This window comes from Tamlana sp. 2_MG-2023 (assembly GCF_030548465.1).
GTDB lineage: Bacteria > Bacteroidota > Bacteroidia > Flavobacteriales > Flavobacteriaceae > Pseudotamlana.
This window is the reverse complement of the sequence record NZ_JAUOSF010000014.1, coordinates 1-55153: the sequence shown is the minus strand read 5'-3', so window position 1 is coordinate 55153 and position 55153 is coordinate 1. Positions and strand designations below refer to the sequence as shown.

Annotated in this window: 41 protein-coding genes, 1 tRNA gene and 1 pseudogene; 28 read left to right on the top strand and 15 right to left on the bottom strand. The window is 33.5% G+C overall.

Features of this window, described 5'->3' with window-relative positions; all coding sequences use genetic code 11:
• Nucleotides 1-274 precede the first annotated feature (274 nt).
• The 3 genes from Q4566_RS15540 to Q4566_RS15530 all read left to right on the top strand — a co-directional run bounded on the left by Q4566_RS15540 (nt 275) and on the right by Q4566_RS15530 (nt 4879).
• Nucleotides 275-3079 carry a pitrilysin family protein gene (locus Q4566_RS15540; RefSeq protein WP_303423206.1) on the top strand — a complete coding sequence of 935 codons (2805 nt, stop codon included), beginning with the start codon at nt 275-277 and terminating at the stop codon, nt 3077-3079.
• A gap of 9 nt (nt 3080-3088) precedes the next feature.
• Nucleotides 3089-3535, top strand: coding sequence for a protein-disulfide reductase DsbD domain-containing protein (locus tag Q4566_RS15535; protein WP_303423204.1), 447 nt, complete (start codon nt 3089-3091; stop codon nt 3533-3535).
• A gap of 228 nt (nt 3536-3763) precedes the next feature.
• Nucleotides 3764-4879, top strand: coding sequence for a bile acid:sodium symporter family protein (locus Q4566_RS15530; protein ID WP_303423202.1), 1116 nt, complete (start codon nt 3764-3766; stop codon nt 4877-4879).
• Here Q4566_RS15530 and Q4566_RS15525 read toward each other — a convergent pair.
• Complete coding sequence (locus tag Q4566_RS15525; RefSeq protein ID WP_303423200.1) at nt 4876-5781, bottom strand: GYDIA family GHMP kinase; 906 nt, start codon at nt 5779-5781, stop codon at nt 4876-4878. The two genes, Q4566_RS15530 and Q4566_RS15525, sit on opposite strands and share 4 nt — an antisense overlap.
• A 3-nt stretch (nt 5782-5784) precedes the next feature.
• Nucleotides 5785-7116, bottom strand: a pseudogene (locus Q4566_RS15520) (hydroxymethylglutaryl-CoA reductase, degradative); the annotation flags it as partial.
• A 323-nt stretch (nt 7117-7439) separates the two neighbouring features.
• Here Q4566_RS15520 and Q4566_RS15515 point away from each other — a divergent pair.
• The 4 genes from Q4566_RS15515 (at nt 7440) to Q4566_RS15500 (ending at nt 13445) form a co-directional block, all read left to right on the top strand.
• Nucleotides 7440-9623 carry a S9 family peptidase gene (locus Q4566_RS15515; RefSeq protein ID WP_303423198.1) on the top strand — a complete coding sequence of 728 codons (2184 nt, stop codon included), beginning with the start codon at nt 7440-7442 and terminating at the stop codon, nt 9621-9623.
• Nucleotides 9624-9670: 47 nt separating this feature from the next.
• Nucleotides 9671-11218 carry a peptide MFS transporter gene (locus Q4566_RS15510; RefSeq protein ID WP_303423196.1) on the top strand — a complete coding sequence of 516 codons (1548 nt, stop codon included), beginning with the start codon at nt 9671-9673 and terminating at the stop codon, nt 11216-11218.
• A gap of 12 nt (nt 11219-11230) precedes the next feature.
• The gene (locus tag Q4566_RS15505; protein ID WP_303423194.1) at nt 11231-12808 is read left to right on the top strand and encodes a peptide MFS transporter; all 1578 of its coding nucleotides are present in this window, start codon (nt 11231-11233) and stop codon (nt 12806-12808) included.
• Nucleotides 12809-12896: 88 nt separating this feature from the next.
• The gene (locus Q4566_RS15500) at nt 12897-13445 is read left to right on the top strand and encodes a thioredoxin fold domain-containing protein (RefSeq protein ID WP_303423192.1); all 549 of its coding nucleotides are present in this window, start codon (nt 12897-12899) and stop codon (nt 13443-13445) included.
• A 10-nt stretch (nt 13446-13455) separates the two neighbouring features.
• Here the strand turns inward: Q4566_RS15500 and Q4566_RS15495 are convergent, their stop codons facing one another.
• Genes Q4566_RS15495 through surE form a run of 5 tightly spaced genes read right to left on the bottom strand, consistent with a single transcriptional unit; the run spans nt 13456 to nt 18310 of the window.
• Nucleotides 13456-15495 (bottom strand): ComEC/Rec2 family competence protein, encoded by a 2040-nt coding sequence (locus Q4566_RS15495; protein WP_303423190.1) that lies wholly within the window; start codon nt 15493-15495, stop codon nt 13456-13458.
• Between the two features lie 23 nt (nt 15496-15518).
• Nucleotides 15519-16091 carry a C40 family peptidase gene (locus Q4566_RS15490; protein ID WP_303423188.1) on the bottom strand — a complete coding sequence of 191 codons (573 nt, stop codon included), beginning with the start codon at nt 16089-16091 and terminating at the stop codon, nt 15519-15521.
• A 7-nt stretch (nt 16092-16098) separates the two neighbouring features.
• Nucleotides 16099-17211, bottom strand: coding sequence for a lipid-A-disaccharide synthase (gene lpxB / locus Q4566_RS15485; RefSeq protein ID WP_303423186.1), 1113 nt, complete (start codon nt 17209-17211; stop codon nt 16099-16101).
• Nucleotides 17212-17256: 45 nt separating this feature from the next.
• Nucleotides 17257-17541, bottom strand: a complete 285-nt coding sequence (locus tag Q4566_RS15480; RefSeq protein WP_303423184.1) for a hypothetical protein — start codon at nt 17539-17541, stop codon at nt 17257-17259.
• On the bottom strand, nt 17534-18310 hold the full coding sequence (gene surE, locus Q4566_RS15475; RefSeq protein ID WP_303423182.1) for a 5'/3'-nucleotidase SurE: 777 nt from the start codon (nt 18308-18310) through the stop codon (nt 17534-17536). The genes Q4566_RS15480 and surE overlap by 8 nt, the downstream gene beginning before the upstream one ends.
• Before the next feature lie 151 nt (nt 18311-18461).
• Between surE and Q4566_RS15470 the strand changes: the two genes are divergently transcribed.
• Both Q4566_RS15470 and Q4566_RS15465 read left to right on the top strand, forming a co-directional pair.
• Nucleotides 18462-20627: a carboxy terminal-processing peptidase gene (locus Q4566_RS15470; RefSeq protein ID WP_368506606.1), complete on the top strand. Its 2166-nt coding sequence runs from the start codon at nt 18462-18464 to the stop codon at nt 20625-20627.
• Nucleotides 20628-20636: 9 nt separating this feature from the next.
• The gene (locus Q4566_RS15465) at nt 20637-21731 is read left to right on the top strand and encodes an ABC transporter permease (RefSeq protein ID WP_303423180.1); all 1095 of its coding nucleotides are present in this window, start codon (nt 20637-20639) and stop codon (nt 21729-21731) included.
• Between the two features lie 39 nt (nt 21732-21770).
• Here Q4566_RS15465 and yihA read toward each other — a convergent pair whose 3' ends face one another.
• The gene (gene yihA / locus Q4566_RS15460; protein ID WP_303423178.1) at nt 21771-22382 is read right to left on the bottom strand and encodes a ribosome biogenesis GTP-binding protein YihA/YsxC; all 612 of its coding nucleotides are present in this window, start codon (nt 22380-22382) and stop codon (nt 21771-21773) included.
• A 70-nt stretch (nt 22383-22452) separates the two neighbouring features.
• Nucleotides 22453-23217, bottom strand: coding sequence for an alpha/beta fold hydrolase (locus Q4566_RS15455; protein ID WP_303423176.1), 765 nt, complete (start codon nt 23215-23217; stop codon nt 22453-22455).
• Between the two features lie 324 nt (nt 23218-23541).
• Between Q4566_RS15455 and mraZ the strand changes: the two genes are divergently transcribed.
• The 16 genes from mraZ to Q4566_RS15375 all read left to right on the top strand — a co-directional run bounded on the left by mraZ (nt 23542) and on the right by Q4566_RS15375 (nt 41371).
• Entirely contained in the window at nt 23542-24012 is a 471-nt protein-coding gene (gene mraZ, locus Q4566_RS15450) for a division/cell wall cluster transcriptional repressor MraZ (protein ID WP_303423209.1), read from the top strand.
• The gene (gene rsmH / locus Q4566_RS15445; RefSeq protein WP_303423174.1) at nt 23999-24898 is read left to right on the top strand and encodes a 16S rRNA (cytosine(1402)-N(4))-methyltransferase RsmH; all 900 of its coding nucleotides are present in this window, start codon (nt 23999-24001) and stop codon (nt 24896-24898) included. The genes mraZ and rsmH overlap by 14 nt, the downstream gene beginning before the upstream one ends.
• The gene (locus Q4566_RS15440) at nt 24898-25221 is read left to right on the top strand and encodes an FtsL-like putative cell division protein (RefSeq protein ID WP_303423172.1); all 324 of its coding nucleotides are present in this window, start codon (nt 24898-24900) and stop codon (nt 25219-25221) included. The genes rsmH and Q4566_RS15440 overlap by 1 nt, the downstream gene beginning before the upstream one ends.
• A 63-nt stretch (nt 25222-25284) precedes the next feature.
• Entirely contained in the window at nt 25285-27249 is a 1965-nt protein-coding gene (locus tag Q4566_RS15435) for a penicillin-binding protein (RefSeq protein WP_303423208.1), read from the top strand.
• Nucleotides 27246-28709: a UDP-N-acetylmuramoyl-L-alanyl-D-glutamate--2,6-diaminopimelate ligase gene (locus Q4566_RS15430; protein WP_303423170.1), complete on the top strand. Its 1464-nt coding sequence runs from the start codon at nt 27246-27248 to the stop codon at nt 28707-28709. The genes Q4566_RS15435 and Q4566_RS15430 overlap by 4 nt, the downstream gene beginning before the upstream one ends.
• Before the next feature lie 44 nt (nt 28710-28753).
• Nucleotides 28754-29995, top strand: coding sequence for a phospho-N-acetylmuramoyl-pentapeptide-transferase (gene mraY, locus Q4566_RS15425; protein ID WP_303423168.1), 1242 nt, complete (start codon nt 28754-28756; stop codon nt 29993-29995).
• A gap of 59 nt (nt 29996-30054) precedes the next feature.
• Nucleotides 30055-31392 carry a UDP-N-acetylmuramoyl-L-alanine--D-glutamate ligase gene (murD, locus tag Q4566_RS15420; protein ID WP_303423165.1) on the top strand — a complete coding sequence of 446 codons (1338 nt, stop codon included), beginning with the start codon at nt 30055-30057 and terminating at the stop codon, nt 31390-31392.
• Nucleotides 31393-31403: 11 nt separating this feature from the next.
• Nucleotides 31404-32597 carry an FtsW/RodA/SpoVE family cell cycle protein gene (locus Q4566_RS15415; RefSeq protein ID WP_303423163.1) on the top strand — a complete coding sequence of 398 codons (1194 nt, stop codon included), beginning with the start codon at nt 31404-31406 and terminating at the stop codon, nt 32595-32597.
• Entirely contained in the window at nt 32598-33692 is a 1095-nt protein-coding gene (gene murG / locus Q4566_RS15410; protein ID WP_303423161.1) for an undecaprenyldiphospho-muramoylpentapeptide beta-N-acetylglucosaminyltransferase, read from the top strand.
• Complete coding sequence (murC, locus tag Q4566_RS15405) at nt 33693-35045, top strand: UDP-N-acetylmuramate--L-alanine ligase (protein WP_303423159.1); 1353 nt, start codon at nt 33693-33695, stop codon at nt 35043-35045.
• 16 nt (nt 35046-35061) lie between these two features.
• A complete protein-coding gene (locus Q4566_RS15400; protein WP_368506607.1) occupies nt 35062-35754 on the top strand; it encodes a cell division protein FtsQ/DivIB in 693 nt (230 codons plus the stop codon).
• Nucleotides 35755-35757: 3 nt separating this feature from the next.
• Complete coding sequence (gene ftsA / locus Q4566_RS15395) at nt 35758-37089, top strand: cell division protein FtsA (protein ID WP_303423155.1); 1332 nt, start codon at nt 35758-35760, stop codon at nt 37087-37089.
• Between the two features lie 115 nt (nt 37090-37204).
• Nucleotides 37205-39202, top strand: coding sequence for a cell division protein FtsZ (gene ftsZ / locus Q4566_RS15390; RefSeq protein WP_303423153.1), 1998 nt, complete (start codon nt 37205-37207; stop codon nt 39200-39202).
• Nucleotides 39203-39340: 138 nt separating this feature from the next.
• A complete protein-coding gene (locus Q4566_RS15385; protein ID WP_303423151.1) occupies nt 39341-39790 on the top strand; it encodes a GatB/YqeY domain-containing protein in 450 nt (149 codons plus the stop codon).
• Between the two features lie 43 nt (nt 39791-39833).
• A tRNA-Arg gene (locus Q4566_RS15380) sits at nt 39834-39907 on the top strand.
• Between the two features lie 228 nt (nt 39908-40135).
• Nucleotides 40136-41371, top strand: a complete 1236-nt coding sequence (locus Q4566_RS15375; RefSeq protein ID WP_303423149.1) for a site-specific integrase — start codon at nt 40136-40138, stop codon at nt 41369-41371.
• Between the two features lie 49 nt (nt 41372-41420).
• Here the strand turns inward: Q4566_RS15375 and Q4566_RS15370 are convergent, their stop codons facing one another.
• The 6 genes from Q4566_RS15370 to Q4566_RS15345 all read right to left on the bottom strand — a co-directional run bounded on the left by Q4566_RS15370 (nt 41421) and on the right by Q4566_RS15345 (nt 47642).
• Nucleotides 41421-42992, bottom strand: coding sequence for an Eco57I restriction-modification methylase domain-containing protein (locus Q4566_RS15370; protein WP_303423147.1), 1572 nt, complete (start codon nt 42990-42992; stop codon nt 41421-41423).
• Nucleotides 42993-42996: 4 nt separating this feature from the next.
• A complete protein-coding gene (locus tag Q4566_RS15365; RefSeq protein ID WP_303423145.1) occupies nt 42997-43626 on the bottom strand; it encodes an HNH endonuclease in 630 nt (209 codons plus the stop codon).
• A complete protein-coding gene (locus tag Q4566_RS15360) occupies nt 43623-44294 on the bottom strand; it encodes a hypothetical protein (protein ID WP_303423143.1) in 672 nt (223 codons plus the stop codon). The genes Q4566_RS15365 and Q4566_RS15360 overlap by 4 nt, the downstream gene beginning before the upstream one ends.
• A gap of 3 nt (nt 44295-44297) precedes the next feature.
• Nucleotides 44298-46730 (bottom strand): sensor histidine kinase, encoded by a 2433-nt coding sequence (locus tag Q4566_RS15355; protein WP_303423141.1) that lies wholly within the window; start codon nt 46728-46730, stop codon nt 44298-44300.
• 3 nt (nt 46731-46733) lie between these two features.
• On the bottom strand, nt 46734-46952 hold the full coding sequence (locus Q4566_RS15350; RefSeq protein ID WP_303423139.1) for a helix-turn-helix transcriptional regulator: 219 nt from the start codon (nt 46950-46952) through the stop codon (nt 46734-46736).
• Between the two features lie 348 nt (nt 46953-47300).
• Entirely contained in the window at nt 47301-47642 is a 342-nt protein-coding gene (locus Q4566_RS15345) for a transposase (protein ID WP_303423137.1), read from the bottom strand.
• 589 nt (nt 47643-48231) lie between these two features.
• Between Q4566_RS15345 and Q4566_RS15340 the strand changes: the two genes are divergently transcribed.
• The 3 genes from Q4566_RS15340 (at nt 48232) to Q4566_RS15330 (ending at nt 54635) form a co-directional block, all read left to right on the top strand.
• On the top strand, nt 48232-52689 hold the full coding sequence (locus tag Q4566_RS15340; protein WP_303423135.1) for an ATP-binding protein: 4458 nt from the start codon (nt 48232-48234) through the stop codon (nt 52687-52689).
• A 1094-nt stretch (nt 52690-53783) separates the two neighbouring features.
• On the top strand, nt 53784-54116 hold the full coding sequence (locus Q4566_RS15335) for a single-stranded DNA-binding protein (RefSeq protein WP_303423133.1): 333 nt from the start codon (nt 53784-53786) through the stop codon (nt 54114-54116).
• 75 nt (nt 54117-54191) lie between these two features.
• Entirely contained in the window at nt 54192-54635 is a 444-nt protein-coding gene (locus tag Q4566_RS15330; protein ID WP_303423132.1) for a RadC family protein, read from the top strand.
• The last annotated feature ends 518 nt before the right edge of the window (nt 54636-55153 follow it).

Below are 55153 nucleotides of genomic sequence, written 5' to 3'. Positions count from 1 at the left end.
GAGAGGGTCCTGGGTTCGAGCCCCAGCCCGGTCACATTATACTAAAAAGCCTGTAACACAAGTTGCAGGCTTTTTTTATGGAATCAATTTGGAATTACATATATGACCAAATATTGCTTTCATTTCCTTAAATTTATCCCTTGAACCTATTCAGTCCTTGTTATATATTCTATAATTTAATTTATAGCTCATAACTTCACAAAATTATTATAGGTTAAGGTTCTAATATCTTGTTTTATTCACAAATAAATATAATTAATCAAAATCATAATTAATGAAGCGTATTTTATTACTCTTAGTTGCTTTTGTAGTCTGTTTAAATACAACTGCACAATCGTTAGATCTCAGTCAACCCTTATCTACAAACTCAAAAATTAAAAAAGGGGTATTGCCGAATGGTTTAACGTATTATATCTATAGTACAGATGTTACCAAAGAGGCTGCTAGCTACTATATTATTCAAAATGTAGGTTCTGTTTTAGAGAATGATGACCAACAAGGGTTGGCACATTTTTTAGAACACATGGCGTTTAATGGCACTAAAAATTTTGAAGGCAAAGGCATTTTAAACACGCTTCAAAAGCATGGTGCTGTATTTGGAAAGGATATCAATGCCTATACAAGTTTCGATGAAACGGTATATAATATGAATGATATTCCAGCTACCCCAGAATTAATTGATACCTGTCTGCTTATTTTACACGATTGGTCGAATGATTTATTATTAACAGATGAAGAGATTGACGCTGAACGTGGTGTTATAAAGGAAGAATGGAGAACAAGACAGAGTGGTAGGATGCGTGTTTTGAAACAATCACTTCCAGCTATGTTTAATAATACTATTTATTCTAAACGTATGCCTATTGGTACCATGTCTGTTGTAGAAAATTTTGAATATAAAGCGCTTCGTGATTTTTATCACGATTGGTACAGAACCGATTTGCAAGCCATTGCCGTTATTGGAGATGTCGATGTGAATATTGTAGAAAATAAAATCAAAAAGTTGTTTTCACCAATTCCAGCAGTAGAAAATCCTAAAGAGCGATTCTTAGTAAATATTCCAGATAATAATCAGATGTTGTATAGTCTGGCTATGGACGAGGAAGTGACCACGTCCCAGATTAGTTTTAGTATTCGTCATCCAAAATCATTAGCAAATGAAACTGTTGCAGATTTAAGACAATCATTAATTAATAGTATGATAACATCTATGTTATCATCTAGAATTAGTGAAATTTCAGAGAAACCTGACGCACCTTTCTTAGGAGCTGGAATTAGCTATGGCGATTTTACCAGAACAACTAACAGTTTAAGTTTAAGGATTTACCCAAAACCAAATGAGCAACATAAAGCTTTTAAAGCCGGATTAGAGGAATTAAACAGAGCGGTTAAATTTGGTTTTACTAAAGGTGAAATTGAGCGTACAGAAATTAAAATTAAAAACTTGTATGAAACACAAATAACTAAGGTAGATGATAAATCTCACAAAAGGATCGCTTCGGAGATTCAAAAGAATTATTTGGAGCATTCAGCACTTTCAGATGTTACTAAGGATTATGAATTAGTAAAAATCATTTTTGATAAATTAACCGCAGATGATATACACAATCGCTTAAAGGAGTTATATACTCAAAAGAATAGATCGCTTATTGTCACTGGTGTAAATGGAAATAATAATCTGACAGAATCTGAGGCACTAGATATTATCAGTACAGTTGAAAATGATGAGGATTTATTGGCGTATTCTGATGATTTCGGAGGTAAAGATTTAATGTCTGGTATCGAAATTATTCCTGGTGAGATTAGAACTGAAAGAGATAATAAAGCCATTGAAGCAACGACCTATAAGCTGAGCAATGGCGTTACCGTTCATTATAAATATGCTGATAAAAATAAAAATGATGTGCAATTAAGAGCTATAAGTTACGGTGGCACTTCATTATTAAATGATGAAGATTTACCATCCGCAGATCTGTTAGGAAATTTCATTGCTAGTTCTGGTCTAGGTAGTTATTCAGCAAGCGATTTAGCAAAAGTTTTAGCAGGTAAAACAGCAAAAACTCAAATAGCTGTCAATGGATTAACAGAAAGCATTACCGGATCGGCTGTAACGAAGGATGTTGAAACTTTATTGCAAATGATTTACTTACGTTTTGTTAAACCAAGGTTTGATGACGATGCTTATAAAGTTCTTATGGGTAACGTAGATAATTACATTATTAGAAGAAGTAATGATGTAAATCAAAAAATTAGTGATAGTGTCACGGTTGCTGTTTATGGAAAAAATAATCCAAAACGTGCCTTGTTTACAAAAGCGTATGCCAATAAAGTGACATTCGATAAAATGAAATCAATTTATTTAGATCGCTTTAAAAATATTGCTGATTTTGAATTTTTCATTGTTGGAGATATCGATCAAGAAACTTTAAAACCGTTATTAGAGAAATATATTGCAAGTATACCTACTACTGATGAAGAGGAAACTTGGAAAGATAATTCCGTAAACTGGGTTAGTAATATAATCGATAAGGACGTATACCTTAAAATGGAGGATCCAAAAAGTTCTGTACGTATAGCTTATAAGAATGATATGGATTATAGTTTAAAAAATGAATTGATAGGAACCACTGTTGGTGATATTTTACAATTAAGATTTACCGAAACTTTAAGAGAAGAAGAAGGGGGTACCTATGGAGCGAGTGCCTTAGCTAGTGTTGTAAAGCGTCCTTTAGAGCAAGCATTTATTAGTGTTAATTTCGACTGTAATCCGGATAAAGTTGAACAGCTAATAAGTATCGTACATGCTGAATTAAATAAAATGGCCAAAGGTGATATTAATCAGGTAGACTTAGATAAAACAACTACGAATTACTTAAAGGAGAGAAAACAACAACAAGATTATAACAGTTACGATATGACCTTGCTAACAAATTTTTATAGAGAAGGTTATAATATGAATAGTCCTGAAAACTTCGAGGAGATTATAAATGAAATTACGGTAAAGGATATAAAATCATTTGTAAAACGTGTGCTTAAAAAAGCGAAAACTTATGAAGTTGTCATTAAACCTAAAAACTAGATTTAGTGTATGAAAAGATTTGTTTTAATTTTAGCCTTACTACTTAGTACAATGGCTTTTTCTCAGATTCATAATCCTGTGAAATGGAATACAGCTGTTAAGAAGATTTCAGATACTGAGGCTTTATTAATAGCCACTGCAAAAATAGAAGCGGGCTGGCATTTATATTCGCAATCGGTTCCTGAAAATGGTCCAATTCCTACTAGCTTTACTTTTGAAGGCAACTCAAATTATTTAAAAAAAGGGAATACAAAAGAGGGTGATGGACATAAAGTAAACGATCCAGTTTTCGAAATGGTTATTAAGTTTTTTGATAAGGAAGCACAATTTAAACAACGTGTGAAGCTTAAAAACAAAGAAACGTTTAATATAAAAGCTGTTGTAGAATTCATGGTTTGTAACGACACACAGTGTTTAGCTCCAACAGAAATAGATCTTGTTTTTAAGATAAAATAAAAACATCAAAATAAAATTTATGTTATAAAATCTCAGGTTAGTAATTAATCTGAGATTTTTTTTATCCGATAGGATAAAGAATAAAAAAATATGCCTTTTTAAAATAACTTGTACTTCATTAAAAGTGCTTTTTTTCTTATATTCATCGATGCTAAACCAAATTTGATATTTCATTTTATTGATTAAGCTTATAGGCTTATCCTAAGATTTTTATACTGTAAAAAAGATATGAGTAAACTTAATATTTATGCTGCTGCCCTTGTACTGGCCTTGTTACTTTTAATTATTAGTTTAGGTCTTGTTTTTACTGGAAATATCGCAGATTCAGGGCCGCTATTGATCGCTTTTTTCTGTTTGTTAGCCTTTGGCTTTAAAGGTTATGAATCGTTAAATGGATTTGTTTTTACAGCAATCATTTTCGCAGGTGTAGTTTTAGCACTTTATTATCCGCAATATTTTGTGAGTATCGGAGATGTTAAATTGACTATCCTCATCACGCCTTTAATCCAACTTATTATGTTTGGTATGGGAACTTCGATGAGTGTCAAAGATTTTGGAGCGGTTATAAAATCGCCAAAAGGGGTTTTTGTTGGTGTTTCCGCACAGCTTGGTATCATGCCTATAATGGGATTTATCCTTGCTAAATTCAGTGGTTTTCCTCCTGAAATAGCTGCAGGAATTGTACTAATAGGATGTTCTCCTAGTGGGGTCGCTTCCAATGTGATGGCGTATTTAGCTAAAGCTAATTTAGCACTCTCAATAACGATTACTTCTATAGCCACTTTGATAGCACCATTTGTAACACCGCTTTTAATGAAAGTTTTTGCTGGCGAATTTATTGAAATTGATGTTTTAACTATGATGTGGAGTATCGTTAAGATGATTCTTTTACCAATCGGGGCTGGTTTGCTTGTGAATCACTTATTAAAGGAAAAAATGGATAGCTTTAGAAAGATACTACCTTTTATTTCTATGTTTGGAATTTGGGCTATCATTCTAGTTATTACAGCTGCTGGTCGTGATAATTTATTAGAAATGGGCGCCCTATTAATGGTTTTGGTCTTAATCCATAATCTTTTTGGTTATTTCTTAGGTTACTGGTATGCTAAGTTACTAAAGCTTAACGATCAGGATGCTAGAACGATTGCTTTAGAGGTTGGTATGCAAAATGGCGGTTTGGCTTCAGGAATTGCAAATTCTCTTGGTAAAATTGCAACCATGGGATTGGCGCCTGCGGTTTTCGGCCCATTAATGAATATTTCGGGGTCTATTTTAGCCTCATATTGGCACAAAAGACCTACTGATGATGCTGGAAATACTATTTCAGAAACTGAAAAGCGCTAAAGTACCATGTTTTCATAAGGAATAACCGTATGAAATCCTCTGGCCTTAAAATAATTTGTTGGATTGTTTTTAGAAGCCACTAACACAAAATCGCCACCCCAAGCACCTAAGCTTTTTATAGCACCTTCAAAGTCCTCAAAATATATAGCTTTGACAGTAGCCTGTTTCGTTATTTCTGAAATGTAATTTTCATGAAGTCTCATCAATTCTTGAAATTCTTCAAGTTGTGTTGCGCTGAGCATTTTTGAAGTGATGTCATTAATCGTTTCTACTGAAAACTGATAAGTTGATTTAGCTTCTTTGTAATGTTTTATGCCTTCTCGACTGTTTTGCTTTTTATTCAAATGAACAAAATAGAGTTCATCTTTAAAAGAAGGGTTAAAGCCAGCGGGTTTGATTGTTGGTATTTTGTTGTTTCGTTGATAGGTTATGGGTGTGTCATTTTCCGCGCAAGCGATATCATAACCACTGCCACCAAATGTTTTTTCTAAAAGTTGATAAGGATCGACATGGGCCCAATTCGCAATATTATTGATAAGTGAGGAAGATGTTCCCAGTCCCCAATTTCTTGGGAAATCTAATCTTGTTTCTATTTTAAAGCCTTCCGAAGTACTTAAAAACTGAGGATTTAACGTTTTTGTAGCTTCTAGTATTTGAACAATACGTTGCGAGATATCGTTTTGTTCTTCCGAAGAAAAATTTTCTAAATTGAAAGTACCTTCAAACCAAATCTGGTCTTCATGATCATAACTGATCCAAATAATTTCAGATTGAGCAATAGGTGTTACTGTTAATGATTGTCCGTACTTGGTAGGTACAGCAAGTGAAATGGCGCCATCGAGAACGACATATTCACCAGATATAAGTAGTTTTCCGTTGCTGTAAAAGGTTTTGCTTTTCACGGTTTAGTCTCTTAGTGCTTTTAATGCTTCAATGACGGCGTTATGAGTCACGGCATTGGTTTCAAAATGTTTTGTTATCGCTGTTTTTTCAGAAGCATTGGCTTCAAATTGATTTAAAATATTCATTAAATGCATTTTCATATGGCCTTGTTGAATTCCGGTTGTTGTCAATGAACGTAATGCGGCAAAATTTTGAGCCAATCCTGCTACGGCAACAATTTGCATCAATTCTTTTGCGGAAGGTTTATGCAGCATTTCTAAGGATAATTTTACTAAAGGATGCAATCCGGTTAAACCGCCAACGGTGCCTAATGCCAAAGGAATTTCCATCCAAAATTTAAAAATACCATTTTCTATTTCAGCATGCGATAGACTACTATAACGACCATTTCTAGAGGCATAGGCGTGTACGCCAGCTTCAACTGCTCTAAAATCGTTTCCTGTGGCCAAAACAACAGCATCGATTCCATTCATAACGCCTTTGTTATGGGTTACAGCACGGTAGGGTTCTATTTCAGCAATATGAACAGCCTGCATAAATTTACGCGCAAAGGCTTCACCTGAAATATTAGGATCTTCGCTTAAATTTTCAACAGGACAATTAACCTCCGCACGTACTAAACAATCTGGTACGTAGTTAGATAAAATACTCATAACGATTTCAATTTGCTTTTCTTCTTCAGAAAATAAATTAAAATTTAATGCTTCAGATTTAAAGGTTTTTGCAAATTGCTCTAAACACGAATTTATAAAGTTAGCACCCATGGCGTCTAGCGTTTCAAAAGAGACGTGAAGCTGAAAATAATTTTCCATTTCAGCCGTTTTATCGCGCAATTCAATATCTAAAATGCCACCACCACGTTTGGTCATGTTTTTCGTAATTGCTTCAGAATCTTGAATAAGTTTGGGCTTTATTAAAGTGAAAAATGATTTTAGTTTTTCAAATTCACCTTTGTACATAAAGTGTACTTGACCTATTTTTGTTGTAGAAATCACTGTGGTTTTAAATCCTCCACGATCCAACCAAAATTTAGCAGCTTTACTGGCTGCAGCGACTACCGAGCTTTCCTCAATAGCCATCGGGATGGTGTATAAGGTGTCGTTTATTAAGAAATTTGGAGCGACGCCAAGTGGTAAATAATAATTGGTTATGGTATTTTCTATAAACTCATCATGAAGTTGTTGTAGTTTATCGTTCGTGTTCCAATATTGTTTTAATATGGTTTTGGCATCTTCAGCATTTGAAAAATAAGTGTCAACAATCCAATCAATTTTTTTTGATTTAGAAAGTTTAGAAAAGCCAGAAATCGTTTTACTCATAACCGTTTTATTTGCTGTGCAAAGATAGTATTCTTGATAAGATTATGTGTAAAAGCCTTTTGATTAAAACCAGTTTGGCGCACCGTGAATATACTTTTAACAATATAGATTAAAGGAGGAAGGTGACAAATTATAACCAAATATGGGTAATCTTGTTTCAATCGTGTTATTTAAGTGTTAATAATGATTGTTTTTTCTATAATTTTTAGTAATCTTGAGTTCATTTTGAAGAAAAAATATTTTTTTATTGAAATGCCTACAATCGACTAATTTTTATCTTACAAATTATGGCTTTTTAGACGTTTCATGTGCTTCTTAAAATCAATTGAAAATACTACATGAATTACCTGAAATTATCACTTTGTGTTTGTTTATTTATAACTTCTTTTCTTTCAGCACAAAACAAAGACATTACTCTTGAAGACATTTGGAAAAACGGCAGTTTTAGAACTGAATACATGGATGTTTTGCATTCTATGTCAAACGGACAGCAATATTCTGTATTAAATTTCGATCGCGCTACACGAAGTACTTCTGTAGATATTTACGATTATAAAACTTTAGAAAAGGTAAAAACCTTAGTGAGTTCTTCAGATTTAGAGGAATTGGCTTATTTCACAAATTATACCTTTAGCGCTGATGAGCAAAAAGTGCTTTTGGCTAGTAATGAACAGCCTATTTATAGACGCTCGTCTGTTGGGCATTATTATGTGTATGATATTCAATCTGAAACCTTATCTCTTATTTCAGAAGATGGTATTCAAGAACCAACCTTTTCGCCAGATGGTCAAAAAGTAGCCTTTGCAAAGAACAACAATTTATATGTGAAGGATTTGGTTTCAGATGAAACGAGGCAAATAACCTTTGATGGTGAAAAAAATAAAATTATAAACGGTATTACCGATTGGGTTTACGAAGAAGAATTTGCTTTTGTTCGAGCTTTCGACTGGAATGCTGCTAGTAATAAAATCGCTTTTATTAGGTTTAATGAATCTGAAGTTCCTGAATTTTCAATGGACGTTTACGGAACAGATCTTTACCAAACACAGCAGGTTTTTAAATATCCAAAAGCAGGGGAGGCAAATTCAAAAGTGTCACTGCATTTATATGATTTGCAAGCCGGAAAACTTTCAGACTTACCAGTAACTAAAAAATATGAAGATTTTTATATTCCAAGAATAAAATGGACAAATGATGCGGATGTATTAAGTGCTCAGTTCTTAAATAGACATCAAAATGAGTTGGATTTATGGGCGATTAATACGAAAAAGAATTCAGCAGATTTAATTTTAGCTGAAACTGATAAAGCCTATGTAGATGTTACCGATAACTTAACATTCTTAGAAGACAATAGTTTTATTTGGACTAGTGAAAAGGACGGTTTCAATCACATTTATCATTACGATAGAAAAGGTGAACTCATTAATCAAGTCACTAAGGGCAACTGGGAAGTGACCGATTACTATGGATACAACGAAGACAAAGATGTGATTTATTACCAATCTGTTGAAAATGGTTCGATTAATCGAGATGTTTATGCTATCAAACTTAACGGACGAAGTAAAAAGCGTTTATCATCAAAAGAAGGTACTAATGAAGCCGCTTTTAGTGCTGATTTTTCATACTTCATTAATACGTTCTCAAACGCTTCAACACCTCCAGAATTTACATTAAACAATTCAAAATCTGGTGAGGTTATTAAAAACATTAAGGATAATGCGGCTTTATCTCAAAGTATTTCGGCTTATAACCTTTCAGAAAAAGAGTTTAGTACGCTGGCAGTAAATGGTAACGATTTGAACATGTGGATGATCAAACCAGCCAATTTCGACGCAAGCAAGAAATATCCATTATTTATGACGCAATATTCGGGGCCAGGATCTCAGGAAGTTGCTAATTCATGGCATTCTGCAAATGATTATTGGTATCAATACTTAGCACAAAAAGGTATTGTTGTGGTCTGTGTAGATGGCCGTGGAACGGGTTTTAAAGGTGCTGAATTCAAGAAGGTAACCCAAAAGGAATTAGGGAAATACGAAGTAGAAGATCAAATACAAGCAGCAAAAACATTAGCTGAATTGTCGTATATTGATGAGACTAGAATTGGTATTTGGGGATGGAGCTTTGGTGGCTTTATGAGTAGCAACTGTTTGTTTAAAGGTAATGATGTGTTTACAATGGCTGTGGCAGTTGCTCCTGTTACAAGTTGGCGTTTTTATGATTCGATTTATACCGAACGTTACATGACAACACCTCAGGAAAATGCTAGTGGCTACGATGAAAATTCACCAATTAATCATGTAGATAAATTAAAAGGAGATTTTCTTTTAATCCATGGTTCGGCCGATGATAATGTACATGTTCAAAACACTATGCGCTTGGTAGAAGCATTAATTCAAGCCGATAAGCAGTTTGATTGGGCTATTTATCCAGATAAAAACCATGGAATTTATGGCGGAAATACAAGATTACACTTATTTAAAAAAATGTCGGATTTTGTATTTGAAAAATTAATAGAGTAACTTTAATAAATAACCACTAAAAATAATAACCAACTCAAAAATTCATTATGGCAGATACGGTAGTAAAACCACATCAAAAAGAATTGTTTGGCCAACCTATTGGCTTGTATATTTTATTTTTAACCGAAATGTGGGAACGTTTTTCGTATTATGGAATGCGGGCCATTTTGGTTTTATACATGACAGCTTCGACTTTAGGGGATGATACTAGAGGAGTTGGTTTAGGTTGGACCAGTAAAGAAGCGCTAGCTTTATATGGCTGGTACACGATGTTAGTTTATATTATTGCAATCCCTGGAGGTATGATTGCCGATAAGTTAATCGGTCAGAAAAAAGCCGTACTCTACGGCGCTATTATCCTCTGTTTAGGGCACGGTGTTCTAGTGCTTACCGATATTTGGGCTTTTTATACAGGTTTAGGTTTGGTCATTGTTGGTGTTGGATTGTTGAAACCAAACATTTCGACTATGGTTGGAGGTTTATACCAACAGGGCGATATTCGTCGCGATAAAGGCTTTAGTATTTTCTATATCGGTATAAATTTAGGTTCACTTTTAGCGACCTTAATTGTTGGTTTTGTAGTTGCTAATTATGGTTGGCACGCCGGATTTGGATTGGCTGGAGTAGTTATGGTTTTAGGCCTAATTAACTATATCGGTGGTCAAAAATACTTAGCACAAGTAGGTAATCACACTGAAGCGACCAATGCAGATGATGAAGTGTCTTACGGTAAGTTATATGGCAAATTATTACAATCTCCAAAACAACTATTTATTACAGCAATCTTAGTAACAGCTTCATTTGTTGGTTGGTATTTTATGGATTGGGGTTATGGTTTATTATTCCTATTCTTAGCGGCTATTGCTGCACTTTTAATGATGATTTATAGAGAGCTAGAAACACAAGTTTTTAAAGATCGCTTTATTGTATTATTACTTTCATTTATTATGGTAATTATCTTCTGGGGTGCTTTTGAACAGGCTGGAGGATTAATGAACATTTACACAGATACGAAAACAGATCGCATGTTATTCGGGTGGCAAGTGCCAACCATTATGTTTCAAAGTTTAAATGCAGGCTTCATAATCATTTTTGCAACTTTAGTAGCAAGCCTTTGGGCAAAACGAAAGTTAAAAGGCAAAGAGGCCTCTTCTTTATTTAAAATGGCTACGGGTATCATCATCATGGGCTTCGGATTTCTATTTATGGTATTTGCGGTGATGGAATTTGAAAAATCGGGATCTTCAAGCATGCTTTGGTTAGTTCTTGCATATCTTTTTCATACCATTGGTGAATTATGTTTATCGCCAGTGGCATTATCCTTTATAACAAAATTAGCCCCTGCAAAATATGCATCCTTAATGATGGGGGTTTATTTCGCGTCTTCAGGTTTAGGAAATAAAGTCGCTGGAATTCTAGGAGAATCAGCTTCAGATTTTGGTGAATTTGCCATCTTTTCAGGCATCTTTATATTTACAGTCATCATAGGTGGTCTATTTATTTTAATACTGAAACCATTAAAAAGATTAACTCATGGTGCTGAAGATAATGAACATGTAATTGAAGCAGAAGAAATCGAAATCGCAGAAAACTAAAACACATATTTAATGGAAATGACTAAAGTAAGATTTGAAGGTTCCGACATGAACCGTAAACTTTTAATGGGGCACCCATCTGGTTTATTTGTTTTATTTTTTACCGAAATGTGGGAGCGCTTTTCTTATTACGGTATGCGTGCTATTTTAGTGCTATTTTTAACATCTTCTATTATTGATGGTGGTTGGGCTTGGTCTAGGGAAGAAGCTCTAGGGCTTTATGGAACTTATACCATGTTGGTTTATTTTTCTCCAATTTTAGGAGGTTTTTTAGCCGATAAGTTTCTAGGATATAGAAAAGCTGTTGCTATAGGCGCATTTATTATGACTTCAGGTCATGCAGCCATGGCCTTAGATACACCATGGAGTTTATATTTAGGAATAGGATTATTAGTAGCAGGTAACGGATTATTTAAACCGAATATTACTTCTATTATTAATGGGGTTTATAAAAATGCACAGGATAAAAAGGATGGTGCTTTTACCATATTTTATATGGGTGTAAATGCCGGAGCTTTCTTAGGTATTTTACTTTGCGGTTATATAGGTGAAATGGTGGGATGGCATTACGGATTTGGTTTAGCAGGAATCTTTATGTTTTTTGGTATGCTACAATTTTGGTTTTCTCAAAAGATTTTTGGTCGAATTGGATTGTCGCCATCAGATTCATTAGAATATGATGATGCCATCGAAACAAAAAGCGAAGATCCGGTTATAGAGGAAGAAGTAGTACCTGCCAATGTACAACGTGATCGTTATATTGTGGTTGGAGTTTTGGCCTTTTTTACTATTTTCTTTTGGGCAGCCTTTGAACAAGCTGGTGGCTCCATGACCATTTTTGCGGCAGATTACACCGATCGTGTTTTAGAAGGTAATGCCGCCAATATTTTTAGAGTGGCGAACACACTGCTTACTGTGGTGCCGCTTTTAATAATTACCTATGTGTTGTGGCAATTATTTAGAATTACTTTCAGTAAATATGCGTTATCAAATATTTTCTTAGGAACTAGTTTTGTAATTATTTGGGGCATTGTAATTTGGATGCTTAAAAATCAATTTTCAGAAGTTGAAACTGAAGTACCAGCGTCTTGGTTCTCTATTTTAAATTCATTTTATATTATCGCTTTTGCACCGCTAATCTCAAAAATTTGGGAAAGTAAATACAATCCACCAGCAACGGTTAAATTCGGTATAGGTTTAGTATTACTCGGATTAGGTTTTGGTATTTTAGCTTATGGTTCTGCAGGGATTCCGCAAGGGGCGCAAACCGCTTCAGTAAGTATTATATGGTTGATTTTGGCCTATTTATTACATACTCTAGGAGAACTTTCATTGTCTCCGGTAGGCTTATCTTATGTGAGTAAATTGGTGCCAGCAGCAAAAATAGGTATGATGTTTGGTCTTTGGTATATTGCCATTGGACTTGGAAATAAGGCAGCCGGAACTATGGGAGGTATGATTGATAAAATTACCGCTCAATACGATTTAACAACGTTTTTCCTGATTTTTACTATTGTTCCTGTTGTGGCGGGATTAATTGTAATGGGACTAACACCAGTGATGAAAAAATTAATGCATGGTGTAAAATAAGCACCGTAAAACATAAATTTTATAAAGGATGCTCCAAAATAGGAGCATTTTTTGTAAGTTCGGAACTCGTTTTACAACAAATAAGATTATGAAAAAGATTGTATTATTTACTTTAGTTATTGGTTTAATTAGTTTTAAGGCTGTTGCTCAAGAAGTCAATTGGATAAGTCTTAGTGAAGCACTAGAGCTTCAAAAAAAGACACCAAAAAAAATTATGATGGACGTTTATACCAACTGGTGTGGACCTTGTAAGATGTTAGATAAAAACACCTTTCAAAATAGTGATGTGGCGGCCTATGTTAATGAAAATTATTATGCTGTAAAATTTAATGCGGAAGGGAATGCGAAAGTAGATTATAAAGGGAAGACTTTTTCTAACCCAAAGTATGATCCGAAATTGGCGAGTAGAAGGAATTCAGCTCATGAATTAACCCGTTATTTACAAGTTAGCGCTTACCCAACTGTGGTGTTTTTTGATGAAAAATCAGATGTGATTGCCCCTATACGTGGTTACCAGACACCAGAACAATTGGAGTTGTATTTAAAAATGTTTTACAAAGACGATCACAAAAACATTACCACGCAAGAACAGTTTGCGGAGTACTATAAAACCTTTAAATCAGAATTTAAAAGTTAACTAAGAAGATTTAATATTTTATTATAAAAGCTCCCTTTTTAGCAGTTTGGTGAAAAGGGAGCTTTCTTTTTTTACAAATACGTTCCCAGCGATTCACATAAGATTTATAATTACTCCCATCAGCGATAATGTGTTTAGGTTTTAAAGAATCAATTAATCTATCTAAATTAATTCGTGGCGATTGTCTAAGTAATATATAATCGGGATGTAATGTTTTTACATTGTAAAGACCTAAGCTATCAATGATAAATAAGGTTTTATTTTTGAGTTGATAAGCATTTCTAAAGCTATCCTTGCCAATAGACTTTATCCCGCTACCTATCATGTAATTGCTAATAATATGATCCTTCAATGCTGTAATGCTATCTAAATCATGTGCAAAGTACGCTTTGTTGTTTGATGAATTTCCTAACAAACTGTGCCTGCTTTTATGAAAGATGATAAATTCATGGGAAGGAAGCTGTAGTTTGTTGTAAATCCATGAAGATTGAAGGAGTAAAACGGTTGCCAGAAGGAACACTAAATATTTCTTGTTTCTTTTAAGAGAAAATCTGAAGCATGCTATGATTGTCAAATATGTAAGGAAAACATAGATTAAACTGAATGAGATTTCTTTAAAAATGAAAGCTTCCTGATTCGAAATCCAATGCATTAAAGTATTCATTAAGCTGATTATGTTTCCGAATATATCGGCAATAAAAACAGGGAGCAAGTTAAGGGAGGCTAAAAGAATGACTATAATTCCGAAGCCTAAAATAACGCCTAAAAATGGAATGATTATCAAGTTTGAAATAAAGAACAACCCAGGGAATTGATGAAAATAGTATAAGCTTAAAGGGATTATTCCTATTTGAGCGGCTACGGTTACTGTAAAGGTGTGCCAGTAAAGATTTAGAATGTAATTTTTTGGTTGCCATAGTTTATACAAATGAGGATCGATGGTTACAATGGAAAAAACGGCGAGATAACTCAACTGAAAACCAACATCAAATATAAATAGCGGTTTAAAAAGTAATATGACAAACATGCTTATTGCTAAAGTGTTGAATATGTTTGTGGGACGTTTAAGGTTTAAAGCTATCGTAATAATACTAAACATAGTTACTGCTCGAGTCACCGAAGCCGATAATCCTGCTATCACAGCAAAGCTCCATAAAAGACAAACTAGCAATATTGTTTTTATGATTTTACCGTATTTAAAACGTTCTAGTGGTATTAAAACAAAATTTAAAAGCATTAAAAGAATTCCTATATGCAAACCCGAAATAGCTAGAATATGAATAGCTCCTGCATTCGTGTAATCACTATAAATTTCTTTGCTAATATCTTGACGCTGCCCCAATAAAAGTGCGTTGATAATAGCGCCTTGGTTCTGGTTAAAATGATATGATTTGAGGCTATTGTTTATATGTCTTCTAATGTTGTCTGCAAGTCCAAAAATGGTATGTTCTTCAGAATTAATCCTTAAGAGTTCTCTAGAATTAAGTTGTAGCTGATGATAGATGTATTGCTTTTCTAAGTAGTTTTTGTAATTAAATTGATGTGGGTTTAGGGATTTGTTTAAATCTTTAAACAAGGTTCTAGTTATAAATGTTTCATCAATCAGTAGAGTGGAGGCTACACTGTCTTTTTCTATATTTAGTAATGATTTTCCGCTAACTTTAATGTTGTTAATGGCAAGGATATCAATGATATATTTATCATGGTAAGTTCCAGGTTTTAGTACTTCTTTTATTCTGAAAGTAATGGTTTTTAAAGTATCGCTGTTTGTGGAAACTTGATATGAATAATGATTCTGGAAATTTTTCTGATTATGAAATTGTACTGTTAAAGCCCCAATACTAATCATTGTAATAGAGGCTGAAAGTCCAAACCATATGTTTTTTTGAAACTGATGTCTCGCAAACAGATAGGAAATAAAAACTAGGAAAAGTGAAACTAGTGTAAAACCTAATATGAATAAAACAGATGTTGGATAATAGTAACCAATGAGGATGCCAAAAACTAGGCAAACGGTTAATTTAATAATCGTAAAATTAAGTAGCTTCATTGCTACGAAATATACAAAATATCCTACAAAACACGTCTAGCTTCTTCGAAAGCGTTTAACCAGTATTTTTCGTTTAAATGAGAAACAATAACGCCTTTACTACTTGTGGCGTGTATAAACTCAATATCATTATTTCTTATGGCTGTAATAAGACCTACATGGTTTATAGAATTTCTTCGGCCACCCGTTTTAAAGAACAACAAATCACCCGTGTTTACTTTTTTTAATGAAATTTTCGTGCCTTTTTTTGCCATGTCCCTAGATATTCTAGGTAATAAGATGTCATGGTTTCTAAAAGATTCAAATACTAAACCTGAGCAATCCATTCCAGATTTTGTGGTGCCTCCCCATTTGTAACGCGTTCCTTCAAACTCTAAAGCATAATCAATAATGTAATCTGCTTGCGATTTTGAAGATTCTTTTTTTCTCGAAGATTTCTCTTCTCTGGGTATAATTTCGTAATCAGCAGGGACGTTAGGGTGATCTTTTATGTTAGTATGTTGTGCTGTAACAGTATTGTTTTTTTTAGCTCGTTTTGATGATTTACAATTGCTAAAACAAATAATACAAAGAATAAGGATGAGATTTTTTTTCATATAAAAATTAGGCTTTAATACCGTCGTAAATTAATTGTGCTGTTTTTTGGCTTGCTCCTTTTCCGCCTAAAGCGCGTTCTAATTCATAATAATCTAAAAATTGCTTCTCACGAAAATTGTCATCTAAAATTTTATTAAGTTCTTCACTAAGCCTTTTTTTATTGAAATCATTTTGAATCAACTCGGTTACCACTTCGCGATCCATGATCAGATTCACTAAAGAAATAAATTTTAAAGTGATAATACGTTTAGCAATTTGGTAAGAAATGTTGCTCGCTCTATAGCACACAACTTGCGGTACTTTAAATAATGCGGTTTCCAATGTTGCTGTACCCGAAGTAACGAGTGCTGCATAGGAAATGCTTAATAAATCATAGGTTTTGTTTGCTATGAACTTAACGTTCTCCGACTTTATAAATGTTTTGTAAAATTCATGTTCTTGACTAGGTGCGCCGGCAATTACAAATTGATAATCAGAATAATTATCAACGAGACTCAACATGACATCAAGCATTTTTGTGATTTCTTGCTTTCTACTTCCTGGTAACAGGGCAATAATAGGTTTGTCGCTAAGGCTGTGTGTTTTTCTAAAATCAAATTCATTTATTTGATCTCTGTTGGCTATAGCATCAATTAGCGGATGTCCAACAAAGTCCACATCATAATCGTACTTTTTGTAAAAACTTTTTACAAAAGGTAGAATAACGAACATCTTATCAATATCACGTTTTATAGCGGGAACTCTGCTTGCTCTTGAAGCCCAAACTTGTGGAGAAATATAGTAATTTGTTCTAAAACCATTTTCTTTAGCCCATTTGGCTATACGTAAATTAAACCCTGAATTATCAATAAAAACAATAACATCTGGTTTGAAAGTTTCAATGTCGCTTTTACAAAAGGAAATTAATTTGAAGATTTTGTTAAGGTTCATAATAACCTCAGAAAACCCCATGAAAGCACGTTCCTTGTAGTGTTTTACTAAATCTCCTCCAGCTTCTTGCATAAGATCTCCGCCCCAACATCTTATGTCGGCGTGTACATCTGTGTGATGTAACGCCTTAATAAGGTTAGATCCGTGTAAGTCGCCCGACGCTTCTCCAGCTATGATATAATATTTCATAATATTAACATGGTTTTAGTCAAAAAACAGATCGAGATTATTCGTTTAAAACAGTTTAAAGATAAACGTGAAAACAGCTATAAAAACCGTTATTAATAAAACACCTCTAGCCTTGTAATCTTGTCGTTTTCTTATAAAAACAAAAAAGGCAATAAGGTTTAAAATGGCCCCTAAACTAATAAGTTTTCCAAGAAAACCTTCTTCAGCAGCTGCTTTAATTACGGTTATAAAGTCGTCACCTTGCCCTAATAATGTTGCTGTCAAATATAACCCAATGCTATTAGCAATAAGGCCAATTAGCATTCCGATAAAAACATCTTTTTTAATCATTTAAATTCCATGTGTTTAAGTCTTTAATAAAATGATGAGCTGTTAAATCAAATTGTGTAGGAACAATAGAAACATATCCGTTCTCAAGAGCCCACTCATCGGTATCTTCTCCGCCATCTAAATTAACAAATTTACCGGTAAGCCAATAATAATCTTTGCCTTGAGGTGTTTGGCGTTTGTCAAATTTTTCCACCCAATTTGCTTTTGCTTGTCTACAAATTTTAATGCCTTTAATGTCCTTTTTAGGGATATTAGGCAGGTTGACATTAAGAACAACCCCGTTAGGAATACCATGCTTTAAAACATTTTCTGTAATGGTTTTTACGTAGGTTTCGCAGGCTTCAAAATTAGCATTCCAGCTGTAGTCTAAAAGAGAAAAGCCTATGGCAGGAATGCCTTCAACTCCGGCTTCAATGGCTGCACTCATGGTTCCTGAATAAATCACATTTATTGAGGAGTTAGAGCCGTGATTAATGCCTGAAACACAAAGGTCTGGCTTGCGGTCTAAAATTTCACGAATGGCAATTTTTACACAGTCTGCCGGTGTACCTGAACAGCTATATTCTTTCTGTGGACCATCGTTGATGAAAACTTCTTCCGCATAAAGCGTTGAATTTAACGTAATCGCATGTCCCATACCGCTTTGAGCACTATCCGGAGCCACAACTACTACATCTCCAATGGTGTTCATGACGGAAATTAAAGTTCTAATTCCCGGAGCACTAATACCATCGTCGTTGGTGATTAAAATAAGTGGTTTTTTTGTCATTTTTACCTTTTAAATAGCGGGGCTAAAATACGTAATTTCGACTGTTTAGCCTTAATTTCTTTGGTTTAACAAAAAATTAGTTGCTTGGCATGGTTTTTTCTTTATTTTAGTGAAAAAATAAGCTATTCCCTCTATTGAACTAAATATTTTAATGATGAAGAAAATTATGAAAAGGAATTACAAGGTGCTTTTGCTTTTGTTCTTATTAGCATTTGCGTCATGTAGTTTTACGACGAAAAAATTCAGTAATCCAGATAAAGATAAATTACTCATACAAATTATAACTTTTGTACTAGAGCAAGGGCATGTTGACCCTATAAATATAGACGATGCATTTTCTGAAAAATTATTTAATCATTACATTCAAGCAGTAGATCCTGTAAAACGTTATTTCTACGCCTCGGATATTGAGGATTTTGAAAAGTATAAGTTTTTGCTAGATGAACAGATTAAAAATAATGAAATCACTTTTTTTGATGTCGTTCATGAGCGTTTATTAGAACGTATTGCAGAAGGTGAAGCCATGTATAAAGATGTGCTTTCAAAACCTTTTGATTATAGGATAGCTGAAAGTTACGAAACCGATTATGACAAAACGACATTTGTACGCTATAAAAAGCAAATGCGTGAACGTTGGAGACAACTGTTGAAATTTTCAACCATTTCTAATTATGATGATTTAATGAAGCAAGAAGAATTAGCTAAGGAAAAGGATCCTTCTTATGTGATGAAATCAAACGAAGAATTAGAAAAAGAAGCGCGAGAGTCAACATTAAGATCTATTGATATTCATTATCATGATAATATTGATGATTTGAAACGTGAAGATTATTTTGCTGTTTATGTGAATTCAATAGTTGAAGAATACGACCCACATACCTACTATTTAGCACCTAAAAGCAAAGAAGATTTCGATCAGCGTATGTCAGGTAAACTTGAAGGAATTGGAGCGAGATTGCAAAAACGTATGGATTATATCAAAATTGTTGAGTTAATTTCAGGAGGGCCTGCTTGGAGAAGTAAAAAACTAGACGTTGAGGATGTTATTCTGAAGGTGAAACAAGAATATGAAGAGCATGCGGTTAGTATTGTTGGTATGAGAATCGGTGATGCTATTAAGTATATCAAAGGGCCAAAAGGAACAAAAGTGACTTTAACCATTAAGAAAGTAGATGGTACAATTAAAGATGTCGTGATCGTAAGAGATGTTGTAGAGTTGGTGGAAACCTATGCAAAATCATCAGTCGTTGAGAAGGATGGCAAAAAGTTTGGTGTTATTAACCTTCCTGCGTTCTACGTAGATTTTAAAGATTACAAAAATGTAAATGCCGCTAAAGATGTTAAGGAAGAATTAGAGCGCCTTAAAGAAGATGGTATGGAAGGTCTAGTTTTAGACTTACGTAATAATGGTGGTGGATCTTTACCAACTGTTGTAGAGATGGCGGGTCTTTTTATTAAAGACGGACCAATAGTGCAGGTGCGATCTTCGGGTGAAACAAAGGAGATTTTAAAAGATAAAGATAAATCAATTACATGGGACGGGCCTATGGTTATTTTAGTCAATGAAATTTCAGCTTCAGCTTCCGAGATTATGTCTGCAGCCATGCAAGATTATAAACGTGCCATTATTATAGGTGGTAAACAAACTTATGGTAAAGGTACTGTTCAAAATGTGATTAATTTGAATAACATGTTAAGGAATAACACTAGTGGTGATTTAGGAGCCTTAGCTGTTACCACACAGAAATATTATAGAGTTACTGGCGGATCGGTACAATTAGAAGGTGTTAAAAGTGATGTTGAAGTACCTGGTCGTTTTAGTTATATTGATGTAGGTGAGAAGGACAAAGAGAACCCTTTACCTTGGGATGAAATTGATGCAGCATCATTTACACCATGGAAAAGCTATTATGATTATGACGAGACTGTAAGAAGAAGTAAAGAGCGTATGGCGCGTAATGAGCAATTGAGGTTAATTGGTGAAAACGCCAAATGGGTTAAAACTAAAATTGACGAGAGCGTTTATTCGCTGAATTATGAAGCTTACAATGCAGAGAATAAACGTAATGAAAGTGAAGCTGCGCGTTTTGATGCCATATCGGATTACCAAACAAACCTAACGTTTAGTTCAACATCTTATGAGAAATCATTATTCACAAAAGATACGACCGATCTTAAAGAAAAGAGAGAACGCTGGCACGAGAATTTAAGTCAGGATGTCTATGTTGAAGAGGCTTTAAATGTATTAGAAGATTTACAATCAACCTATCCTCCAAAAAAAGTGGCAGCAACAAATAGAGCATCAGAAAAAAAGTAGTGTTGCTTTATGAGTCATAAATCAAAATCACTAAAACAATTAGCGCTCCAAAAGTTTAAAAAGAACTTTTGGGGCGTATTTAGTTTATGCTTTATTGCTCTAGTGGGGTTGATTTCAGTATTTGCGTATGTGGTTGCTCCAGATAATTCTCAGCATGCTAATCAAATGCATTTAGCTATTCATTCTAAAAAGCCAGGGTTTCAGGTTACTATGCTTACTATACCTTCTCAAATCAAGGTAGAACAAAATGTTTTTGATAAGGTTTTCTTCGGAAGGAAAAATACAGACACTGAAATTCCAATTTCTGGATTTGAAATAAAAAAAGAGCACTTGGTTTATAAAGAATATGCCTCCGATGGTATTGAAGGCGCAGAGAAATCTATAAAATTAAGTGCATTCCCTAATGAATCTTTAGGTGCTTTTATTAAAGAAAAAACTTTTTTGTTTGGTACAGATAAGTATGGTCGCGATTTGTTGAGTAGAGTATTAGTTGGAGCGCGTATATCCTTTTTTATTGGTTTTGTAGCTGTGTTTATTTCATTGGTTATTGGTATTCTTATGGGAAGCCTAGCTGGGTATTTTGGCGGTAAAGTGGATGCTGTAATTATGTGGGTGATTAACGTGACATGGTCAATACCAACACTATTATTAGTTATAGCTATAACTTTAGCTCTTGGTAAAGGTTTTTGGCAAGTTTTTATTGCGGTAGGCTTAACCATGTGGGTAGAAGTGGCTAGGGTGGTACGCGGACAAATAATTAGTGTCAAGGAAATGCAGTATGTTACAGCGGCAAGAGCTTTGGGTTATAATGATTTCAGGATTATTACTAAGCATATTTTACCTAATATTATGGCGCCAGTTATAGTGATATCTGCTGCTAATTTTGCTGCTGCAATCCTAATTGAAAGCGGACTTAGTTTTCTGGGTATTGGGGCGCAATCACCAATGGCAAGTTGGGGAGCAATGATCAAAGACCATTATAATTATATCATTTTAGGAAAACCTTATTTAGCTATTATTCCAGGACTGTGTATTATGAGCTTAGTTATGGCATTTATGCTTATTGGAAATGCTTTAAGAGATGCTCTTGATGTAAAAGGCTAGTAAGTTTTAGTGTAGTAAAAATGGTAAAATAGAGTAGGTTTAGAAACTATCTAGCTCCATATTGTTGTTCAGGCTGTCAATATATTCTAAAACTTCATCTTTTCCAGTTTCGTTGCTTGATGAGGTTATAAAATAGTTGGGCATGTCTTCCCAAGTTTCTAGTAATATTTTTTTATAATCTTCAACGTGGTTTTCAATCGCTTTTGGTTTTAGTTTATCCGCTTTTGTAAATATGATAGAAAAAGGAATACCGTTTTCACCAAGCCACTGCATAAATTCTAAGTCAATAGGTTGTGGCGTGTGACGAATATCCACTAAAACAAAGGCTGTAACGAGCTGTTCTCTTAGTCCGAAATATTGCGTGATAAACTTTTGAAACACCTTTTTTGAACTCTTAGAAACACGTGCATAGCCGTATCCAGGTAAATCGACAAGGTGCCAATTTTTGTTAATTAAAAAATGGTTGATAAGCTGTGTTTTTCCTGGTCTCCCGGAAGTTTTAGCTAAACTCTTTCTGCTGGTAAGCATATTGATAAGTGAAGACTTACCCACATTACTTCGACCTATGAAAGCATATTCTGGAAGCCTGCTTTTTGGGCATTTCTCGACATCAGAATTACTCATTACAAATTCGGCAGACTTAATTTTCAAAACGTGCTTATTTTAGTTTTTCCTGTAAAGGAATCTTAATTAATATTCTAGGAGTAGTCGTATTTTAAGCTTAAAAACCTTTTTGTTCCAGCCAGTCATTCATTATTTGGTTAAATGTTTCTGGGTGCTCCATCATGGCAGCATGCCCACATTTGTCAATCCAAAACAAATCAGAGTTCGGTAAAAGTTCATTAAATTCCTCACCAACTTCAGGAGGAGTGACTTGATCATTTTTACCCCAAATGATACACGTCGGGGTTTGCATGTTAGGCAGATCCTTAGACATGTTGTGTCTAATGGCGCTTTTAGCAATGGCCAAAGTTTTTATAAGTTTGTTCCGGTCGTTTACGGTTTCGAAAACTTCATCAACAATTTCTTTTGTAGCAACCTCTGGGTCGTAAAACACGTCTTGAGCCTTCTTTTTAATCACTTCGTAATCACTACGTTTTGTGTATCCGCTACCCATGGCGCTTTCGTAAAGACCTGAACTTCCGGTAATTATTAGGGCTTTGACTTTTTCTGGGTACATTTTTGTGTGGTATAATCCAATGTGCCCACCAAGTGAATTCCCCAGTAGTATGACGTCATCGTAACCTTTAAAAATAATAAAATCGTGCAAGTAATTTGCAAAGGTTTTTACGTTCGTTTTAAGTAAAGATAATGAGTATAGTGGAAGTTCTGGAATAAGAACTTTATAACCTTTATTACTGAAAAATTCAATCACAGCTTCAAAGTTACTTAAGCCACCCATTAATCCGTGTAGTAGGATGATTGGAGTGCCTTCACCGGCTTCAATATAATTGAATTTATCTTCTTTTTTTAAATGATGCGTCATCAATCTAATAGTCTATCATTAAAAACAAATATAGGTATTTCATTGATATATCCACTAAAATAATTGCTTTCACGAAAATGAATGAGCTAAGAAATTGAATTAAAAAGGATTACAAGAAATTAAGATGTTAACAATATGCGAAATAGAAAATTACAAGCCTTAACAAGCTGAAATATAGCGGTTGTGGGGGTTTTATGTTTTTTATGATGGTTTTTTGAGCAGTTTTGGTTCAGAATTTATTAACAATGTGGTATAATGTGGTAATTAGTGGTATATTTTTCAATATATTTGACTTTGAAACGTTTAGATTCTTTAAAAACTGCTTTGGACTTAATTACAGGGACATACGATTGTAAAGTTGATGCGAAGGGGCGATTAATGATGCCGGCTTCGATCAAAAAGCAGCTTTCTAAAGTTATAGAAGAAGGATTTGTATTACGTCGTTCTGTTTTTCAACAGTGTTTGGAGTTGTATCCAATGGCTGAATGGCAGGCTTTGATGCAAAAAATGAATAAGCTAAATAAGTTTAAAAAGAAGAATAACGATTTCATTAGAAGGTTTACAGCTGGAGCAAAAATGGTGGAGGTTGATGTGAATGGGCGTTTGTTGATTCCGAAAGATTTAACTGTTTTTGCAAATATTTCAAAAAACATTGTTGTAGCATCTGCAATCAATATTATTGAAATATGGGATAAAGATTTATATGAGCAGGCTATTGATGATGCGGCAATTGATTTTGCAGATTTAGCTGAAGAAGTAATGGGTCAAGACGATGAAGACTATGGAATATCATAATCCGGTACTGTTAAAGGAATCTGTTGATGGTTTGAATATAAAACCAGACGGCGTTTATGTGGATGTCACTTTTGGAGGTGGCGGTCATAGTAAGGAGATTTTAAGTAGGCTGAATGAAAATGGAAAACTCCTTGCTTTCGATCAAGATGTTGATGCTTTAGAGAATGCTTTGGATGATAGTCGTTTTACTTTGATTCATGAAAATTTCAGGTTCATTAAGCGTTTTTTGAGATTTCACGGTGTGAAAAAAGTTGATGGTATTTTAGCTGATTTCGGAGTTTCCTCGCATCAATTTGATGTTGCAGAACGCGGATTTTCAACGCGCTTTGAAGCGGATTTGGATATGCGTATGAATCAAAACAATACGCTTTCTGCTTTTAATGTGATTAATGAGTATGAAGAAGAGCAGTTAAAAAATGTGCTTTTTCAATATGGTGAGCTGCGTGCAGCTCCTGCAATGGCAAGGTTGGTTGTAGAGTATCGCGAAACCGTTGAGCCAATTGTAACAAGCGAGCAGTTAAAAAAAGTACTTGGTAAATTTTTACCGCCGCGTCATGCTAATAAAGTGTTGGCTCAAATATATCAGGCGATTAGAATAGAAGTGAATCAAGAAATTGAGGTGCTTAAAGAGTTTTTAATGCAAACGCCAGAGTTATTGAATGATAATGGAAGATTGAGTTTTATATCCTATCACTCACTAGAGGATCGTTTGGTGAAGCGTTTTATTAGAAACGGGATGTTTGAAGGTGAGCCTGAACGTGATATGTTTGGGAATTTTGAAGTTCCGCTTAAAAAAGTAAACGGATTGATTGTGCCTTCAAAAGAAGAGGTAAAGGTTAATAACCGTGCCAGAAGCGCGAAGTTAAGATTGGCAGAGAAGAAATAATGAAGAAAAGTATTTATAACATATTAAGAGGTACTTTTTTAGTAAGTGATGATTCGTTTAAAAATTGGCGTGTCATTCTATTTATCTCTGGTCTGGCTATAGTAATGATTGCAAGTTCACATAATGCTGATAAAAAAGTATATGAAATTGCGCGGTTGAAAAATGAAGTAAAAGAAATACGGTCACAATTTGTAGATGGTCGTTCCAGATTAATGAGGCTTAAAATGGAATCTCATGTCGTTAGTGTAATGAATGAAAAAGGGTTGTCGTCTTCAGAGACGCCCCCGCAAAAAATAAAAGTATTAACAAAAGAAAAAGATTAAAAAAACAAAGTGGCAGTAAACGATAAAAACATATTAAACCGTTTATATTTTATAGCAGGATGTATGTTCATCTTCGCTGTAGCTGTCGTGTTTAAGTTATTGACGATTCAATTTGTGCAAGGTGAAAAATATAAAGCCTTAGCTACAAAACGTGTTGTAAAAAATGTGGTTATTCCTGCTAATCGTGGCAATGTGTATTCTGTTAATGGTAATCTTTTGGCGACTTCAGTGCCTAAATACGATATTCGATTTGATGCCTTAACGCCTTCAGCTAAAACTTTCGAGAAATACATAAAACCATTATGTGATTCGCTTTCAAAATACAAAGGAAATACAACTTCTGCACAATTAGAGAAAAAACTTAGAAGAGCTCGTGCCAATAAAAACAGATACTATTTGCTAGCAAGGAATATTGGTTATGGTGATTATGTGCGATTAAGAAAGTTTCCGTTGTTAGAGTTTGGGGCTTTTGGAGGTGGTTTGATTGTAGAGCAAACAACAAAGCGTGAACATCCAATGGGTGGTATTGCTGAACGTACTATTGGTTACGAGCGCATAGATGATAAAGGAAATGTAACGCGCCCAGGAATTGATGGCGCTTTTGGAATAAAATATCTTAGAGGTGTTGATGGTCAGCGTAAAAAGCAAAAAATTGGAAAAGGACAATGGAAACCATTAACTGATGCCAATGAAATAGAGCCTCAAGATGGGTATGATGTATATACTACTATAGATGTCAATATTCAAGATATTGCACACCATGCGCTTTTGGAACAACTAGAAAAATATAAGGCTGATCACGGCTGTGTTGTGGTAATGGAGACCAAGACGGGTGAAATTCGTGCCATTTCTAACTTAGGAAGAAATAGAAATGGTAAATACTATGAGCGCTTGAATTACGCTGTAGGTGAAAGTCATGAGTCAGGTTCTACATTTAAATTAATGGCTTTGGCTGCGGCTTTTGAAGATAAAGTGGTAGATACCAGTGATGTGGTTGATACTGAAAACGGAGTACTTACTTTTTATAGAAAAAAGGTGCGTGACTCCAAACATGGTGGTTACGGAAAAATTACGGTTTCAAGAGCTTTTGAGGTGTCTTCAAACACTGGTATTGTTAAGGTAATAGATAAAGCGTATAGTAAGAATCCAGAGAAATTTGTGGATCGAATGTATGGCATGAGTCTGAATAAAAAATTGGATTTACCAATTATTGGCGAGCCAGATCCAGTGATTCCAGATCCTAGAGTTAAAAATAACAGATGGAGTGGTATTGCGCTTCAGTGGATGGCTTATGGTTACGGGGTTTCTTTTACGCCTTTGCAAACACTTACTTTTTATAATGCTGTTGCTAATAATGGTGTAATGGTAAAGCCACGTTTTTTAAAGGAAGTAAAAGAATTTGATAAGGTGATAGAGTCTTTTGAAAGCGAGGTTATAAATGAGAAAATATGTTCGGAAGAAACTGTTGGCAAGTTACAAGCTTTATTAAAAAATGTAGTAGATAAAGAGCATGGTACTGGTCATAAGCTGTACTCAGATAATTTTTCTATGGCGGGAAAGACAGGAACTTGTCAGAAAAATTATTCCGATAAATCAAAACTAGCTTACATCTCGTCGTTCGCAGGTTATTTTCCAGCAGATAACCCTAAGTATTCATGCATCGTGGTAGTTCATGAGCCAGATAAGAGTGTGGGTTATTATGGAGCAGATGTTTCCGGGCCTGTATTTAAAAAAGTCGCTCAGAAAATATTTACGGCTACACCAATTACAGATGAGGTCGAATCTTTAGGGGTGCAATCTATTGCAGTTGAAAAGGATTATGAAGGTTTTTATGAAACCGCTCAAACGTATAAAACGATCATGCCAAATTTAGTAGGGATGCCGGCTATGGATGCTATTGTCCTTCTGGAAAATATGCAGATTGATGTCAAGGTGCAGTTAGATGGTAACGGTGTGGTTAGTGGGCAATCTATTGCTAAGAATACGAAATTAAAGAATAATCAAACGGTAATTTTAAAAGCATCATGATCGCATTAAAAGACATATTATATAAGGTAACTATAAATGCGGTAACCGGTGTAACGAATTTAAACGTGAATGCGGTAACCTTCGATTCTCGCGCGGTGAAAGCGAACGATTTATTTGTTGCTATAAACGGACTTTTAGTTGATGGGCACAAGTTCATCGATGTGGCTATTAAAAATGGCGCTAACAGTATCGTATGTGAAGTGTTGCCAGAGAAATTGAAGGAGGGTATTACCTATATTGAGGTGGATAACACGCATAAGGCACTGGCGGTAATCGCTTCTAATTTTTATGAGAACCCATCGGAAAACTTGAGATTGGTTGGTGTTACCGGAACGAACGGAAAAACAACTGTAGCTAGTTTACTTTATCAGTTGTTTAAAAATGCAGGTTATAAAGTGGGGTTATTGTCTACCGTGAAAATTATGGTAGATAATACGGAATATAAAGCAACGCATACCACTCCAGATTCCCTAACTATTAATTCGTATTTAAAAATGATGAATGATGAAGGGGTTGAGTTTTGTTTCATGGAAGTGAGCTCTCATGGTATTCATCAGCATAGAACGGAAGGTTTGCATTTTGAAGGCGGAATATTTACCAATATAACACACGATCATTTAGATTATCATAAAACCTTTGCGGAATACAGAGATGTAAAAAAGAAGTTTTTCGACGGACTTTCAAAAAAATCTTTTGCTGTTGTGAATGTAGATGACAAAAATGGTTTGTTCATGCTTCAAAATACAAAAGCAAAAAAATATACCTACGCTTTAAAACAATACGCTGATTTTAAGTGTCAAATTTTGGAAAATCAATTTAGTGGCTTGTTGTTAAAGGTTAATGATAGTGAAATTTGGACGCGTCTTATTGGAGAATTTAATGCATACAATGTTTTGGCGATTTACGCTACTGCGGAATTGTTAGGGCTTGAAAAAGTTGAGATTCTTAGATTGATAAGTGATTTGAAAAGTGTTAGTGGTCGTTTTCAGTACATCGTTTCAAATGAAAAGATAACGGCTATTGTAGACTATGCACATACCCCTGATGCCTTGAAGAATGTATTAGAAACTATAAATGGTATTCGTACTAAAAATGAAGCGCTTATTACGGTTGTTGGCTGTGGAGGTGATCGAGATAGAACAAAAAGGCCTGAAATGGGGCAGATCGCGTCAGTTTTAAGTGATAAAGTCATTTTTACAAGTGATAATCCGAGAAGTGAAAAACCTGCAGATATCTTGACAGAAATAGAAGCAGGGGTTGCTCCTCAAAATTTCAAAAAAACGCTCACGATTGAAGATAGACAACAGGCTATTAAGACCGCATGTCAAATGGCAAATTCTAATGATATCATTTTAATAGCGGGTAAGGGGCACGAAACTTATCAAGAGGTAAATGGGGTGCGCTCTCATTTTGATGATTTAGAAACCGTGCAGGAATTATTAAAACAATTAGAAAAATAAAAGGCGTTTACGGCCAAATAAAAGAACCTCAATAAAGAAAAAAGATGTTATACTATTTATTTGAATATTTAGAAAAACAGTTTCAGTTTCCTGGAGCCTCACTTTTTGGTTTTATAACCTTTAGAGCGGCTTTGGCTGTGATTTTGTCACTGTTAATTTCTACAATTTATGGTAAGCGCATCATTGGTTTGTTGTTAAAACAACAAGTTGGGGAAACTATTAGAGATTTAGGATTAGAGGGGCAGCAAGAAAAGGCGGGAACTCCTACAATGGGAGGGATTATCATCATTTTAGCGACGTTAATTCCAGTGCTTCTACTGTGTAAATTAGGGAATATTTACATTATTCTTTTAATTGTTACCACGGTTTGGATGGGGGTAATTGGGTTTTTAGACGATTACAAAAAGAAGTTTAAAAACGATAAAGAAGGTTTAAAAGGAAAGTTTAAAGTTTTAGGGCAAGTTGGCTTAGGGATTATTGTTGGAGCAACCTTGTATTTTCATCAGGATGTAACAATGAAAGAGCAAATTCCTGCTGAAACGCGTCAGGAGCTTTTAGCGGCCAACCCGAATATAGCACCTTCAAAATTATTTCAGGAAGAAGAGCATTCGGCTAAAACAACGATTCCATTTATAAAAAACAACGAATTTGATTATGCTCAAGTAATCACATGGATAGATCCGGCATTAGCAAAGTATGCATGGGTGGTTTTTATTTTAGTTGTCATTTTTATTATAACTGCGGTGTCTAACGGTGCAAACCTTACAGATGGTATCGATGGGTTGGCAGCGGGAACATCGGCCATAATTGTGCTCACTTTAGGGATTTTTGCTTGGGTATCTAGTAATATCGTTTTCGCCGATTACCTCAATATTATGTATATCCCGCGGGTTGAAGAAATAACCATTTATATCGCTGCATTTGTAGGAGCACTTATTGGGTTCTTATGGTATAATACTTATCCTGCACAAGTATTCATGGGAGATACGGGAAGTTTAACGATTGGAGGAATAATAGCTGTAATAGCTATTGCGGTGCGTAAAGAATGGTTAATTCCTGTGTTGTGTGGTATATTTTTAGCTGAAAATTTATCTGTAGTAATGCAAGTGGGGTGGTTTAAATACACGAAGAAGAAATATGGCGAAGGACGTCGTATTCTAAAAATGTCGCCGTTGCATCATCATTATCAAAAAAATGGCTATCACGAAAGTAAAATTGTCACACGTTTTTGGATCATTGGCATATTGCTGGCCATTGTTTCGATTGTAACCTTGAAAATTAGATAAACAGTTTTTGTTTCCGCGAAAGCGTAATTCAAAAGGAATTAAAGTATCAAAAGAGTATCATGACAAAAAGTAGATTAGTCGTATTAGGAGGCGGAGAGAGTGGTGTTGGTACAGCGCTTTTAGGAAAGGCGAAAGGCTATGATGTTTTTGTTTCCGATAAGGGAAAAATAAAAGAAAAGTACAAAGCTGTTCTTATAAATAATGAGATTGACTGGGAAGATGAAAATCATACAGTTTCTAAAATTCTGAATGCAGATGTTGTCATGAAGAGCCCTGGGATTCCTGATAAAGTAGATTTGGTTAAACAAATTCGAAAGGCTGGAATTACAGTAGTTTCTGAAATTGAGTTTGCTTCAAAATATACCGACGCTACAATTGTTGGAATCACTGGGAGTAACGGTAAAACGACCACGGCAACTTTAACACATTATTTGTTGAAGGATGAATTGAATGTTGGGTTAGCTGGGAATATTGGTGACAGTTTTGCGAAACAAGTTTTGGAGGATGATTTTGAAAATTACGTTTTAGAAATAAGTAGTTTTCAATTAGACGATATCATTGATTTTAAACCACATATTGCGGTATTAACGAATATTACACCAGATCATTTAGATCGCTATGATTACAAGTTTGAAAATTATATAGAATCTAAGTTTAGAATAGCCATGAATCAAACAAAAGTCGATTATTTGATTTATGATGCCGATGATGAAGTGATTGTAAATCATCTGAAAAATAACCCAGTTCAATCGATTTTATTGCCGTTTTCATTAGAAAAAACCATTGAAAACGGTGCGTATTTAGACAAAGAAAATATTAAAATAACAATAAATAATAATCAGATAATTATGCCTACATCAAATCTTACATTAGAAGGGAAGCACAACGTTAAAAATGCTATGGCAGCTTCTACTGTGGCACATTTATTAAAGATAAGAAAACAAACAATTCGTGAGAGTTTAGAAAGCTTTCAAGGTGTTGAACACCGTTTGGAACAAGTCCTTAAAATAAATAAAGTACAATATATTAACGATTCAAAAGCAACAAATGTAAATGCTACTTACTATGCTTTAGAAAGTATGGGAGCACCAACGGTTTGGATTGTTGGAGGTGTGGACAAGGGAAATAATTACCAAGAGTTGTTTTCATTCGTTAATGAAAAAGTAAAAGCTATTATTTGTTTGGGTGTCGATAATGAAAAGTTATTAAGCACTTTTGGAAATATGGTAGATGTTATTGTTGAAACTCAATTTATGAGTGAAGCAGTGAAAATCGCTTATAAATTGGCAGAAACTGGAGATAATGTTTTGTTATCGCCAGCTTGTGCAAGTTTTGATTTGTTTGAAAACTACGAAGATCGTGGTCGTCAATTTAAAGACGCAGTAAGAAATTTATAAAAACATAGAATTTGCAATCTGTATTTAATAACATAAAAGGAGACCGGTTAATTTGGGCTATTGTAGCGTTGCTTGCAATTGCGTCCTTTTTACCTGTATATAGTGCTGCCAGTAATTTGGCTTATAAAGGTGCGGGAACTAATACGTTTTCTTTTTTTATTAAACATTTTGTGCATCTAGCCTTAGGTTTTGTGGTGATATATGTGATTCATAAAATTCCATATAATTATTTTAAAAACTTATCGATGGTCATGATTCCAGTGGTTTTAGGGCTTCTGTTGCTTACGATGTTGCAAGGAACAACCATTGATGGCGCGAATGCGAGTCGGTGGATTCAGATTCCGTTTGTTGGGGTGTCTTTTCAAACGTCAACCTTGGCAGGTGTGGTTTTAATGACTTATGTAGCGCGCTATTTGTCTAAAATATACGGTAAGAAAATAACATTTAAAGAATCTATTTTGCCTTTGTGGGCTCCTGTGTTTTTGGTGTTGATTCTTATTTTACCAGCAAACTTTTCTACTACGGCAATTATGTTTACTATGGTGGTGATGTTGGTGTTTTTAGGAGGATATCCATTACGTTATTTAGCTGTGATTATAGGTTCTGGGGTATTAGTTTTAACTATGTTTATTCTAATTGCTAAAGCGTTTCCAGATGCTATGCCTAATAGAATTGATACTTGGATGGGGCGTATTGAGAGTTTCTCAAACCCTGAAGATACCGAAGCAGATTATCAAATAGAAAAAGCAAAAATAGCCATTGCCTCAGGAGAAATTTGGGGTGTTGGTCCAGGTAAAAGCTCTCAAAAGAACTTTTTGCCGCAATCATCTTCAGATTTTATATTCGCAATTATTATTGAAGAATATGGTTTAATAGGTGGTTTTTTTGTGATGTTCTTGTATTTATGGCTCTTGTTTAGAATTGTAATCGTGGCTCAAAAATCAGAATCTGTTTTTGGGAAATTAGTGGTTATAGGTGTCGGTTTGCCTATCGTTTTCCAGGCAATAATTAACATGGCGGTTGCAGTTGAATTGTTTCCGGTTACAGGACAAACATTACCATTGTTGAGTAGTGGAGGAACTTCGATTTGGATGACTTGTTTGGCTATTGGAATTATTTTGAGCGTAAGTGCAAAAAGAGAAGAAATAAAAGGAAAAGAAATTGATGAGGATAATCCTTTAGATATTTTATCAGAAGCAATATAGATGGGGAAGTATAAAGTAATATTATCAGGCGGAGGCACGGGAGGACATATTTACCCTGCAATTGCTATTGCAAACGAGATAAAATCGAGATATCCTGATACTGAGTTTTTGTTTGTTGGTGCCAAAGATAGAATGGAGATGGAGAAGGTGCCACAGTGTGGCTATGATATCAAAGGATTGTGGATTACAGGAATTCAGCGAAGCTTTACTTTGAAGAATTTAAGTTTTCCATTTAAAGTGATTAGTAGTTTGTGGGGGGCTCGAAAAATAATAAAATCGTTTAAACCTGATATTGTTATTGGAACTGGTGGTTTTGCTAGTGGCCCTTTATTGAAAATGGCCGAAATGGCCAATATTCCGGTTTTAATTCAGGAACAGAATTCATTTCCGGGGATTACTAATAAGCTATTGGCTAAAAAAGCAAATAAAATATGTGTAGCCTACGATGGTTTAGAACGTTTTTTTCCGAAGGATAAAATTGTAAAAACAGGAAACCCTGTACGTAAGGGCTTGCTGCATATTGAAAATAATAGTGATGAGGCTAAGAAGTTTTTCGATTTAAAAGAAGGGAAAACAACGCTTTTAGTAATAGGAGGAAGTTTGGGTTCTCGAAGAATAAATCAGTTAATTGAAAAGAAATTGGATTTTTTCGACACGCAGAATGTGCAAATCATTTGGCAATGCGGGAAGCTTTATTATGATAAGTACAAACTTTACGATAATACTAAAAATGTTCAGGTTCATGAGTTTTTGAACAATATGGATTTTGCTTATGGTGCTGCAGATGTGGTGATTTCAAGAGCAGGAGCAGGTTCGGTTTCCGAGCTTTGTATCGTTGGGAAGCCTGTTATTTTTATTCCTTCGCCAAATGTTGCTGAAGATCATCAAACCAAAAACGCGATGGCCATCGTAGATAAAGATGCCGCCATGATTATTAAGGAAGAAGATTTAGACGCCGATTTTGAAAATAAATTTTCTCAACTCATTGCTTCACCTGAAAGAAAAAATGAGCTTGGAGATAACATAAAAAAACTTGCATTGGTCGATGCAACGAAAGAAATAGTTAATGAAGTAGAAAAGCTTCTAAGTAAATAAATGAATTTAAACACCATACATAACGTATATTTTATTGGTATTGGCGGTATCGGCATGAGTGCTATTGCACGCTATTTTCATGCCAATAATAAGATGGTCGCTGGTTATGATAAAACCCAAACCGAGATTACTAATGGCTTAGTAGATCTAGGGATTGCTATTCATTTTAATGACTCGGTAGAAAATATTAGTGATGTATTTTTAAATGCTGAAAAAACTTTGGTTGTTTATACGCCGGCCGTTCCTAAAGATCATACGGAGTTAAATTATTTTAAGGACAACGGGTTTCATGTTGTAAAAAGATCTCAAATTTTAGGTTTAATTACCGAACATACCTTTTGTTTGGCTGTAGCGGGTACGCATGGAAAAACTACTACAACGAGTATTTTAGGTCATTTACTGAATTCATGTCATGTGCCATTAACGGCTTTTTTAGGTGGAATTAGTGAAAATTATAATTCGAATTTAATTTTAAACGGTACAGAAGTTTCAGTGGTAGAGGCGGATGAGTTTGATCGTTCGTTTTTAACGCTGTCACCAGATTTTGCTTGTATTACCTCAATGGATGCCGATCATTTGGATATTTATGGTGATGCAGCAGAATTAAAAAAATCATTTATAGCTTTTTCAGAAAGATTAAAACCAAATGGTAAACTTTTTGTGAAAAACGGATTGGGATTAGAAGGGATAACTTATGGTATTGAAGATGATTCAGATTATACCATTCAAAATATAAAAATAGAAAATGGAGCTTATGTCTTTGATGTAAAAACACCTAAAGACATTATTGAAAATTTAGAATTTAACCTACCAGGTAGACATAATTTGTCTAATGCATTAATAGCCTTGGCGATGGCTGTGGAATATGGTTGCTCCTACCAGCAGCTCGCCAAAGGTTTAGCTTCCTACAAAGGGGTGCAGCGCCGATTTACGTATCAAATAAAAACCGACGAATTTGTTTTTATTGATGATTATGCACACCACCCTCAAGAGATAAGTGCAGTGCACCAGGCGGTTAGAGAAATGTATCCTGGCAAAAAAGTGTTGGCCATATTTCAGCCACATTTATTTAGTAGAACTCGTGATTTTATTGATGATTTTGCCGAAAGTTTATCGAAATTTGACGAATTATTATTGTTAGATATTTACCCTGCTAGAGAGGTGCCAATTGAAGGTGTTACCTCAAGTTGGTTGTTAAGTAAAATTGATAATGAAAACAAGCAATTAGTAAGTAAAGAAAACTTGCTAAAGGCGATTCACGATAGTAATGCTCAGGTGGTTTTAACTATTGGAGCAGGAGATATTGGAGCAGAAGTAAAACGAATTAAAAAAGAATTTAGCGTTGCGAATTAATTGGAATTACATAAAAATGATTGCTTTGTTTGGCTTGGTCATCTTTCTTTTCGCTTTTGCCTCGGGTAGAAATGAAGTAAGAATGATTTCGGAACCAAACGTTAAGTTTGTTGGTGAAAATAACCTTTTCATTACAAGCAAGGCTGTTAGTAAATTGTTAATACAAAATTATGGTGGTGTTAAAAACGTGGCGAAAGAAACTTTAGCTTTGAATGAATTAGAGAATGCCCTAAAATCTAATCCCATGATAAAGGCTGCAGAAGTGTATGTTTCTATAAACGGGACACTTAACGCCGAGATAGAGCAAAAAACACCTATTGCAAGAGTTAGCACTAATGCGTCTTATTATATCGATGCTGATGGTTTATTCATGCCATTATCAGATAATTATTCTGCGAGAGTACCCTTGGTTACAGGTTATGTTGAAAAAAATAATTTGAATAGCGTTTACCAAATCGCCCGAAAAATAGATAATGACGATTTTTTAAAAAAACATGTTTTCGAAATTCATCAAGAAAGACAAAAACACTTTTTTTTAAAACTAAGAAAATGTGACTTTTTAGTGCAAATTGGTGATGTGAGCGCATTAGATAAAAAAATAAATAACCTAAAGGCTTTTTATAAAAAAGCACTTAAAGACAATACATTAAAGAACTATAGTAAAGTGAATTTACAGTTTGATAACCAAGTAATTTGTACCAAAATTTAGACTATGGAGCATAATTTAGCAGTAGGATTAGACATAGGAACCACAAAAATTGTGGCCATGATTGGTCGTAAAAACGACTACGGAAAGTTAGAAATTTTAGGTATTGGTAAATCTAAGAGCTTAGGGGTTCACCGTGGAGTTGTCAACAATATTACACAAACAATTCAGTCAATACAACAGGCTGTTCAAGAAGCAGAAGCTGCATCGGATATAAAAATAGAAGATGTTACTGTAGGTATTGCCGGGCAGCATATTCGTAGTTTACAACATAGTGATTATATCACAAGAGCCAATTCAGAAACTGTTATTGATGATGAAGATATAGATTTACTCATCAATCAGGTTCATAAGTTGGTAATGCTTCCTGGGGAGGAAATTATTCATGTTTTACCTCAAGAATATAAAGTTGACGGGCAAGCCGAAATAAAGGAGCCTATTGGTATGTATGGTGGACGCTTGGAAGCTAATTTTCACGTTGTGGTTGGTCAAGTATCCTCAATCAGAAATGTGGGACGTTGTATCAAGAGCGCCGGATTAAATCTTGAAGGTATTACTCTAGAGCCTTTAGCTTCTTCAAATGCTGTGTTAAGTCAGGAAGAGAAAGAAGCAGGTGTTGCGCTAATTGATATAGGAGGTGGTACTACCGATTTAGCTATTTTTAGAGATGGTATTATTCGTCATACGGCAGTGATCCCTTTCGGTGGAAATGTGATTACCGAAGACATCAAAGAAGGGTGTTCAATTATAGAGAAGCAAGCCGAATTATTAAAAATTAAATTTGGTTCAGCTTGGCCAGGGGAAAATAAAGACAATGAAATTGTATCAATTCCTGGTTTAAGAGGAAGAGAGCCAAAAGAGATTACACTTAAAAATTTGTCTAAAATTATTCATGCACGAGTTGTTGAGATTATAGAGCAAGTGTATGCCGAAATTAAAAATTACGGACACGAAGAACAAAAGAAAAAACTAATTGGAGGTATTGTATTAACCGGTGGAGGAAGCCAGTTAAAACACTTAAAGCAATTGGTAGAGTATATAACAGGAATGGATACCAGAATAGGTTATCCAAACGAACATTTGGCTGGTGATAGTGATGAGGATATTACAAGTCCGCTATACGCTACAGCAGTTGGTTTAGTATTAGATGGTTTAAAACGTCAGGAAAGAAGGAAAATAGAGCAACAAGAAGAAGAAATTATTCTTGAAGAAGAGGTTGTAGAAGAAACAACTACTGAGGTTGAAGAACCAGTAGAGACTAAACCTCCAAAACCTAGGCGTACATTCCTAGATAAATTAACTGATCGTCTTAAAGATTTTTTAGACGACGCTGAATAATAAAATGAAGTAGTAGCAAAATTGTCTAGTCAGCAATTTTGATAATGTTGTCGCAAGGCACATATTGATCCAAAGAATAAAAATATTAAGTACAAACCCTAGTAAAACAGAATTTATGAGCAGCAATGAAAAATTCGAAACAAACATTTCATTTGATTTACCCAAAAATAGATCAAATGTTATTAAGGTAATTGGCGTTGGTGGCGGCGGTAGTAATGCCATTAACCACATGTTCCAACAAGGTATTAAAGGCGTAGATTTTTACGTATGTAATACAGACTCTCAAGCCCTTGAAAACAGTGGAGTCCCGAATAAAATACAATTAGGAGTACATTTAACCGAAGGGTTAGGTGCAGGTGCTAATCCAGAAATTGGAGAGCAATCTGCAGTAGAAAGTGTTGAAGACATTTCTCAAATGTTAGATTCAAACACAAAAATGGTGTTTATCACTGCTGGAATGGGTGGAGGTACCGGAACTGGTGCAGCTCCAATTATCGCAAAAATGGCAAAAGATAAAGACATTTTAACGGTGGGAATTGTAACCATGCCTTTTCAGTTTGAAGGTAAAATGCGTTTGGAACAATCTCAAAAAGGTATCGAAAACTTAAGAGGTGTTGTCGATTCGTTAATTGTAATTAACAATAATAAACTTCGTGAAGTTTATGGAAACTTAGGTTTTAAAGCAGGATTCTCGAAAGCAGATGAAGTTTTAGCTACCGCTGCTCGTGGTATTGCCGAAGTTATTACACACCACTACACGCAAAACATCGATTTACGTGATGCAAAAACAGTATTAAGTAATAGCGGAACGGCTATTATGGGATCTGCTTTAGCGTCTGGACAAAACCGTGCGCAAGATGCTATTAGAAAAGCACTTGATTCGCCGTTATTAAATGATAATAAAATCACTGGAGCTAAAAAAGTATTGCTGCTAATCGTTTCAGGTTCACAAGAAATTACTATTGATGAAATAGGTGAAATTAATGACCATATCCAAAGTGAGGCAGGACATAGTGCTGAAATTATTATGGGTGTTGGTGAAGATGAAGCTTTAGAAGAATCAATTGCTGTAACTATTATTGCTACGGGGTTTAATATTGAACAGCAAGATGAAATTTCTAATACGGAAACAAAAAAAGTAAAGCATGTTCTTGGTGAAGATAAAGAAACAGAAACTCAGGAAAAAGAGCCTGTTGTTATCGCTCCAACTGTAGAAATGCAAGTTAAAAGGGAAGCGCCTAGAGTGGTGCGTCATACCTTAGACCTGGAAGAAGAAGCACCAAAAAGAATAACACAGCCACCAAAACCAGAAGCATCAAAAAAAAATATTGATTTGATTCCAACTTCAGAGTTAATTAGAAACATTGGAGTAACTTATGAGGAGGTAACAGATAAGGTTGATGATGTCGATGAAGATGATTTTATCTTTAGCCCAGTATCTCGTAATGCTCCTGAAGTTTCAGAAGAAAAGGAGATTGAAGTAGTTTCAGATTTTGTTGAAGATGAAAAGCAAATCACATTAACCTTCGATATGCCAATTTCATCTAAGCAAGAAACTCCAGAGGAGGTTGAAGACGAAGTAGAGGAAGTTATTTCTCATGATTTAATGAGTGATGATGTTAAAGATATCTCTGTAAATGATTATGTAGAAGTTATTTCGGTAACAGAAACTAATGAAAGAGGTGATATTCGTTATGCTTTAGATGATTATGACGATACCGAATCTTCGAAAGTTAAAGAACAGCAAAAATCAAGCGAAGTTCTAGAGCAAGAAGATGAAGATATCGTTTTTGAAAGAAAAGTGGTTGAAAAACCAGCGCCCCTAGAGGAAGAAAATGATGAGGTAGATCCTATGAATACACCAATTTCGGAGTTGCTAAAAGATCGTGCTGAAGAACGTAGACGTAAAATGAAGGACTTCAATTATAAATTCAATAGTTCTAAAATAGACGATATTGAAAAAGTGCCAGCATATAAGCGCCAAGGTGTAAATCTAAACGCTGCTAAACATTCGTCTGAAACAGATAGATCAAGAACAAGTATTGGTTTTGATGATAATGATGATATTCAATTAAGAAGCAATAATTCTTTTTTACACGATAACGTAGATTAATTTGAGTTGACTAACTGAGCCTGAAACCCGAAGAGTCTAAAAGTAGCTTTTCGGGTTTTTTGTGGCGTAAATTTACATTATGATAGATATGAGCGCATGTTTTTTCTTAGTATCTTCGCGTATAAATATGTTAAGAAAATGAGTTTACAAGCAGAAATTATGACGGCTTTGAAAGAAGCGATGAAATCTAAAAATCAAACAGCTTTAACGGCTTTACGTGCTGTAAAATCTGCGATTTTGTTAGCACAAACAGAAACTGGAGCCAAAGAAGAGTTAACCGAAGAGCAAGAGCTAAAAATACTTCAAAAACAAGTGAAACAACGTCGTGATAGTGCAGCTATTTATTTAGAGCAAGATCGTGAGGATTTGGCAGCTCCAGAATTAGCTGAAGCCGATGTGATAGCACAATTTTTACCAGAGGCTTTATCTGAAGAAGAAATTACTAAAGTCGTTGATGAAACCATTTCAAAATTAGGTGCTGTAGGCATGAGAGATATGGGTAAAGTTATGGGTGTGGTAAATAAAGAATTGGCAGGTAAAGCAGACGGGAAAACCATTTCAAACGTTGTTAAGGCTAGATTGTCTTAAATTAAAATATATAAAAGATATGCCGTGTATCACGCGGTATTTTGGCTGCGTAGTTCAACTGGATAGAATATCAGATTTCGGCTCTGAGGGTTGGGGGTTCGAATCCCTTCGCGGTCACTGAAACTAAAATTATTTAGTTGCAAAGCCATGTAATTCTTATGAATTAATTGGTTTTTAGGTTTTTAAGAGTACAATTGATTTGATAGTAATTTAATTAATATGGTAGCTATCCGTCAGTTAATTTTCAAAGTGTCAGTTCAACTGACACTTTGAAAAATTCTAAAGAACTCGAATAGTTGATTTGACTTTCGTCTATAAATGTTTAATAATTTAAAGACGACAACTATGCGTACAACAAACACATTTTCCATCCTTTTTTGGGTAGACCAAAAGAAGGCAATCTTCAATTATGCTTTAATTTATGCAAGGGTTAGTGTAAATGGTAAAAGGGTAAATATTAGTACTAAAAGGAAAGTACATCTTGAAATTTGGGATACTAAAAAGAAAAAAGCAACAGGAAATTCATCCGAGGCAAGCCAAGTTAATTTGTATTTAGACCAAGTTCACTCACAAATTTTTCAATGTTATCAAGACTTGATCTTCAAAAAGAAATTGGTTACTGCCAAATTGATAAAGTCTAATTATGTAGGAGAGGGCGAAAATGCAAAGACACTTCAAAATATTATAGATTATCATGCTAAAAAATCAGAAAGTACTCTCGCTTCTGGGACTATTCGAAACTTTTTAGTCACTGAAAAATATATTAAAAGGTATTTGAAAAGAGTTTTTAAAACCACTGATATTTATCTAAACCAACTAGACTATAAGTTTATTTGTGATTTTGAACACTTTTTACATACTTATTGGCCTAAGGGACACCCTAATGGCATGAGTCATAATACTGTAATGAAACATATTCAACGTTTCCGTAAAATGGTAACTTTGGCATTTCATTTAGAGTGGATAGATAAAGACCCTTTCATTCGTTGGAAACCGACTTTTGAAAAAAGAGAAAGGGAGTTTCTATCGGCTAATGAACTTTCAAACATAGAAACATATAATTTTCCAATTGAACGATTAGACAGAGTAAGGGATCTGTTTATATTTAGTTGTTATACAGGGATTAGTTATGCCGATATCATAGTTTTAACTGAATCAAATATTGTAATGGGTATTGATGGATTTAATTGGATTATCACTAAACGACAAAAAACAAAAACCCCTGTGAAAGTGCCTATTTTGGATAAAGCTCAAGAACTTATTGCTAAATATAGCAATCACCCAATGACAATAGTATCTGAAACCTTATTTCCTGTCATTTCAAATGCAAAATTGAATTTATATTTAAAGGAAATAGCAGATGCCTGTGGTATAAAGAAGAATCTGACCTTTCATATTGCAAGGCATACTTTTGCTACAACGATTACTTTAACTAATGGAGTTCCTATTGAAACTGTATCAAAATTGCTTGGGCATACTAGAGTCGCAACTACTCAAATTTATGCTAAAGTTATTGAGAGAAAGGTTAGCACAGATATGCTTTCTTTGAAAAAGAAGCTAAAGTTTGAGAGTGAAAATTAAATAAATAAAGATGATCAGACTGTAAATGTGTATGGCTTCCAGTGTTGGCTTATTCACGCAATCTTTTCTTTTTTAATTTATTCCTGATTCCAGTCAACTTTAGTAAATCCTCATTATTAATTCCTAGAGTGGGGTTAAGGATGTTATAATCGTTCTGTATTAATATTTGCTCAATATTTGATTTCTTTTCGAAACTAGTGGTGAAGTCTTTAAATTGATTTTCATTAATCTTAATGAACGGAATAGGTAATTTTTTAAATTCACTCGGAATAAGCTCTAAAACACCACCACCGTAATATCTGCCATCCAATTCAGATAGAAGCAGGGTTAAAGTATTGTAAAACGAGTATATAAAGCTATTTAAATCATAATCGTTTCTCATTGCAACTTTATACGCAGAATCGGTTACAAAGGCATTAGAATTGTTCTTTAGAAGCTTAGGATATAAATGGCTTCGCTTAAAGAAGAATGCATCAGGTTTCTCGGATATGTTAGGAATAACATACCAATTGTTTCTGATTTTACATTTGTATCTATTAGGTATTTCTTCTAATTCTCCTAATTTTAAATACTCTCTTAGATTTTTTGAAATCTTATCATTATCATTTAACTGAAGAAGCTTAGTAGGACGTTTATTATCCTCAAGATTTTGAAAGTCTTCGTTATTAAATACGACACTTCCATTTACAAATTGGCCTTTCTGAATTATTGGTTTCGTGTGCTTTGATAAATTGTATTGTTTTTCAGTTTCTTTATCAATAATGAAAAACTTATTTGCAGCAGTTACAATACCAGGTTTTGAATCTGTATAATAATTTACATTTTTAAGTACTTTCTTTAGGTTATCTATAAATGTTAATTCATCAGAGGTTAAAAAATGATGAGTCCATTTTACCTTTGAGGAAACAAGTAATTCATTATTTTTTAAAACGAAGCTATCGTTTATTAAATCTTCTTTAGAAGTAGTGTTAGCAAAAAACTCGCCTTTATTATCAGATTTCTTATAGGCGAAAAGAACGATTGTATCTTGACCTTTGCACTCAAACATTAAATCATTGAAAGTAAATATTTCAATTCTTTCAAATTGGGCTTTTAAATATTCTCTAATCTCTTCGGCAAATTTAACTTGTAATAATTCTGATGGTAAGACAAAAGCTAAAACTCCATTTTTAGCCAAAAACGTATTTGCTTTTACCAAAAATGTTGTCCAAATATTTTTAACTGATGCTTCTGTTAGTTCTTCGTTAGAATGTATTTTTTTGCATAATTCGATTTGTTTTGAACTAAGAATGTTTTTTTTGATATATGGTGGATTACCAACTATAGCGGAATATTGTTTAGTAGTTGAAAATTCTAAGAAGTCCGTTTCTATAAATGAAGCCGTTTTTCTGCTCCACTTAACTGAAGCCGTTTTTAATTCAACTTTATTAATGTCTAAAGCCGTTAAGTTGATGTTTATGTTTTTCTCTTTTTCTAACTCTGAAATAAATGCTCCATCTCCAACACTTGGTTCTAATATTGACATACGAGTTCTGTTTCCAAAATGAGACAATACTCTTTTAGAAATAAATTCAGCCAAATATGATGGCGTGTAATATGAACCAGTATCTTTTTTATTCATTTAGCTATAAACTGTTATAATATTTCATCAATTCTTTATCGTATCTGTAATATTCAAAACTTATTTTTTCAGCTTCTTTCAAAATTTCTTTATATTCTTTTGAATTTTCATCTCTTTTATTCAGTTCAATAATAAAAGCGTCAATCAATTTTCTTCTCTGGTTTAGTTCCCATAATAATTTTATTGAATAATCTCTTTCGTCAAATTTAAAAGCATACTTCCACATCCAATGACCTAAGGCGGTTTTCCACATAATACCTCCATCACTTGTACGAAGTAAATGATTATCAAAATCCTTATCACAAGGGTCTACAAACCCTTGATTATTTTGATTATGAATATTCACATCATTTGATGGCCATTTTGATAATTTATTATTGTTACAGAATTTACAAGAATAAACCAAGTTGGTATATTCTACAGTTGATATATTTCCAAGAGGAATAAACAATGATTTTGGAATGAAATGGTCAACTTCAAACCAAGTATGTCTATATCCATCATATGAGCCACAATATCCACAATGAAAATTAAAATCTTCTTGTAAATCGGGTTTGTGTTCTGTCCATTTACCTTCTTTTGGAAATTTTGTTGGAACTTTACGTCTAGTAGGTAGCAACTCTCTTACATTCATTTCCCTTTACTTTTTTCAATTAATGATTGTAGGAATGCTTCGGCTTCTTTACGTGTTTTGGATAAATCTTCTAACTTATCATAAGAAATTAGTTTTTCAGGTACTTCTTTTACCTTCGTTTTGTCTAAATCCCTAAGTTCTCGTTGCAAAGAAAGTAATTTATCTTCTTCAGAAGAACTTAAACCTTCCGCTTGACCTTTTAACAATAATTCAGAAATAGTATTTTTTTTCTTTTCTATATGGCTTCTATATTGTTCTATTTTTTTGGTTAGCGTTGTTATAAAATGTTGAACTTTTTCTTTGTCCTCTTCTTCCTCGCTAAAAATCTCATCCTTATCGAAAATTTTGCTCCAATCTTCAACAAAAGGCTCAGCTTGGTCTACTTTATTTGTGAAAATAATATAAGGAAATAGTGGTCTTTTATCATAAAACTCACTTTCTACAGCCTCTCCATTAAATGCAACTAAATTTGTTTCTCTTAGCTTATAATCAATCATTAATAAATCAATAGGAGATGAGTATACTTGAACCATAAGCTCATTTAAACTCATACCTTTATTAAAGTCATAACCAATAATTTCTATTTCAAAATCTCTAAACCTTCTTTGATACTTTTTTACTTGTTTTACATCTTCGTCAATGTATCCAATTTTATATTTTGTTGCCATAATTTATTTTTTTCTAGTAGGGAATGAGATTAAAACGGAGAAGCCTTTTTTAGGTTCAAGAACGTCAATAGTACCGTTATTATCGTCAATTACAGATTTCACCAAATACATTCCTAAACCTGTTCCTATTTCTTTTCCTTTTCTATCTCTTTTAGCTGTCTTAAATGGTAAAAATATTTCCTCTTTATCTTCGAAAACATCATCTAAACCAACTCCGTTGTCAGAATACAATATCTCAATTTGTTCATTCTTGAATTCTACAATTATTTCTATTATTCTTACTTGAATCTCATTTAAATTATTGAAAGAATCAATAGAATTATTTATGAGATTGGTGAAAATAGTTGACATATCCATTTCAAAAGCTCTAAAATCATAAGATGAATCTTTTATATTGTCATAGATATTTAGTGTAATATCTTTCTTTTTGAAAATTTTACTCCAAGATGTTTTTAAAGATTTAAAGAATCCCGAAAATTTGAAACTACCTCTTGTTCTCTTATCTTTCTTTATAGCTGTTAAAGCGTAATCGACCCAATGAATTATTCTATCTGAGTTTTCATTTAGTAGTTCTAGAATATCTTTACCATCGTCGTATTCAATTTGTTTTTTTATTTCTTCTGGTGTAATTTTGTTGAATATATCTTCAAGTCTTTTTATTTCGATAGAATCATCTCTTATATCTTTTAGTTCGTGGGCAAAAGATGAGACGACAAGACCCAAACTTGCCAAAGACCTTACTTGAACAATTTCTTGATTTTCTTGCTCAGCCTTTTCATCATCAATAGCTTTAAAGGTGTCTTTAAAAGCTTTTTCATATGTTTTTTTCTCTTCCTCTTCTTTCTTCTCTTGAAATAAATCTATTTTGCTTCTTTTGCCATAAATTGATTCCTCAACTTTTTTTCTTCGGGCAACTATTTTTTCAGCAAGTGCTTGAGCTCTTTTTTGTAGTTCTTTTTCCCTTAACTTTTCTTTTACTTTTCTATTGTATAGGAATATTGGATTTAAAATTTTTGTTCTATCAAACTCAAATTCGTGAATTACACCAACAATTATTTTTTTAAAAGTCTCAAAGGAATCATTTTCCTGAAGAGAGCCTCTATCAGATTTATCAATGAGAAGCGGGTTATTCATTCTAGAAATAGTAATAATACCTGCCGTTTGTTCAGGTCTAACTCTCCAATCTCCAATTCTTTGTCCAGCCCCAGCTGGACTTTGAGCAACTCGAGCTCCTAATCTAAGCCAATCATTTGTTGGGTCTCCATAGGGTCTAACTCTAAATGAATCTCTATAAATTTTAACTCCTCCAAATCTCTCTAGCGTTGATTTTCTTTCACTAGCTATAACTGATTTAAAAGGATATCCCTCCTTTAAAGAATTTGAAAATTTTAGGTAATAAAATGTTAAATCAAAACTACCCACGTCTTTTAGTAATGTTTTATTAGAATCGTTAAGTTTCCACTTCAATACTTTATCAATGGATTTTGAGTATTTAAAAGTTTTATTTTCAATTGTTTCCAAATCATAAGGATGTTTTTTTGATTTGTAGACATCTGGAAAGTTCTTTTTTAATAATTTGATATCAATTTCATTTCTTGTTATTTCAAAATCTATATTTAAAGTTTCAGCGTTATATGTTGCTTTTAACTTATAGTCATAATCATTAAAAAAAGCCGTTTCAACTTTACCAAACTCTTTTAGTTGTTGGAAATGTTTAAAGTAAACTTCAAAAGGAATATTTAGTTCTTTTGGAGGAATTAACGCTTCAAGACTTTTAAAAACTGAAGAAGTTTCATCATCAAACCAATCATCCTTTAAGTTTGATATTTTAATAATTGTACCCTTGTCAAAATTTATTTTTTCAATTGCTTTTGCTATGACTTGATTATTTTCGGTAATTGACTTTATTATTTCAGTTAATTTTATTTTTTCAGAGACAAGTTCTGCTTCAATCTGAGAAATTGCCTTTTCAGATTCATCAAACTGATTCCAATCCATTTTCCAGAAGGAACCAATATTATTTTCAGCTGTTTTTGAAAGTGTCCACATTTCTGTTTCGAATCCAAGTCTGTCCAATGCAAATCGTCCTATACCTTTTGCTCCTGTTTTTGTTCTTTCATCATCAGAGATGTAATCCTTTTCTTTATTGCCTGTTCCAATTTGCATCCAATGGTCTTCAATGACTTTTTTGGTCATTCCTTCTCCATTGTCAATAATGTATAATATACTTTGTTCTTTTATTGGAATTTCAATTTCTTTACCATCACTATCTTTTATCTTTTTGGTAGGAATATCGAATAAGACTAGACAGTTCTTAGCATCTGCATCATAAGAATTTTTCACCAATTCCATAATGGCCCCTTCAGGATTAGAGAAATTCTCTCTACCCAATAATTTACCTGCTCTTGCGGAAACTTTGAAAGCGATTTTAGCCATTAATTATTGTATTTCTAATTTTAGATGTTTACAAACTTCTTCCAAAACTTCAGCTGGTTCAGTATCAATTGCCAATGCAATTAAATAAAGTTCTTCGGCGGTTAGACGAGTTGAACTTTTTAAACTCAATTCACTTAGTCGAGAAGTACTGATACCTGTTCTTCTTGATATTTCAGCTTTATTAACTGATTTTTTATCCAAAAGCTTTCCTATTTCTGTCATTGTTTAGAAATGTTTGACACAAATATATAAAAATAGGATGATTATTTAGATTTTCGGGATGTTTAATTCAGTCGGATACGGTGGAAAAGGCAAGCTCTTTTTGTTTTTTGAGGCACGAAAAAAATGAAATGTGCTTGACTGTGCGTTGGCTTTTCAGCTTCTTACTAACGTAAAATCAAATTACTGATTTTTGCCAAGTTGCAAATCATCATTTGTGAGTCCATATTTATCAATTTGCTTACGCATTCTTTTTACGAGTCCTAGTTTTCTTTTTTTGGTCAAGGTAAAGATAACCTTCTGGATTATTGTATGCAATGCCCTTAACAATCAAGTTCCAAATAATTACGGCTAATTTCCTTGCAGTTGCTGTAATATCAGAGACTCTACCTTTCCTAAAATTGATTTTATCAAAAAGTCTCTAAGCGGTGTGCTTGTGCTATCCTTTAAGTTTCCAATAGAATTAGCAGCATTTCTAAGCGCTATTTTTAACCTACTACTGCCTTTTCCTATTTTGCTAGAGAATACTTTTCCACCACTTACTTTGTTATTGGGAGCAAGTCTAAGCCAAGAAGTAAAGTGCTTTGCTGTTTTAAATTTTTTAATCCCATCATAACCAACTTCACTCATTACAGCAAGAACAGTATTGTAGCTCATACCTTCTATTGCCAATAAATCTACACCTTTAAACATTTTGTAAGATTTTAAATTGATATCTATGTTTTTTGGGGTGTTCTTATTGAGTCTTTTGTAAGGTTTCTTATGAATGTAATGCTCACCTTTTTCAGGGTCTTTACCAATAATTTCATCAAGTTTACTGGCTATTTGATCATCACATTCTCTAATTTTTTTTTTGAATAAATTGTATAAGAAACTAATTCATCTTTTAGTGGTAGTAAAAAATGCTATGTAATGTCTTAGACTCACCAACTATATTATTAAATTAGTCAAGTTTTGACAAATGAAAAGGTTATCTAGCTTATAAAAAATCGTAACGACAGTTAATAGGTTTGTTATTGAGAGTTCGTACGTATATAATAGTTGGGGGGTAACTTGCAAATTTGTAAAATTGAAAATAATGATAGACGACCTACTAAGGAGCAATTGAAGAAATTATCGAAAGCTTTAGAAATTGATTTTAAGACTCTTTCGACTTTATGGTATGCACAAAAGGTTTATGAAGAAATAAAAAACGAAAAACATATTGATGACATCCTAAAAGAGATAAAGAAAAAAGTAAAACATTCTAGGTCATTATAAAATAAATAGTAAGAGTATTAGTATGAATCTTGAATATTTAAAAAGTCTTCCTTCTTCAAAATATGATTTACCTATTGATAGTAATCAAATGCTATTGCCTATAAATGGAATGCTCTGGGAAGACTTTGAAAAGCTTTCGTTAAGAATGGTTGAATATGTTGAAGGTTTTAGTATATCCGATTGCGAAATATTCGGAAGACAAGGACAAAAACAGTCAGGTGTAGATATTTACGGACTAAGGGAAAATGGGCAATACTATACGTTTCAATGCAAAAAATACGAATCAATTTCTACTTCAGACTTAAACAAAATTTTATCTGATTTTGAAGTAGGTGAATGGTTCAGTAAAACGGAAAAATTCTTCATTTGTACTACTGCTAGTTTTAGCGATGTACATGTACAAAAGCGATATGAAGAATTAAAAAAAGAGTATTTAAAAAAGGGAAAACAGATAGATAAGTGGGATTATTCTTCAATAAATAGAATCTTAAAAACACATCCAAAAATTGTATATGACTTTTTTGGTGCTGAATGGTGTAAAGCCTTTTGTGGAGAAGAGGTTTATACCAGCGTAATTACATCAATGGATTTTAATCAAATAGAGCGCTCTTTTGACAAAGCATCCTTCTTTTTATCAAGAGTGAAGAATTACTTTTATAAAAAACAATCTAGCCACATTGATAGAAAAGAGACGAAGAAAATAATTGATTGGGTAGTTACTGATTTAAAAGATGGTAAAAAGAACCTTCTCGTGTTGGAAGGTGATAAAGGGATGGGGAAGTCCGTAATCTTGAAGGATGTCTATGAAGAACTAAAAAGGCAAAATTTCACAGTATTAGGTATAAAAGCAGATAAGTATTATGCCAATTCCCCAAGGGAACTCGAAAACAAAATATTCGTAGATGATAATATTACTTTTTCAAAAACTATAGGGGCGTTAAACACATACAAACGGGAACTTGTCATCATTATTGACCAGTTAGATGCTTTGTCTCAAACACTATCATCAAATAGAGAATATATTCAGACTTATAATAGAATAGTTAGCGAATTGCTTGGGGAGAAGAATATTAGAATTATTATTTCATCAAGAAGCTTTGACCTAAAATATGATGCAGAACTAAGTGTTTACAAATCAAATGAATATCATAATATAAAAACTTCTCTATTAGAGGAGAAGGAAGTTATAAATACGCTTCAAAACTTTGGGATAAATTGCTCGCAAAAAAAAGTTTTAGAACTTTTAAGAACCCCGAACCAATTGGAAGTGTTTTGTAAGCTTCCTAATAAGAATAAAATTAATCTTGATACTTTATCATCCTTAAAGGATTTATATGATGCTTTATGGAAAAGTCTCATAATACCGATGGTGGACTTAAAATTAAGTGAATTATTTTATAGTATCGCTATTGAGATGTATGATAGACAGCAGATAGTTGTCAATGATAAGTTTTCTGATAGATATTATTCGGAGATTCAATACCTACTCAGTAATCAATTAATTATCAAAGAAGAATCTGAGATTCAATTCTTTCATCAAACTTTTTATGATTACACTTTTTCAAGACAATTCGTAGAAAAAGGGAATGATATATTCCACTATCTCAATGAGAATGAACAGAACTTAGAGGTTAGGTCTATAATAAAGATGGTTTTTGAATACTTACGTGAATATGACCATAGCAGGTATGTTTTAAGTATAAATTCTATTCTTAAATCTTCTAAGTACCGTTTTCATATAAAGTCCTTAGTAATAAGTAATCTTGGTATTGTAACAAATCCGTCAAATCAAGAAAAGGAAATATATCATAGATACATATCGAAAAATTATCTCTTTGAAGACGTATTTGTCCATTCTATTGTTTCTCAAGGATGGGTTGAATATTTAATACATCAAAAAGCATTGAATAAGTTTCTTTTTAATCAGGAAACGTTGGCTAATAAGATTCATGAAATTTATAAAAAGCAGTCAGTATTTCGCATTGATTTTTTAGAAAAGTTTGATTCAGGAAATAAAGTTGACTATCAAAGAAATCTGGTTTGGCGATTCTTTAGGAATAATATTAATATTGTCCCTCTCTCAATAATGAAATATTTAGATGAATTAGAAGATTTTGATGATAAACCAAATTTTAATGAAAGGGTTCTTTCGGGGCTTAACGAATGGGAGCATGAAAATTTACTTCTATTTTTTGAAAAATATATAACGTTTAACGAGGAGTCCAAGGGCAGAGATAACTTTTGGTATTATGAAATTTTAAAAAAGATATTTGAACATCATGAGTTGTACGTAATTAATTTGTTAAAGCCTATTTTAATTGATGTTTTTAGCTCTGGAGATACCTGGCATAGTAACAAATTTCTTCGTGAACAAGAAGAATTATTAAAGGCTATAATTGCCAAAAGCCCTGAAGTGGGTTTCAGTTTTATTTTGGACCTCTATAAGACAGTAATAGATGAAAACAAAGATGAATCGCATCTGGAGGAAATTAAAAGTCCACTATATAAATGTTCCAAGTTTATTGATGGTTTCAGTTCTAAAGAGGATGCCCATATTGTAGTTGAAGACTTACTTGTAAAGCATCTAAAATCAGAATTTCAAAATAGTAATTACATATTACAATTTTTTGTTGAGCACAAAAATTCAAACTCTATTGATATTATACGCTTAATTCTTCTGACTTTTAAAAATGAAAAAGTCAGATATATTGATAGTGTATATGAGTTTATTGGTATTGTATGTGCTAAAAATGGATTTAACGGTTACGACGATAAATTTCAATTGTATTTCAGGCAGGTAATTGGCCAGTATTTTTCCCACTTTTCCTCAGAGCAAAAAGAAAAAGTAGCGGAAATACTTCTTTCTGTAAAGAGTCCTTACGATTTCAAATATTATAAGTACGAAAATGATGAAGGACGAGAAAAAGTAAACTTCTACGGTATTAGTAAAAAAAAGTTTTTGTTTATTAAGCAACTTCCAAAAGTTGAAATATGGCAAATTCCTACTTTAAAAAAAGCCTATCAAGAATATTATAGAAAGTTTGGTGATGTTGATAGTAATAAAGCCTTGAACGTTTCTTCTAGTAGAAGTTATGGAGTAGGTGCACCCCTACCCCAAAAAGCTTATAAAGAAATGGATTTAGAAAATTGGCAAAATAGTATGTCAAAGTTTAATGATGATTATCGTGGAGAGCGTGGTCCGAAAGGAGGAAAACTCGAACATTCTAGAGCATTTGTAGATAGTGTGAGAAGTAACTCTAATAAGTTCTATCACTTTATCCTAAGTTTATTTGAAAATGAGAATGTTTCTAATGACTATATATCATCAGGGGTTGATGGATTAATTCAAGCGAAATGTGAACCGGAAAAAGTTAAAATAATATACAAGAAATTTATCAAATTAAATTTAGACCTAGTAAATACTTTATATGCCATTCGTCAATGTGATTACCTGATAGATAACAAATTAGTTGATGATGAAATTTTAACCTTTTTAAGCACAAATGCATTAAATCATCCCCACCCTGAAAAACCAATAAATGATGCTTCATCAGATAGCTTAAATAGTGTTAGAGGTTCTGCTATTCATAGAATAATGCAATGCTATGAACAAAAACAATTTGAGGAAACTATTTTTCAGATTGCGGAAAAGGCGGCTTTTGACCTTCAAACATCCGTAAGAGTTGCAGTTTTGCAAGAGTTAGGTTATCTGAACCATTTAGATTTAGCAAGAAGTTTTAAAATTTTTAAACTTCTAACTGAAACTGATGATATTGAATTATTAAAAAACTCTTTTAGAACATCTCAATATTTCAATGTTAAATTTCATAAAGAAATGTATCCCTATTTTGAAAAAATTATTCAGAATAAAAAATTACATAAGGATGGACACGTTATAGTTTTGAGTTGGCTAAATGAAAAAATGTCTGATAAAAGACTTTATAAAAAGTTTATAAAATCAAGTAGTGAGGCAAAACTATGTGCATTGAATATTGCTGAAGCAAATCTTTATAATGAAAATGAGACAACCTCAAAACGAGCATTTAAAATCTTGCTTGAATTTTTAAATAAAAATAATGAGGATTTTGCGACAGCCTATTCAGGAATCATTTTAAGAAAATTCAAAAAACATAACTTCGAAGAATCTTATGAGTTTTTATTGAAGTACTCAAAGAGTAAGCTATGTATGGCTCAACCTAGCTATTTTCTGCAATTACTTTTAACCTGTGTCAATGAGCATCCAGTAAAATGTCTTCATTTGATTCAAAACCTAAACTATCATAAAACTCCAAACATACAAAGAAGAGGATATTATGATAAAGAGCCTGTTCAATTGATTTTGGCAATATATTCTAAACTAAATATGGATCTAGAAAAAAACAGGAAATTCATAAAAAAGGCTCTTGATATTTTTGACGATATGTTAAAACATAATCACTTGAGAAGCAACTTAAATGAAGCGTTGCATTTAATTACTTAACTTTTATATTAAACCATAATACTTTATTCTTTTTATAATTCTCTACTATTCAGTTGAATCATAGGTGCTCCATTTTTGATATGGGCAGTGGTTTGTTTGAAAAGATGGTTTTTAATGTTATTGGGTATTTTATTTTGAATTTCCTATAATAATCTATTCCAATAACAATCGTTGGCATAATTAAACAGTTTCGAGTGAAAAGGATCATTGAATCGTTCTCAACTAATTTGACAGCTCTAAGTTGATTGATTTTCGTTCTACAAATTTGAATTGGTATAGTGTGTTTTGTTCTTAAGTTTGGGAGCTTTGAAAGAGTTTTAAAATCTTAAGATTAAATATTTCTGTTTGTGATTTTTCATTTTTTTGTCAACAACCTTTGAGTCATGTCGAATAAAATAGTGCAAATCCGTTTTGTGCTCACTAGTTTCTGTATTATTCACCTAAGTCTATTGAGAGTATCTTTCGCAGTTGGTAGCTATTTGTTTAACCCCTGCATTCCCGCGTTAATGAGATCAGATGCTTATGATCTATCTTAAACCTTCTAATAGTTCATTTCTTTATGGATTGTAAAGTGAAGTGTCTGAAATTTTTAAGCTCTATAACGAAAGCCAATCCCATAATTTTTTTAACCGCTGTATCGGGAAAGCCTTCTCTTGGCTTTCCACGCTCCCTCGTAAAATTAAGGTTTTGTCAAGCATTTTAAGGGGTTGATAATATTTGAGGCCTTTATTGGTTTTTGGTACAGCAAAAACCAGGCATAGCCTAAGCCACTTCTAATTTGAACCCCTAAATAATCACTTGCTTAACTTTCCGTATACAGGCGTTATTTAAGATTTCAAAAGAAGGGCTAAGGCTATAATGGAAATTGTCAAGACCATGCAAGTTTTATCAAAACTTAAGGTTTCTACAGCCTTGAAAATCCAAGGATTTTACTACGTCGCAGACACTCCTGAACTTTTGCTAAAAGTCTTGACAAAACCCACCTCAAATATTGTTCTCTTTTAGAGAGAAGTATACAAGCACCCCTTAAAATTTAAATCATATTAAAAATCAAAAACCAAAGGGGTAATTATTAATCTTTAAAACCTTTAATCATGAGTACAATTAAAAACAGAGTGCAGTTAATTGGTAACGTAGGTCAAGAACCAAGTATTACCACTTTAGAAGACGGAAAAAAGTTAGCCCGTGTATCATTGGCAACGAATGAACATTACAATAATAAAAAAGGTGAGAAGCAAACCAATACAAGCTGGCACACATTGATAGCTTGGGGTAAGAAAGCTGATATTATTGAAAAGTATGTGACCACAGGAAAAGAAGTAGCCGTTGAAGGTAAGTTATCTTCTAGAAGTTACGAAGCTAAAGACGGTGTAAAACGCTATGTTACTGAAATTACAGTTAGTGAAATTCTATTATTAGGAGCCTAATTTAAAATAAAAGAGAGCTTCATTTGTTTGGAGCTCTCTTTTTAAACTAATGTTTAAAACTTTAAATCGTAACACATGAAAAGTAAAGTTAATGAAATTCAAATAGGTTATAAAGAGAATTTAAAAGCTTCTTTGTCTATAGGTTGTTCTCAAGATGCATGCCGCATATTATATGATAATTGGAATAAGGATACTATAGGGTTATGTGAATCTTTCAAAATTCTACTTTTAAATAATTCAAATATGGTTAAAGGGGTCTATGAACTTTCAACAGGAGGTTTAACAGGAACTTTTGTAGATGTGCGGATACTTTTTGGGATTGTTTTAAAATCTCTTAGTACAGGTGTTATTTTGGCTCATAATCATCCGAGCGGAAAATTAATACCTAGTGAAGCCGATAAACAAATAACTACTAAAATTAAACAAGGTGCTTTGTTGCTTGATATTAAAGTATTGGATCACTTAATCATTGTTCCTAATGGTGGTTATTATAGTTTCGCTGATAGCGGTATCCTATAAACGAAAATTTAATTATTAAATAACTAAGGCTTCTGGAACTACTTGAAGTCTTTTTTTTGCATTCTTGTTATAATATAGGCTCAATTAGCTTTTTAGAAAGTGAAGGTTTTGAAAATCATTAAAATTGTACTTAAATCAATACAATTGAGACTAATTCAGGTTTTTAGTTTTCTACATAATGCGATATCTTGAGTGAAAGATTAAGCTGGTAAATAACAATACTGTAGAGCTGTAAGGTGGTATGAAAAATTTTGTCCCTGCGGGACGAAATCGAATAGCAAGAGGGTAACACGCGTTGCGGTGTTACGTGGTTCGATTTCGCTATAACCCCTTTGTTTATGAGGGGTTTGGGGCGTGTGATGTTTGTGGCTGAACTTGGTTTTTTAGTAAAAAATCAGTTCAGCCCAGTAAAATCAACAAATTTTTTACTAAAAAATGGACGAGGGGTTTGAAAAAGAGAGGTTTGTAACATTTAAACTGAAATCTTCAGTAGCTAAGAAGTTTCGGAAATTCTGTAA

Excerpts from the sequence above, each read along its gene's own strand:
- Q4566_RS15540 (WP_303423206.1), top strand. The coding sequence starts at position 275 with ATGAAGCGTATTTTATTACTCTTAGTTGCTTTTGTAGTCTGTTTAAAT.
- Q4566_RS15535 (WP_303423204.1), top strand. The coding sequence starts at position 3,089 with ATGAAAAGATTTGTTTTAATTTTAGCCTTACTACTTAGTACAATGGCT.
- Q4566_RS15530 (WP_303423202.1), top strand. The coding sequence starts at position 3,764 with ATGAGTAAACTTAATATTTATGCTGCTGCCCTTGTACTGGCCTTGTTA.
- Q4566_RS15515 (WP_303423198.1), top strand. The coding sequence starts at position 7,440 with ATGAATTACCTGAAATTATCACTTTGTGTTTGTTTATTTATAACTTCT.
- Q4566_RS15510 (WP_303423196.1), top strand. The coding sequence starts at position 9,671 with ATGGCAGATACGGTAGTAAAACCACATCAAAAAGAATTGTTTGGCCAA.
- Q4566_RS15505 (WP_303423194.1), top strand. The coding sequence starts at position 11,231 with ATGGAAATGACTAAAGTAAGATTTGAAGGTTCCGACATGAACCGTAAA.
- Q4566_RS15500 (WP_303423192.1), top strand. The coding sequence starts at position 12,897 with ATGAAAAAGATTGTATTATTTACTTTAGTTATTGGTTTAATTAGTTTT.
- Q4566_RS15495 (WP_303423190.1), bottom strand. The coding sequence starts at position 15,495 with ATGAAGCTACTTAATTTTACGATTATTAAATTAACCGTTTGCCTAGTT.
- Q4566_RS15490 (WP_303423188.1), bottom strand. The coding sequence starts at position 16,091 with ATGAAAAAAAATCTCATCCTTATTCTTTGTATTATTTGTTTTAGCAAT.
- lpxB (WP_303423186.1), bottom strand. The coding sequence starts at position 17,211 with ATGAAATATTATATCATAGCTGGAGAAGCGTCGGGCGACTTACACGGA.
- Q4566_RS15480 (WP_303423184.1), bottom strand. The coding sequence starts at position 17,541 with ATGATTAAAAAAGATGTTTTTATCGGAATGCTAATTGGCCTTATTGCT.
- surE (WP_303423182.1), bottom strand. The coding sequence starts at position 18,310 with ATGACAAAAAAACCACTTATTTTAATCACCAACGACGATGGTATTAGT.
- Q4566_RS15470 (WP_368506606.1), top strand. The coding sequence starts at position 18,462 with ATGATGAAGAAAATTATGAAAAGGAATTACAAGGTGCTTTTGCTTTTG.
- Q4566_RS15465 (WP_303423180.1), top strand. The coding sequence starts at position 20,637 with ATGAGTCATAAATCAAAATCACTAAAACAATTAGCGCTCCAAAAGTTT.
- Q4566_RS15455 (WP_303423176.1), bottom strand. The coding sequence starts at position 23,217 with ATGACGCATCATTTAAAAAAAGAAGATAAATTCAATTATATTGAAGCC.
- rsmH (WP_303423174.1), top strand. The coding sequence starts at position 23,999 with ATGGAATATCATAATCCGGTACTGTTAAAGGAATCTGTTGATGGTTTG.
- Q4566_RS15440 (WP_303423172.1), top strand. The coding sequence starts at position 24,898 with ATGAAGAAAAGTATTTATAACATATTAAGAGGTACTTTTTTAGTAAGT.
- Q4566_RS15435 (WP_303423208.1), top strand. The coding sequence starts at position 25,285 with ATGTTCATCTTCGCTGTAGCTGTCGTGTTTAAGTTATTGACGATTCAA.
- Q4566_RS15430 (WP_303423170.1), top strand. The coding sequence starts at position 27,246 with ATGATCGCATTAAAAGACATATTATATAAGGTAACTATAAATGCGGTA.
- mraY (WP_303423168.1), top strand. The coding sequence starts at position 28,754 with ATGTTATACTATTTATTTGAATATTTAGAAAAACAGTTTCAGTTTCCT.
- murD (WP_303423165.1), top strand. The coding sequence starts at position 30,055 with ATGACAAAAAGTAGATTAGTCGTATTAGGAGGCGGAGAGAGTGGTGTT.
- murG (WP_303423161.1), top strand. The coding sequence starts at position 32,598 with ATGGGGAAGTATAAAGTAATATTATCAGGCGGAGGCACGGGAGGACAT.
- murC (WP_303423159.1), top strand. The coding sequence starts at position 33,693 with ATGAATTTAAACACCATACATAACGTATATTTTATTGGTATTGGCGGT.
- Q4566_RS15400 (WP_368506607.1), top strand. The coding sequence starts at position 35,062 with ATGATTGCTTTGTTTGGCTTGGTCATCTTTCTTTTCGCTTTTGCCTCG.
- ftsA (WP_303423155.1), top strand. The coding sequence starts at position 35,758 with ATGGAGCATAATTTAGCAGTAGGATTAGACATAGGAACCACAAAAATT.
- ftsZ (WP_303423153.1), top strand. The coding sequence starts at position 37,205 with ATGAGCAGCAATGAAAAATTCGAAACAAACATTTCATTTGATTTACCC.
- Q4566_RS15385 (WP_303423151.1), top strand. The coding sequence starts at position 39,341 with ATGAGTTTACAAGCAGAAATTATGACGGCTTTGAAAGAAGCGATGAAA.
- Q4566_RS15375 (WP_303423149.1), top strand. The coding sequence starts at position 40,136 with ATGCGTACAACAAACACATTTTCCATCCTTTTTTGGGTAGACCAAAAG.
- Q4566_RS15370 (WP_303423147.1), bottom strand. The coding sequence starts at position 42,992 with ATGAATAAAAAAGATACTGGTTCATATTACACGCCATCATATTTGGCT.
- Q4566_RS15365 (WP_303423145.1), bottom strand. The coding sequence starts at position 43,626 with ATGAATGTAAGAGAGTTGCTACCTACTAGACGTAAAGTTCCAACAAAA.
- Q4566_RS15360 (WP_303423143.1), bottom strand. The coding sequence starts at position 44,294 with ATGGCAACAAAATATAAAATTGGATACATTGACGAAGATGTAAAACAA.
- Q4566_RS15355 (WP_303423141.1), bottom strand. The coding sequence starts at position 46,730 with ATGGCTAAAATCGCTTTCAAAGTTTCCGCAAGAGCAGGTAAATTATTG.
- Q4566_RS15350 (WP_303423139.1), bottom strand. The coding sequence starts at position 46,952 with ATGACAGAAATAGGAAAGCTTTTGGATAAAAAATCAGTTAATAAAGCT.
- Q4566_RS15345 (WP_303423137.1), bottom strand. The coding sequence starts at position 47,642 with ATGTTTAAAGGTGTAGATTTATTGGCAATAGAAGGTATGAGCTACAAT.
- Q4566_RS15340 (WP_303423135.1), top strand. The coding sequence starts at position 48,232 with ATGAATCTTGAATATTTAAAAAGTCTTCCTTCTTCAAAATATGATTTA.
- Q4566_RS15335 (WP_303423133.1), top strand. The coding sequence starts at position 53,784 with ATGAGTACAATTAAAAACAGAGTGCAGTTAATTGGTAACGTAGGTCAA.
- Q4566_RS15330 (WP_303423132.1), top strand. The coding sequence starts at position 54,192 with ATGAAAAGTAAAGTTAATGAAATTCAAATAGGTTATAAAGAGAATTTA.